Here is a 55,035-nt window from a genome sequence, read left to right as displayed (position 1 = left end):
AAACGTGACTAAACGCAGCCGTGTGCCAGGCTTTAGGGAAATTCCGAATGTCCTGTGCTGTCGTGCTGATGTAAGGTTGCGGGGCTGTGAGAAGAGAGGAGCAAGCATGTATTTACGTCCGGATGAGGTAGCGCGCGTACTGGAAAAAGCAGGATTCGAAATGGACGTCCTGACACCCAAAACTTATGGTTATCGCCGTGGCGAAAACTATGTCTATGTGAATCGCGAAGCCCGCATGGGGCGCACAGCGTTGATCATTCATCCCACCCTGAAAGAAAAAAGTCAGCACTTCGCTGAACCCGCATCAGAGATGAAAACCTGCGACCACTACACGCAGTTCCCTCTCTACCTGATGGGGGATTCGCAGGAGCACTACGGTATTCCCCACGGTTTTAGCTCGCGCATGGCGCTGGAGCGTTATCTGCAGGGTGTCTTCGGCGCCTGACTGGTGTGCCCCGTCGCGGCGGGGCCGCACACGCTTTCCCAATCCTTACCTTTCCCACGTTGCAAATTGCCGCGCGGATGCGTATAACTCTGTGTCCATATAGAAGTTTAGACGTCCATATGGATATAAAGAATGCAAACTGAACCGACGCCTTCGCAGGCAAACTTCAAGCGTAGCATGAAGGTGCGGCATCTGGTGATGCTGTCGCTCGGCGGCGTGATTGGCACCGGGCTGTTTTTCAACACCGGCTACATCATCTCCACCACCGGCGCAGCGGGCACGCTGCTGGCCTATCTGATTGGTGCGCTGGTGGTATGGCTGGTGATGGTGTGTCTTGGCGAGCTGGCGGTAGCGATGCCGGAAACCGGCGCGTTTCACGTCTACGCCGCGCGCTACCTCAGTCCGGCGACCGGTTACACCGTGGCCTGGCTCTACTGGCTCACCTGGACGGTGGCGCTCGGCTCCAGCCTGACCGCCGCCGGTTTCTGCATGCAGTACTGGTTCCCGACGGTGCCGGTGTGGCTGTGGTGCCTGGTGTTCTGTGTCGCCATTTATCTGCTGAATATTGTCTCGACGCGCTTCTTTGCCGAAGGAGAGTTCTGGTTCTCCATCATTAAAGTGATCACCATCATTGCCTTTATCGTGCTGGGCGCGGCGGCGATGCTGGGGTTCATCCCGATGAAAGACGGCAGCGCGGCGCCGGGATTACATAACCTGACCGCTTCCGGCTGGCTGCCGCACGGTACGCTGCCGATTCTGATGACCATGGTGGCGGTGAATTTTGCCTTCTCCGGGACCGAGCTGATCGGCATTGCGGCGGGTGAAACCGAGCAGCCGCAGAAAGCGCTGCCGCTGGCGATTCGCACCACCGTGGCGCGCCTGATCATCTTCTTTATCGGCACGGTGTTTGTGCTGGCCGCGCTGATCCCGATGGATCAGGCGGGCATCGTTAAAAGTCCGTTTGTACTGGTGTTCGAAAAGATCGGCATCCCGTACGCGGCGGATATTTTCAACTTCGTGATCCTCACCGCGATCCTGTCAGCGGCGAACTCCGGACTGTACGCCTCGGGACGGATGCTGTGGTCGCTGGCCAATGAAAACACGCTGCCGCGCTGCTTTGCCCGGGTCAACCGGCGTGGCATTCCGCAGCTGGCCATCACCGTCAGTATGCTCGGTGGCCTGCTGGCGCTGTTTTCCAGCGTGATCGCGCCGGATACGGTGTTTGTGGCGCTGTCAGCGATTTCCGGCTTTGCCGTGGTGGCGGTGTGGCTCAGCATTTGCGCCTCACACTACATGTTCCGTCGTCGCTATCTGCAGGCGGGCAATGCGCCGCAGCAGCTGGCGTACCGCGCGCCGTTCTATCCGCTGGTGCCAATCCTCGGATTTACCCTGTGTCTGCTGGCGTGCATCGGGCTGGCCTTTGACCCGTCACAGCGCATCGCGCTATGGTGCGGCATTCCTTTTGTACTGTTCTGCTACGCTGCTTATTATCTGACGCAAAAACGCCAACACGCTTTCAACGCTAAGGAGACCGATGATGTCGCGTAACCCCATCGCTGCGGCCCTGACCCACACTGATACCCTGATTCTGGATGGCGCGCTGGCGACAGAGCTGGAAGCGCGCGGCTGTAATCTGGCCGATACGCTGTGGTCGGCCAAAGTGCTGATGGAAAATCCCGAACTGATTTATCAGGTGCACTATGACTATTTCGCCGCCGGCGCTAACGTGGCGATCACCGCCAGCTATCAGGCGACGCCGCTGGGCTTTGCAGCCCGCGGACTGGATAGCGGCCAGGCCAGCGCGCTGATTCGCCAGAGCGTGACGCTGGCCCAGCGGGCGCGCGACGATTACCGTGCTGCTTCTGGCAGCGAGGCACCGCTGCTGGTGGCCGGATCGGTCGGTCCTTATGGCGCTTATCTGGCCAACGGCGCGGAATATCGCGGCGACTACGCCTTACCGGCTGCTGAAATGAAAGATTTCCACCGTCCGCGCGTGGCGGCGCTGCTGGAGGCGGGCGTGGATTTGCTGGCGTGTGAAACGCTGCCGTCGTTTGGTGAAATTCAGGCGCTAATTAGCCTGCTGGCGGAGTTTCCGCACAGCAGCGCGTGGTTCTCTTTCACGCTGCGCGATGCGCAACACCTGAGTGACGGTACGCCGCTGAGCAAGGTGGCGGAAGTCATCAATGCCGCGCCACAGGTGGTCGCTGTCGGCCTCAACTGCGTGGCGCTGGAGAGCGTGACGCCGGCGCTGCAAACGCTACAGGCGCTGACGGACAAGCCGCTGCTGGTCTATCCTAACTCCGGCGAGCAGTATGATGCGGTCAGCAAAAGCTGGCACTCGGCGCCGTCTGGCTGCACGCTGCACGATAAGTTCCCCGAGTGGCAACAGGCGGGCGCCCTGCTGATTGGCGGCTGCTGTCGCACCACGCCGCAGGATATCGCGGCGATTGCCGCCTGTTGTCAACCGTAATAAAGCGCAGAAAAGCGCCACTGATAGCGCGATTGAGGCGAGTGAAAAGGCAGAGAGGGCAGTTTAGACTGTCCTTTCTGATTCTGAAGCGGACCTGCTATGAACCTGCGACATCTTCTTCCCGCCTGTGCGCTGCTGCTGAGCGGCTGTGCCACCATTGTCGGCACCGAAACGCAACCGGTAAAAATTGACTCTGTGCCGCAGGGCGCGCGTTTCACCGTGCAGGATGAAACCGGCCGCGCGGTGGCGCAGGGCTATACGCCGCAGACGGTGGATCTGGCGAAATCCAATGGCACTTATTTCGGTAAGAAACATTATCAGGTGATGCTGGAGAGTCCAGGCTACGTGCCGCTGACGCTGCCCATCGAGGCCAGCGCCAACCTGTGGTACGTACTGGGCAATATTCCGCTGCTCGGTTTCCCCGGCTGGCTGGTGGTCGATCCGTTTTATGGCGGCATGTATGACCTGAAGCCAGCACACCCGCAGCCGCATCTCAACGTGGTCGGCGCGCGCGGCGGATAACGCGCTGTCATGATACCTGGTCGCCATGAATGGCGACCCTACAGACCTGAACCACACTCACGTGGTGCGTTTCACCGTTTTTCGTAGGGTGCGCCTTCAGGCGCACCGTTTCATGACGGGCACTGACTTATTGCGCGGTAGGCTTCACCATCGCATTACCGGATTTATGCTGCGCCAGGTACTGCTGCTGGAAAATGCACATGCGGATGGTGTTGCGGTACTCGCCGTTGATGAAAAACTCGTGCTTCAGCACGCCTTCCACCTCGAAACCGAGCTTGGTGTAGATATGAATCGCCTTCTCGTTCTCCTGATCGACAATCAGATACAGCTTGTAGAGATTGAGCACCGAAAAGCCGTAATCCATCGCCAGCTTTGCCGCTCTGCTGGCTAAGCCCTTGCCCTGATGCGCCGGGTCGATGATGATCTGAAACTCCGCCCGGCGATGCACGTGGTTGATCTCCACCAGCTCCACCAGCCCGGCTTTTTGCCCGTCGTGTTCCACCACAAAGCGCCGCTCGGTCTGATCGTGGATGTGCTTATCATACAGGTCAGAAAGCTCCACAAACGCTTCGTACGGCTCTTCAAACCAGTAGCGCATCACGCTGGCATTGTTATCCAGCTGATGGACAAAGTGCAGATCTTCCCGCTCCAGCGGACGTAATTTTACCGTCATACGGTGTTCCTTTAGATGACTGAATGGCTGTTGGGCAGCGGCGCAATCTACCTTCGGGATAAAGCGCGCCGCGTTGCGCTCATGCCATGCTAACCAACAATCCGGCCCTGCGCCATGCGCGCGGCGCGATCGCACATATGATCGATCACGTCAGGATCGTGGCTGACCAGCACCATCGTCAGGCCATCATTCTGTTTGAGATCGTTAAGCAGATTCAGGATCTCGGCCTGCACAGACATATCCAGCGCTGACGTCGGCTCATCCAGCAGCAGGATCTTTGGCTCCAGCAGCAGGGCGCGCACGATGGCCACGCGCTGACGCTGTCCACCGGACAGCTGATGCGGATAGCGATCCGCCAGCGCCGGATCCAGCCCGACATGGCGGAAGCCCGCGTTGATGCGATCGTCGATGTTATCGCGTCGCAGCAGCTTAAGCGGTTCCGCCAGCGTGCGGCGCAGCCGGTGGCGCGGATGCAGCGATGCATAGGGATCCTGAAACACCATCTGCACATCGCGCCGCAGCTGGCCGGTAAAGGGTTTGCCCGGCTGCACGGCGGTATTCGCCAGCGTCATCTGGCCGCGCCAGTGCGGATTCAGTCCGGCCATTACCCACAGCAGCGACGATTTACCGCAGCCGGAAGGCCCCACCAGACCGAAACACTCGCCGGCCGCCACCTGCAGGTTCACATCGTGCACCACGGTGCGCAGTTCATAACCCTGTTTGTGCGAGACACTCAGGTTGGCTAATTCAATCATGCATCTTCTCCAGCGCCGCGCGATCCAGCACCGGCAGGCGTTCGCCATGCGTCGCTTTACCCGGACGGCAGGCCCACAGCGTGCGGGTATAAGGATGGCTGGCGTCAGACAGCCGCGCCGCCGGCAGCGTGTCCAGCAGGCGGCCTTTGTACATCACCATCACCCGCTGACAGTGCTCGGAAACCTGTTGCAGATCGTGACTGATCAGCAGCAGGCCCATATTGCGCTGCTCCACCAGACGACGAATCAGCGCCAGCACCTGATCGCGCATGGCGTGATCGAGCGCCGAGGTCGGCTCATCGGCAATCAGCAGAGCGGGATCGGTAATCAGCGCGATCGCCAGCATCACGCGCTGGCCCATGCCGCCGGAGAGCTGATGCGGATAGCGCTTCATCAGCTGGCGTGGATCGGGCAGGCCCACCGCGTCCAGCATCTCGCACACTTTCTCTTTGCGCTCGGCGCGGCTCAGCTTGCGATGCAGCACCAGCGGCTCTTCAACCTGCCAGCCAATGGTGCGCGTCGGGTTGAGCGCGTATTTCGGGTCCTGCATGACCATCGCCACTTTGCCGCCGCGCACGCCAATCCAGTCGCGCTCGCGCAGGTGCAGGGCGTCTGCGCCCGCCACCCGCAGCCGGTCAGCCTGCAGCTGCAGCGCGGGCGACAGCAGGCCCATCAGCGCACGCGCGGTCAGGGATTTGCCCGAGCCGGATTCACCGACCAGCGCCACGCGTTCGCGGCCAAGGGTAAAGCTGATGTTATCCACCAGCAGCGCGTCGTGGCTGCGAATCGTCAGCCCCTGCGCATCAATTAACAGATCATTTGGCATGGCGGGTATCCAGTCGGTCACGCAGGCCGTCGCCTGTCAGGTTAAACGCCAGGCTGGCGAACAGAATGGCTGCGCCGGGCGCTGCCGCCACCCACCATTGGTCGAAAATCACTTTACTGCCTTCTGCTACCATCGAGCCCCATTCGGCGGTTGGCGGCTGTACGCCCATGCCGAGGAAGCCCAGCCCGGCGGCAGAAAGAATAATCCCGCCGAGGCTCAGCGCGGCACGCACCACGGCGGTCGGCAGGCAGAGCGGCAGAATGTGGCCAAACATCAGGCGCAGGCCGGTAATACCCTGCATGCGCGCGGCGGCGAGGTAATCGCTGCGGCGCAATGCCAGGGTTTCCGCGCGTGCCTGCCGGGCAAACGGCGGCCAGCTGGTGAGCGCCAGCGCCAGTGCGCCGTTCATCAGGCCCGGGCCCAGCATTGCCACCAGCGCCAGCGCAATCACCAGGTTGGGCAGCGACAGGAAAATATCGGTGATGCGCATCAGCACGCGTTCGGTCCAGCCGCCGACGTAGCCGGCAGTGATACCTACTAACAGGCCAACCGGGATGGTCAGCACCAGAATCAGCGACACCAGCAGCAGCGTCGGACGTGCACCGTAGATCACGCGCGACAATAAATCGCGCCCGAAGCCGTCGGTGCCGAACCAGTGCAGCGCCGACGGTGCCAGCAGACGCTGTTCAATCACCTGCGCGTTAGGATCAAACGGCGCCAGCAGCGGCGCCAGCAGCGCCATGGCCACCAGCACGATCACCAGCGTCAGGCCGATGGTCAGCGAGGTGATACGCGCCCGGCGCCGGCGCGGGCGCACGGTTTCCAGTTCATGAAGTTGTTGAGTCATCGGGTTCTCGGATCGGTTAACCAGGTGAGGGCGTCGGCCACGGCATTGAGCAGGATAAAGCAGCTGCCAATCAGCAACGTAGCGCCGAGAATCGCCGGAACATCGGCGGAAAACAGCGCGTTGGTCATGTAGCGACCGACGCCCGGCCAGGCGAATACGGTTTCCGTCAGCACGGACCCTTCCAGCAGTGTGGCGTAGGAGAGGGCGATAACGGTGATCAGCGTGCCCAGCACGTTGGGGAAAATATGACGCAGCAGAATGCGCGCCCGGCCAGCGCCTTTGGCGCGTGCCAGCACCACATACTCTTTGCTGCTCTCTTCCAGCAGCGCCGCGCGCAGCAGGCGCGTAATGCCTGCCATCGCCAGCAGGCCGAGAATCACCACCGGCAGCCACAGATGGGCAATCGCGTTGCGAAACATTTCCGCATCGCCGGAGAGCCAGCTATCAATCAGTACAAAGCCGGTCTTCGGTTCGAGGGTATAGATCCAGATATCATCCAGCTGGCCCGGACCGGCGGACCAGTGCAGCACGGCGTAGAACAGCAGCAGGCCCAGCAGACCGAGCCAGAACACCGGCACCGAGTAGCCCAGCAGCGAGATAAAGCGCGCCACATTATCGATGACGCTGCCCGGTTTCCACGCCGCCAGCAGTGCGAGCGTCACGCCGAAGACCGCAGCGAAAATCATCGAACAGGTCGCCAGCTCAAGCGTGGCGGGGAAGGTGCGCATCAGGTCGGCGCTGACCGGCTGATTGGTCAGGTGCGACAGGCCGAGATTGCCCTGCGCCAGATGGCTGATATAGCGCCAGAACTGTACCAGTACCGGCTGATCCAGCCCAAGATCGTGACGCACCTGAGCATAGGTGGCTTCGCTGGCGTGATCGCCGGCGATTTGCTGCACCGGGTCGACTGGCGACAGGTGCGACAGCATGAAAGTAAACGCTAACAAACCCACCAGCGTCACCAGCAACGACAGCAGGCTGGTGACGAGACGGCTGAAGCGCTGCCAGAGTGGCCGGGCGAACCCGGCCGATGACGCTGACGCTGCCATTACTTCGAAACCTGCGCGTAATACACCATGTCCGGGTTGATTCCCTGCACATAGCCCTGCAGATTGTCGCGCAGCGCAATCAGGTTACGCGCCTGCAGGCCAATCACGTACGGCGAGTTCTTCAGCACTTCGCGCTGCATCGCCTGATAAAGCGCAACGCGCTTATTGCTGTCGGCTTCGGCCGTCGCCGCCAGCGTCTGTTTGCTCAGCTCCGGGATGTGCCAGTCTGAACGGTAAGCAATGGTTTTGCTGCCATCTTCCGGGTTGTATGCGAAGGACGCGGCGTTGGTGTTCGGGTCGAAATAATCCGCGCCCCAGGCGTTGAGCGTGGCTTCATACTGATGCGCCTTCACGCGGGTGGAGACTTCAGAGCTTAAGCCCGGCTGCACTTCCACCTTCACGCCGCCTTTGGCGAAGCTGCCCTGCAGCGCCTGCGCGATATCAAGGTACGGCGGCTGATTGCTGGTGGAGAGCTTAAAGCTGACGTTGGTCAGGCCGGCCTTCTGCAGAATCGCTTTGGCTTTCTCTGGATCGTAGCTGTAAGGCGTGTCGTTCAGCGCACCGAGGAAACCCTTCGGCAGGAAGGTCTGGTGCACTTCAAACTGGCCTTTCAGCAGGTCATTGGCGATACCTTTATAGTCGAACAGGTAACGTGCCGCTTCCCACAGCGCCGGGTTCTTCAGTACGGGATTGGCACCGACGTTGAACTGAATGTAGTAGAGCGACGCCATCGGAATCGCTTCGGTCTTCACGCCGGCTTTGCCCTTCAGCGCAGCGATCTGGTCAGCACCGAGGTTACGCGCGATATCGACATCGCCCTGTTCCAGCAGCAGACGGCGCGCTGCCGGCTCCGGCACGTTTTTGATCAGAATGTTTTTCAGCTTCGGTGCACCGGCCGGTGAGGTCGGGTTGGCGCTGAGCAGTATCGCTTCATGCAGCACCACTTTGCGAATCTGGAACGGGCCGCTGCCGGCTGAGTGGGTGCCGAGCCACGCGTGGCCGAAATCACCGTTTTTGGCGTTGGCCTGCGCGGTTTTTTCATCAACGATCGAGGAGACGGGCGCGGACAGCAGGCTCAGCACATAGGCCGGGCTGACGTTGGCGCTCCAGCTAATCTGTACGTGGTCTTCATCGATCTTTTTCAGGAAGCTGTCGACGTTGTCTTTGTTCCAGCCGAGCTGGGTCAGAATAAAGGACGGATCGAGGTTGAGTTTCACCACGCGGCCCAGCGAGAAGATGACATCTTCCGGGCGCAGCGGGTTACCGCTGGCGAATTTCGCGTCTTTGCGCAGCGCAAACGTCAGGCTGCGGTTATCACTGCCCGGCTGCCATGACGTGGCCAGCGTTGGCTTAAGATCGGTCGGATTGGCCGGATCGGACTGCACCAGGCGCTGATAAATGTTAGTGAACGCTTGCACCGTGGTCAGTTCAAAGCCCTGGGCCGGATCAAAGCTGTCCGCATCATCCGTAGACTGCGCAATCACCAGCGTATCTTTCGGCGTGGCGGCCTGCGCGGAGAAGGCGGCTACCAGCGACAGCGCCAGCAGTGAGGGAATAATTTTTTTCATGTTGTTTCCTTGCCTTAAAAAAGTAACGCGAGTTTACGAGAGCGCTACAGTGAAGAATAGTCAATTTATGGCTATGCATATGCCGTAAGGTTCTAAGCGGTGCGCTTCAGTTATAAGCAAGAGGGCGTAACGCGGTCGGATTAATCTGACGCACCTTATTCCCGCGCGCTTTATCAACCAAATCGCAACGAAAATTAAATCAACCTGAACCCCGGAATAATTAACTTTACTTCGCTTTTCGCCCTCCTATAATAGCCGCAACTTCACGCAGGAGAATTCAGTTGGACAGTCACCCTTATCGATGGCAATACAAGGCAAGCTGACGCGCGAATTCTTTTGTCGCTGCTTGCCAACATGGCGGGCAGCAATCCTCACCTGTTTCTGATGATTGTTCCCTGATAATGACACCACAGCGGGCTGATGCCCGTGGGAATAGCATCATGCACATGATTTTAAACGCACTTTTTCCTCCGCCTCGATACGCGCGCTGATCTTCAGCGTGCTGAGCTTCCCTGCGCGTTAAGCCGCTTCAGGCTGCTGCTGCGCGCAGCGTTATCCAGGATTATGTTATTTCACTCGTTATTCAGCGAGCGACTTTCTTCGCCCATTATTTCCGGGAGGTAATATGGAAATTCCCGACAGGTTATTTTTAATTTAATCCGGTCACGCCGTGACAATTAATGTTTTCGACTTGTGCGCCTGGCGCGCAGGGATCGTTATTGCCGTAAAAAAATAAACGAGGAGTGTCATCATGACTGACATGAAACTCAACCAGGAAAAAAAAGCCTGGGACACCGTGCGTCCGGCACGTCAGAAAACCACACGCTATCTGATTGAAGACGAAGCCGCTTTTACCGCCGACGAAACGCTGCTGCGCCTGCGCAGCGATGCGCTGGGGCTGGTCGAACGCGAAGCGGAAGCGCGGCTGCAGATTTATGGTCGCAATCAGGTGGAGCATGATAAAGCGCCACCGGCGCTGGTGCAGCTGATTCAGGCTTTCAATAATCCGTTCATCTATGTGCTGCTGGCGCTGGCGCTGGTGAGCTTTTTCACCGACTACTGGATGCCGCTGCGCCATGGCGAGGAGACCGATCTGACCGGTGTCATCATCATTGTGACGATGGTAACGCTCAGCGGTCTGCTGCGCTTCTGGCAGGAGTTTCGCACCAACAAAGCGGCACAGGCGCTGAAATCGATGGTGCGCACTACCGCCACCGTGCTGCGCCGGGAATCGGTACAGCAGGCGCCGCAGAAACAGGAAGTGGACATCACCAGCCTGGTGCCCGGCGATATCATCTATCTCTCGGCGGGCGATCTGGTACCAGCCGATGTGCGGCTGCTCGACTCGCGCGATCTGTTTATCAGCCAGGCGATTCTGACCGGCGAATCGCTGCCGGTGGAGAAATATGACGTCACCGGTCACGTGGCCAGCAAGCAGGCCAGCGCCAGCGACAAAGATGCATCGCTGCTGGAGCTGGGCAGCGTATGCCTGATGGGCACTAACGTCTCCAGCGGCAGCGCCAAAGCGGTGGTGGTGGCGACCGGCGGGGAAACTTACTTCGGCAGCCTGGCGAAATCGATTGTCGGTAACCGCACACAAACCGCTTTCGATCGCGGCGTGAACAGCGTCAGCTGGCTGCTGATTCGCTTCATGCTGGTAATGGTGCCGGTGGTGCTGCTGATTAACGGCCTGACCAAAGGCGACTGGCTGGATGCTTCGCTGTTCGCGCTGGCGGTGGCGGTGGGACTGACGCCGGAAATGCTGCCGATGATTGTCAGCTCGAATCTGGCCAAAGGGGCGATTGCCATGTCGCGCCGTAAAGTGATCGTCAAACGCCTGAACGCGATCCAGAACCTCGGCGCCATGGACATTCTGTGTACCGACAAAACCGGCACGCTGACGCAGGACAACATTATCCTCGAGCACCATCTCGACTGTGCCGGGGTAGAGAACTCGCGCGTCCTGATGCTGAGCTGGCTCAACAGCCATTACCAGAGCGGCACGCCTAACCTGATGGATCGCGCCATCCTGCGTTACGGCAAAGGACGCATCAGCGCGGACATGAGCGACTACTACAGCAAAGTGGATGAGCTGCCGTTTGATTTTGTGCGTCGGCGCGTTTCAGTGGTGGTGCGTGACCGCCGCCTCAACCAGCAGATGCTGATCTGTAAGGGCGCAGTCGAGGAGATGCTGAGCATTGCCAGCGCCGAACGCGAAGGCAAACTGATTCAGCCGCTCAATGAAACCCGTCGCGCGGAGCTGCTGGCGCTGGCGCATCAGTACAATCAGCAGGGCTTCCGCGTGCTGCTGGTGGCCAGCCGCGTGCTGGCGGAGCCGGGCCTGCAACAGGCGCTGAGCGTCGCGGATGAGCAGGGGCTGACCATCGAAGGGCTGCTGACCTTCCTCGATCCGCCGAAGGAGAGTGCGGCGAAGGCGATTACCGCGCTGAACGAGAACGGCGTAACGGTCAAAGTGCTGACCGGCGATAATCCGGTAGTGACGGCGCGCATCTGCCAGCAGGTGGGCATCGACTGTGGCGAGATCCTCACCGGCGAGGCGATTGCCGCGATGAGCGATGAGCAGCTGGCGCAGGCCGCGGCGCGCAGCTCGGTGTTTGCCAAACTGACGCCGCTGCAGAAGTCACGCATTCTGCGTGCGCTGCAGCAGCAGGGCCATACGGTGGGTTTTCTCGGTGACGGCATCAATGATGCGCCGGCGCTGCGTGACGCCGATGTGGGGATCTCGGTCGACAGCGCGGCGGACATCGCCAAAGAGTCTTCTGACATCATCCTGCTGGAAAAGGATTTAATGGTGCTGGAAGAGGGCGTGATGAAGGGGCGCGAGACGTTCGGCAACATCATCAAGTACCTGAACATGACCGCCAGTTCCAACTTCGGCAATGTGTTCTCGGTGCTGGTGGCGAGCGCGTTCATCCCGTTCCTGCCGATGCTGGCGATTCACCTGCTGATTCAGAACCTGATGTACGATCTGTCACAGCTGGCGCTGCCGTGGGACAAAATGGATCGCGAGTTCCTGCGCAAACCACGCAAATGGGACGCGCGCAACATCAAACGCTTTATGCTGTGGATTGGGCCAACGTCGTCAATTTTTGACATCACCACCTTTGCGCTGATGTGGTACGTGTTCGCGGCGAATACCCCAGCGATGCAGTCACTGTTCCAGTCCGGCTGGTTTGTGGAAGGGCTGCTGTCGCAGACGCTGGTGGTGCACATGCTGCGCACGCGCAAAATTCCGTTTATCCAGAGCCGCGCGGCGCTGCCGGTGCTGCTGACCACCGCCTGCGTAATGATTGCCGGCATTCTGCTGCCGTTCTCGCCGCTCGGCGCGATGGTCGGCCTGGTGCCGCTGCCATGGAGCTATTTCCCGTGGCTGCTGGCCACGCTGCTCGGCTACTGCCTGGTGGCGCAGGGCATGAAAACGCTGTACATCAAGCGCTTTGGCCAGTGGTTCTGAGTGCAGGAGGCGCTATGAAGCAACGCAACCTGGATAAAACGGTGTGCCACCTGCTGATAATTATGGTGGTCATCGTCGTGCTAACGTTAGTGTTCCGGTAAGGACAACAGGGCAGGGTATCCTGCCCTTTTTCGTGGCACACCAACCAGCGAGAGACAGATGAGCCAACAACAGCGAGCATTGATTATTGGGGCGTCAAAAGGCATTGGCCTGGCCGTGGTGCAGCAACTACTGCAGGCGGGCTGGCAGGTGACCGCCACCTACCGTTCCACGGCGGTTTCGTTTCAGCATCCGCAGCTGCAGTGGCTGGCGCTGGATATCACCGATGGCGCGCAGCGTGACGCGCTGGTCCGGCAGCTCGGCGACGCACCCTTTGATTGCATCCTGATTAACGCCGGGATTCTTGGTCCGCACGCGTCACAGCTGCGCGACGTGGACGATGTGCAGCTCAGCGAGCTGTTCTTCACCAATGCGGTGGCGCCGGTGCGCCTGGCGGAGAGCCTGCTGCCGCTGCTGCGCGATAAACAGAGCGTGCTGGGCCTGACCACGTCGCGTCTCGCCAGCCTCAACGAGAACCGTGACGCGGCGATGCCGTTCTACTCAGCCAGCAAAGCGGCGCTGAATATGCTGAGCCGCACGCTGGCGACGCAGATGCACCAGCAGGGCAGCACGCTGCTGTCACTGCATCCGGGCTGGGTAAAAACGGATATGGGCGGTGAGGGCGCGGATATCACCGTCACCGAGAGCGCGCAGGGCATGGTCACGCAACTGCAGCAGTTTAGCGGGCGTGGCGGCCATCATTACGTGGATTACCGCGGCCAGCTGCTGAACTGGTAATGCTTAGCCTGCTGGTTAGCGCCAGCAGGTTTTTTTCTTACTCATCCGGCGAATAGTACTGCACGCCGATTTCGATACGTTCGCGACCGCTTGCTACGCGGTGGCGGTTGGTATCGCGCAGCGAATAGATGCAGCCGCAATATTCCTGCTGATAGAAGCGCTCGCGCTTGCTGATCTCAATCATGCGCGACGAACCGCCACCTTTACGCCAGTTAAACTCCCAGTACAGCATATCCGGATAGCGCGCCGCCGCGCGTACACCGCAGTCGTTGATTTGCTGCATATTCTTCCAGCGCGAAATGCCGAGTGAACTGGTGATCACCGGGAAGCCGTGTTCATGCGCGTACAGCGCGGTGCGCTCGAAGCGCATGTCGAAACACATGGTGCAGCGCACGCCGCGCTCCGGCTCCCACTCCATGCCACGCGCGCGCTCAAACCAGTTGTCTTTGTCGTAATCGGCATCGACAAAAGGCACGCCAAACTGCTCGGCAAAGCGGATGTTCTCCTCTTTGCGCAGCTCGTACTCTTTCAGCGGATGGATGTTCGGGTTGTAGAAGAAGATGGTGTAATCGATGCCGGATGCCAGCATCGCTTCCATCACTTCTCCCGAGCAGGGAGCGCAGCAGGAGTGCAGCAGCACTTTATTATGGCCATTCGGCAAGGGCAGCGGCTGGCGTTGAAATGTATCGGACATAAAGTTAATTAATGGTTAAGGGCGATGCGGCAAGTGTAGGGGCAAAGGCCGGCCGATGCAAAGCGTCGGTGGCGTTTCAGGGAGGGGCCCGTGGTGCTGCGTGGTACCCGTTCGCCGGGGATGCTTAGCGGCGCGATTGATCGCGTAATACATTGCGCCGCTTGCAGGGTCAATGACCCACCTTCGCGCATCACTGCGCAGGCTGCGGGAGGTCAGGTCTCATCGTGAATGGTGGTTGACGCACCGTTCTGCTGCACCGAGCGGATGCCGTTTTCCGCCGCCTGTTTAGAGCTGTACATCTCGCTGGTGGCGATGGTTTCGCCGTTGCTGGCTTTAAGCACAAACCAGTATTTCTGCGACAATGCTGTATCGCTTTTTCTCAGTACGTAATATCCCATGTGCTTTCTCCTTGTGCCGGCACCCGATGGCCGGTTCGCTTACTATTTGCGCAGCCTGCTTATTAATCAATCACTGATTAGGAATTTGCCCGAATCCAGGAGCGGGATCGCAGCGTTTTGTATCAATCCGGTTGCTGGCAGGCACAAAAAAGGCCGCGTGGCGGCCTTTTGGGGATAATAGTTAGCGCTATTACTCAGAGACTTTCTTTTTCAGATCGCTGGCACCTTCTTTGGTTTTATTCCAGCCTTTCTGCGCGCCTTCTTTGGTGGCGTCCCAACCTTTTTCAGTACCTTCTTTGGTGCTGTTCCAGGCTTTCTGCGAGTTTTCGCTCGCTTTGCTGGTCAGGCTATCGCTTTTACCTTCGGCAGCATGTTTGGCTTTGAGCTGCTGCTCTTCACCCTGATGCTGCGCCTGATGCAGTTTCTCTTTCGCCGTATTGGCGCCCGCTTTGGCGTCAGCGACGGTTTCATCGGTTGCGTGTGTGGCGGCAAACGCCGTAGAAGTCAGAAGAATGGCGGATAACGCAATAATCGTCTTTTTCATAATATAGTCCCTCATTAAGCATCATAAGTGTTATGAGCGTAGTTAAGAGTGGCACAGAGCGCAACGCAGGGCATTAGGAATAAACTGTAAGTGAATCGTACCGTTTCTGTGGGCGTTTCTGGCATAAGTGCGCAGCAGGGAGGACGTTTTCGCAAGCTTTTGTTCGTTACGGCTGACTGAGGGTAAAGCAGTCAGCGTCGTTCGGGTGATCAGATGTCACCCGCCAGGATGTATGTCCCGGCAGCGACAGACTCGAATAATTTATTGCCTCATAGGCTCACCGGACAGGACTGAACGCTCGAGTGCGCGGGTTTCCCGAATATTTCGCGCTGGCGGTGAACCAAACAGCCGTGAATATTCACGGGTAAACTGCGTCACGCTCTCATATCCCACCGCATTAGCAGCAATACCGATGGCTGTCCCTTCCGTCAGCATCAGTCGTCGTGCTTCAAGCAGACGCAGCTGTTTCTGGAATTGCAGCGGGGTGAGCGTGGTGATATGGCGGAAATGCGTATGAAATACCGAGAGGCTCATACCGGCGGCGTCAGCGAGGGTTTTCATGCGCAGCGGTTGTGCATAATTGGCCCGAATGATTGCGACTGCCCGTGCAATCCGCCGCGCATGGCTGTCAGTGCTGCCGAGGGCGCGCAGCGCGCTGCCGTGCCGTCCTGACAATAGCCAGTAATGTAACTCCCGCACCAACTGGCTGCCCAGCACGGCGAGCGCGCGCGGTCTGCTGAGCATGTTCAGCAGGCGCAAAGCGGCTTCTGCCACATCTTCTTCGATCTGATCAATGCTTACGGGCAAATCCGTTGCCGCCTCCAGCCCGACCATATTTGCCATCAGTTCACTAATCACCGCCGCATCCAGTTCCACGACCAGAGAATAATAAGGGGTGTCGGCACTGGCGCTGATAACCTGACTCACGGTTGGCACGTCCATGGTGATCAGCAAGGATTCACCCGCACCAAAATCAAAACGATCGCTGCCCATGGTCACGCGTTTACTGCCTTGCAGCACCATTGCGATCAACGGTTTAGTGATAGCGAATTGCAACGCGGTAGGCGCGGTCTCGCGCAGAATGAACACTCCATCCACCGGCGTTGCAGCCACGCCCGCTCCGTTGTGGTGTTCATCAGCATAATGCCTTGCCGCCTGCAGCAAAGCCGCCATCCTCCCGGCAGAGTCAAATTCATTGTCTCCTGCAGGGCGTTCCTCATACGAGTGATCACGCTTTTTCATATTATCAGGCAATTAATAAAAAATTTCAGATGCGACCATTCTAGTAAATACGGCGTCAAATAAAAATATAAAAATAATCAGGCAATAATTAAAAATTATTGGGCAACCTTGTAAGTCTGCCGATTGTTAGAATCACTCTCCCACTATTGAGGAGATATTTCATGACAACCCTTTCTCTTGTAACTGGCGCCAGCCGGGGTCTTGGCCGTAATACCGCACTGAGCATTGCCCGCCATGGTGGTGATGTCATCGTGACTTATCGTACTGGTAAAGAAGCGGCGGATGCCGTGGTGAATGAAATTCAGGCGCTTGGCCGTAAAGCAGTTGCGCTGCAACTGGATACCAGCAACGTATCGTCCTTCCCGGGTTTCGTCGCCGCCGTGCGCAATATTCTGAAAGGTGACTGGGGACGCGAAACGTTCGACCATCTGATCAACAACGCCGGGCATGGGGAAATGGCCGACTTTAGCGCAACCACGGAAGAACAGTTCGACGCGTTATTTAACGTACACGTCAAAGGGGTGTTTTTTCTGACGCAGTCGCTGCTGCCGCTGCTGGTCGATGGCGGACGCATCGTCAACTTCTCTTCGGGGCTGACCCGCGTGTCGTTCCCGGGCTTCTCAGCCTATTCGGCTGCCAAGGGCGCCGTTGAAATACTCTCCGTGTATATGGCGAAAGAACTGGGCAGCCGCGGCATCACCGTGAATACCGTGGCTCCGGGAGCGATTGAGACCGATTTCCTGGGTGGCGCGGTGCGTGACATCCCGGATTACAACCAGGCATTTGCTGGCATGACCGCGCTGGGTCGCGTGGGCCTGCCTGATGACATCGGCCCGATGATTGCCAGCCTGCTGGGACCGGACAACCGCTGGGTCACCGGTCAGCGTATTGAAGTTTCCGGTGGGCAGTCCATTTAGTTGCCCGATGATGGATTCCGCCCGGTGCGGAATCCATCCTGTTCCCCTGATGCAATAAGAGGTATTTGATGCCTAAAATGATCATTCATGCGCCAGCAGGCACTTTCGATGCGGCTGAGCGTCAACAGGTTGCCAGAGCTTTGACGCAGTTAGGACTTGATTGCGAGGCGCTGCCAGACTCCCCTCTGGTTCGTAGTACGGTATGGACCTACTTTGCCGAATACTCTTCTGATGCCGTCTTTATGGGAGAAAAACCCGCATGGTTGCCGGTTGTGTCCCTTCAGATATATGTCATCAAAGGTGGCCTGGATGAGGATGCAAAGAAGAAGCTGATTAAGGGAGCAACCGCCATTCTGGATCGTCGTCCGTCAGGCACTTCTGTCGCGCCTGTCTATGTGGTGATACAGGAAATTGAAGAAGCCAACTGGGGCATATTTGGTCAGCAGGCCGATCTGGCAGCGCTTCGCGCCAGCGATGAAAACGCTGCGGCGATTTGAAGGAAATAGTTTTGATAGGGGGGCGGGAAAACTATCAGGGAATGGTGTGAAGATTACAGTGTTGCGGCTATTGAGTATGTCTGATGTTACTTACGCATCCTGAAGGAAAGATGTACATCAATATCAGATGTGATTACCTGAGCTAAGCTGGCTGAGTTGACAATCGGCAGAGCATAAGAAGGTAAGGAATAGAATGAAACAGGAATGGTAATTGCCCGGCCCTGGGTTTAAGATTTGACTCGTATAAAGCGAAAGGAGAAGGTAATGGATACCACCGAACAGCTAAATGGAACGTACTTTTATGGTGGACTAACAAATCTCAGTGCGGGGGAATTATTTTTCTGGATTATGGTAGACGTAACCGCAGAACATTTCACTGGCGCGAAGGATGTTCTGGCGGCAGCAGCAATTTATAGCGGTCAGAACACTATCACCGTCAGAGGCAAGCTAGGTAGTGCTACGCCCGGCACAAGTTATGCCTCAAAGTATTCAAGGAAACTGCTTAGGGATATTCGGCTCCCTTTCCGCTTACCTACCTGGATTCAAAATCCCGCAAATCCTTTTGAAGTTAAAAGAATAATGACATCAAAGCTTTCGACGTTTGTAGGGCGTGCTATTCCTGTGGTTGGCTGGGTGATCCTGGCGGGCGATGTGGCGCAAATAGGTTATCAGTCTATGGTACGTTACAATCGCATTGTCACAGAGGAAGATAAGATATGGTAAGGCAGGATATTGAACAGGCAGTTTATTCACTTCTGGCCGAGTACAATGGTAGAAGCCTTCTTACCTTTCGACGTTATCCTTTAAAGCATTCTACTGATTTGAATAAAGATTTTCGTATGGATCCTCTTGATGCCTATGAGCTACTTGAAAGGTATTCTGAAAGGTTTGGCATTGATCCCAAATCAATTAATTTTCAGCGATACTTTCCAGATGATTTCAGCGAACCGCATAAGCCACTTACTGTTCAGCTCCTGATCGATTCTGCTGAAGCCGGAAGCTGGCTGGATGATTGAGGCATCTTTAGGAGATTCGTTGATATGAGCCTTGGATTGAAAATGTAGAATTGCCAACTGACTTAGCGGTGGGTTGGGGATTCGATCGAAAAAAGCTGAGCAGAGCAGACCAGGCCAAACTGAACTGATTGCGGTGAGTCGATGCGCAGCTTGCAAATCGCTTTCAGGTGTGAAGGCCGCTTATGAGCTGGCGGAATCTGAAAAAGTATCGTAACTTCATGATATATATATTTTTATTATGATTCAAATTTTAGCGGTATACCTAAGCGTATACCAATTCATATCTTTAGGCGTTTTTATATGAAGGGGGAGGAAATCGACTGGCTCTGTAATTTTTAACTAAATAGCAGCAAAAATGTTTGAGCTGCTTCAGCCAGGCTTGCCTTATCATAGGTGAAAGCGGGCATAAGAGTCGTCAATCCCATATAGTATGTAATTAATGAGGATTATCCTCCCTTATCTCAATTACATTTATCTATTTTAAGAAAAGCATCTCCTATTTCATCAGAATAATCTCTCAACACATTGCATATCACAATATGGTCAATTGTTGGCTTTAGAAATAAAAGGCTTGCAGTGATCTGCATCAAGCTAATTGCAGTTGAATGGGCTGGGTCAGTCATTCCTGAATTGCTTTGCCCTACTAGTAATATATCATCTTTAGCTTCGCAGAGACCAAGCCTGTTTCTCATTGCTTTAGCGCCAGTATGTATATTCTGACTCGCCCATTTGTAATAAGGTCGCATGTGCTCCAATTGAACGTCTTTTTCAATAGCTCCAAAACCTACTTTATTATGGTTGGGGAAAAGATAGGATGCCCACCCATAATTATCTGCAAATTTTTTACCATATTTATTTATCAACAAATCAAACTGAATCTTGCAATCTGCCACCTCCTCAACAGTTGGACCTTTTGCTTGTAATCGATGCTCATATTTTTTGTGCTCCAGCATACCATGATATGAGTCAACCACATCATGGTAGAAAAAGCGTTCTGCACACTCTTTTCCATGCTTGCAAATAAACATAGCTGTAGCTGCTACTTCGTGAAGTGCTCGCCACCTTGCATGAGCTGCATCGGCATATCCATTTTTTAAGAGACACAATATTTCGTTAGCAATATGGCAAGACCGGGCATGATGTCTGACAACTAAATCAAAAACTAAATCATCTTCTGATGCAGCTTGTGCTCTGTAAGTTTCATTGAATTCAGCACCTGATTCGGTACATATTACAATGAGTGTTTCCAATAAATCAAAACCTACTGACCATCTTGAAGTATTTCCCTCAACAAAGCTATTTGAAAGTGAACGATATTCTTTAAGCATTTCGCTGGAGTTTTTAACGAAATTCTCTTTAACGGTTGTTGTCAATTCTAATATTAAGTTAGTGGTAATTCTTTCGATATCGATGTCATTGGGTAAATCATTGTTCTCATTGAAGATACTTTCTATACGCTCAAGTAAAGCTTTCTGAAAAACTTCCATATAACCCCCTTGATTAATTCATTGTTGATGTTTTTTTAAGTCTATATGAAATTGAATATAGCTATTCTGCTCATGTAGTTCTATCTGTTTGTGTTTGTATCGCTTAACTCAATCATAGGTATGACTAAAGAAATATTTTTCATTAACCTAACACACTGTCAACTCTTTGGTGCAATGCATTGCATTGCAATTCAAATTCACATAGAAACCGATACTTAAAAATTGAGTTATCTGAAATCTCGTGACTTATAAAGATTTTCTAAGAAATCCTTCACACTGTTCACCACTCGATTTTTACCATTAAAATCATATTATTAAGTGATGTATGATAGGTGTAGGGTGACGAGTATCATTCATCACCGGTGAAGCATAGGCGTAAAAAAACCGGCTTTCGCCGGTTCAGATAGTCATGCTGCTGCAGGGGCGTCGCACTTCGGCAGCCAGTCGGTGCTGCTTTCTTCCGTCAGGTCAAGGTTGGTCTGCATTCCCAGTTTTGTCCGGCGTTTCATGTAGTGTTGTCCGTATTCCCGCATGATACTCTCCAGCGACAGGCCAAACATCTTCATGCTGAGCGGATTCCTGTAGCCGTTGGCCTCCATATAGGCCAGATAGGCATGGTAAAGGTAGCGCCTGGGCTGAAGCGGCCTGATGCTGGCGTTTCCCATATAGAGTGCGTTTGGCTCCGGCGTCGTGAACAGGTACCCGCAGAAGTCCACCATCGGGTCCGCATCGCGCTTGATGCGCATCGCCTCGTCGGAGTTCTGCTGCGACTGAAGCAGCGACCGGGCCTGCTGCGGCTGGCTGAACTGCTGCATCAGCTGGCGCACGATAACGGCCAGCTCACCGCTGATTTTTTCCTTCAGCTGCGGGTCGCGCTCGTCTGCAGGGATAATTTCCGGGAAGTGCAGTATCACCCGGCGGCGCGACACGCCCCCGCTGCGGTCGGTAAAGCGCATCGGGTTGTTGTTGACGGCCAGAATCACCGCCGGAATGTGCGTTGAGTAGGCGTCGCGGTACTTCGGGTCAACGGACACCGAATCGCCGCCGGTAATCGCCTTTATGCCCGCGCCGTCGCCGCTCCATTTTTCCTGGTCGGGCAGGATAATCAGCGAGTAGCCAATCACCGCCGCACGTTCGCGCGACGACTCCAGCGTTTCGATAGTTGCTGAAGTGGTGTTGTCCGTTCCGGCCAGCATGGTGGCGATTTCCGCCATGATGCTCTTACCGCTGCCGCCGGGACCGGTGACCTCCAGAAACAGCTGCCAGTCGTAGCGGTTCGCCAGCACCATAAACAGCGCGGCCAGAATGATGTCACGCTTGGCCGGGTCCCGTCCGGCGGCGCGGTCGAGCCACTGCCAGAAGTGCGGCGCATGGTCTGCCAGCGTTTCACCCTGAACGGGTTTTGTGTAGTCCACCTCGCTGACCGTGCGCAGCCAGAAGTCTTTACTGTGCGGGCTGAAGCCGCCGGTGCGGGTGTCCAGCACGCCGTTACGGAAGCCAATCAGGCGGCGCGCCGGGTCGGCCTGCTGCGGCAGCATCAGCTTCAGCGTGTCCACCACGCCTGAAATCTTGCCCGCCGAAAACGGCGCGCGCAGGCGCTGGAACAGCTTTGCCACGTCACGCTCAAACTGCTTCCCGGAAATCACCTTCCACGCGCCGGAACGGTAGCGGGACAGAATTTCCCCGCTGGCGTCCACGGCCAGCGCGCTGCGGTAGTGCTCCGCCACGCGCTCTGCCTTTTCACTGGCGCTCATGGCTGAAAACTCCGCCTCGCTCATCACGTCGAACGGACTGGCGGCGGGCGGCGTGGCGGCTTCGGCCAGCGCCCGCCGGGTGCTTTCCTCACCGTGCTGCATGAAGGCGTCGTTCCAGTCGCCGAACACTGGCGGCAGGGCTACGGCTGCGCGGCTGGCTTCGGCTGCCTGCTTTGCTTTAGCCTGGCCGTCGCCGCTCAGGTCGCGGTCGGCGGCAATCAGCAGCGGCAGCGTGGCGTGCTTTTCACGGGCAAGGCCAGCCAGAGAAAGGAGGTTAACGGACGACAGGGCAACCCAAACCTCATCCCCGGTCAGGTTGTGCACCGTCAGGCCGGTGGCGTAGCCCTCCGTCAGCCAGATGCGCGCTGCCGGTTTGCCGGTGCTGAGAACGTGGCATGCGCCTTTTACCTGGCCGCCCTTCAGCGTGCGCTTCTCGCCCGCAGCGTTAATTAGCTGCACGTTCACCAGCTGGCCGCCCGTATCGTGCAGGGGAACAAGCAAATCACCGGCACGATAGGCCGTGAGCGCGACTTTCTGCGGCTTCGCCAGCGTCAGGCAGGACTGCTGCGGCCAGCCCTTGCGCGACAGGTAGGCGTTGCCGGTTGCCTGCTGCGCGGTGCTTACCAGCTGCTGTGCATGCTTCATGGCGGCGGCACGGGCGGCTTCGTTATCTTCGCCCGCGCTGGCGGCAGGCGAGCTGTCCACCGGTGACAGGCTGCCGGTCAGGCCGTTTACCCGTGCGGCGGCTTCGGACAGGCTCAGCGAGAGTGCTTTTTTCACCAGGTCCATGCCGTCACCGGCACCGCACTGATTACAAATCCACGTGCCGCGTCCCTCCTGGTCGTCAAAGCGGAAGCGGTCGGTTCCGCCGCATACCGGGCAGGAGGTATGGCGGTTCTTCACCACCTTCACGCCCAGCGCGGGCAGGATGCGGGGCCACTGGCCTCGCGCGGCTTTTGCCGCGTCGGATACGGTCATTTTCATTATTCTTTTCTCCCTCAGTGCAGCACCGGCGCGTCTTTGAGGCGCCCGCATAGTTCATCCATCACCACCTGTCCCAGAAAGCTCAGGCACGGAACCGACTTCAGCGGCCCGGCGGCCAGCAGGTCGTCGAGCAGCGCGCAGGCAATTTCCTGGCCGCGCTGGCGTCCGTGCTGGCGCAGGTAGAAGTCCTCCAGCTCGGTTTCAATAGCGTGCTCAAGACGCGCCAGCGTCAGGCCGGGATAGCGCTTCTGTTCGCGGCAGATGGTCAGCCAGGCGCAGGCCACCGCGCGGCGGGACAGCGCGGACCGCAGTTCGGGGGAAAGGGTACGTGTGCTCATGGCTTAACCTCCCCGTTCATCCAGCCGTCCTGACAGCGGTTTACCACTCCGTCCAGCTGCTCGGTGATGAGGAAAATAAGCGAGTTCAGCTGCGCCTGCTGTGTGGCCTTAGGCTGCTCGTGGCACTCCTGAAGCAGGGTCATGTCGCTGATAAAGCGCCCGGCGTTGCGAAGGTGCTCAAGGCGTAACAGGTCGGCGTGGGAAATGGTGGCGTGAGTCATGCGCGCACCTCCCGTACCGGCAGGCGGACGGCAAGTGACAGCACGTAATCGCGGGCCAGCGGCAGGCGGGCGGCGCGTTCGTCAGCGGCAACGGTGCGGAGCATTTGGATACGCTGCTGGCGCTCGGTACGACGCACGGCGGCAAAGACGAAAACAAACTGAGGGTATGGGGAATTAAGGACGGTAGCCATGATGGCAGTCTCCAATGTTAGTAGCTTACAGCCACCACCGGAAACGCCAATTTCACTGGTGGTAGCCCAGACGGGGTTGGCGTAACCGGCAACATTGGAAACCGGCGCTTCGTGAGAAGCCCCCGCCTGAGCCACCATTACGCGGTAGGTACGACAGATACAGAACCGTCGCCCGAAAAATGGGTGCATCAGGGCACAGACACAAAAAAAGACGCAAGGCGCGTCTGGTGTCGCCAACGTTGTATTCAGGACGCCAATCCCGGCTGCCGATTTTGCGACAGCATAAAGACTGTACCAGGGAATGGCCCCGGCGCGCAAGCCGGGGAGCAAAGGAAAATGCAGCATGACGGAAAATCTCAAGAGTTGGTGAAGATCATGCTGCACGTTCCTGACCGCGTGCGGCGATGCGTGCATTCATCCAGGCACTGACTTCGCTGGCAAGCCATGCGACGTTCTTGCCGCCAAGCGACACCTGCGCCGGAAAAGCATTGCGGCTGATTAGGTCGTAAATGGTTGAGCGGGACAGGCCGCAGACGTGGATCACTTCCGGCAGGCGCATAAACCGCTCCTGGACCGGGAATGAAACCGGCATGACAGGGGCCGTCGGGGCGGATGAATGAGCGTTTGAAGTCGTGTGCATGAGCTACCTCTTATGTGTCCGTGAAGCGCCGCACAGATGTGTACGGCATCGGGTAGCTCTTTATTTTGCGAATATTTTTGCCGGTGACAACAACAGAAATCTGTCTGACCGGACACACAAAAACCACACAAAAAATGCGTGTACGTGAATAGCACCAGACTGCACCAAATAGTACTGATAAGGTTTTATCCAATAATTTTAGGTCCAATATAAGGAAGCCTTTAAAACCAATCGTTCTAAAGAATTAATAAGGCCAAAAACCTGCTGATGAACGATGGTGAACAGAGGGTGAAGGATTACTTTTTCACTCTTCACCTCTTAATTTACTGTATTTACTATTTTTTTCTCTCTGGTGAAGAATAGTGAAGGATTTATATAAAACTGAAAGCTGATAACAGGCTTTAGTGAGACCTTTTCTTGGCTCGCCAGAAGTAATGCTTTTGTCTGGTCCGTCATACAACGCCCTCTGGTAGAAGCCGCTGTGCCAGACCCGGCACAATTGACTTACTGAAACCAGCCGACAGGAAACGAGATGGCCCTGAAATGTCCCGAATGTGGTCAGGTAGCCCACACCCGCACCAGCGCTTATGAAGCGCCCTCCGTAAAGCGTACCTGGTACCAGTGCCAGAACCTCGACTGCTCCTGCACGTTCACCGCGCTGGAGAGCGTCGAGAAAATCATCATGAAGCCGCACAGGCCCAAGTTCGCAGAGCCGGAACAGCAGAATGACGTGCCGGTTCGCCAGTCGCAGACGCTGGGCCGCTATGGTTCAGCCAGCGCCCGCAAAGACCGCCACGCACAGCCCTGAGAGAGAGGAAAAACAGCATGACACAGCAGCAGATGACCGACGAACAGATTCAGGCCGCCGGCAACCGTATCGGTACGGCGCAGGCCAGAGCACAGCAGCCTCTTAAGGAAGCCGGATGGCTCCTGCGGTTACCCGAAGCCGACGTAATCAGCCACACCACCGAGCTGGTAAAGGGGCTGTCCTCTGAATGGCGGTTACGTATCGAAGACCTCAATACAAAGATGCTGGCCTGGCTGGAGGCAAGACAGGCCGAAAACTCCGCCACTGAAAATCTCAGCGGGCTGCGCCAGCGTAAGGCCGAAATGGAGCAGGCAAGCCGGGACAACCGGGCACGCTTCCGTGAACTGCTGGGACAGAATGGCGGCAGCGTCACGCCGGAAATGAAGACGCTGCGCGCGGAGTATCTGGAACAGCAGGAAACGGCGTCAGACCTGGCCGGGCTGATTGCCGAAAAGGAAAATCAGTTGCCAGTGCTGGCCGACGTGACCGGGCGCAAGGCCAACGCTTACGTGTTCTGTCATGAGGGCATCACGGATGAGCGCATTGATACGCTGATTGATGACTTCTTTATCATTCACGGCGCAGAGCTGAGCAGCCTGCTCAGGATGAAGTACAGCCAGTTTGAACGGAATGGCTCAACGCATGCACCGGGCATTATCGAAGGCGCGAACGATGCCGACACGCTGTACCGCGTATATGTTCAGAACCTGATTAAGCGATGGACGAGCGTAAATCAGCCGCTGATGTTCCGTGATGACGTGCTGAGCGTGAGCGGTGCGCATCCTTTCCGGGGAGCCAGAACCGACCGTCGCAAGCGTAAACTTTTCTGAGCCGCAGACACAGAAACTCACCGAAGCCCGGCCCGTGCCGGGCTTTTTTACGTCCGCTACTTGAGTGCATGTCTATGCTGCATGAAAACGCATGAGTATTCGACACCCCTGAACGCCAGGAAAGGCCAGCGGCGGCGCGGCTCAGAGCAAATCATGCAGGTGCATGAAAACCGCTGCATAAAGCGGGCAGGCGTGGCGGGGCTACGAGTGCGCGCAAGAATGTTTACTTAATTGAATTTCAGTTTTGCAGGAAAAAATTTTTTGAAAAGGTAACAAGAAAAAGAGAGTCTTGTTACCTCATGATAAAAGTTACGACAGTTTTTAAGGTAAGATGCTGTGTTCTAAATCATGCAAATCAGCTAGGTCACATCTATTAGATACTCTGTGTTTGAAGTTTAGATTACTTATCCTTGTATTTACGATGCTTTTGAGTCTCATTAATATTAATGGAAGTAGATAATCTTTGCCAGAAACATAGCTTTTAATACCCTTTTCACTACTCAAAGAGTTTTTAATTTCCATGAATTCTTTTTCGACCAATTCCTCACCGATCTCTAAGTATAACTCTGCTTTTAAATCATCGATTCTTTTTGTAACTTTCATGGTATCGAGGTTGCCAGTATTATCACTGATCAGTTTGTTTACTTGATAATGGACACTCGCAATAGTTGGTTTGTATTTTCTTATCAATGCATAAGTTATGAAGAGATTCGTGAGTAACTCTGAGTTCTTATCTTCCCATCCTGCGAGGTCAAACTCATTTCGGAGTTGATCACCTTCTTTTTCTGGGTCTTCCTCGACCATTAATTCAATAATGGAATTCTCACAAATGAAAGCATTTTCAATGCAGTAATAAGGTAAGGTATACAGACCGTTGCCGCACTCTCTTTCACCATTAATAAGGTCTATATCCCCATCAACAATGTAAAGTCTGGGGCGGTTTCTTTTGTTCTCATCCGTCTGCCAACTGTAAATGACGGCACTCTTCCCACCAAGAGGGAAGACATCATTGATAAGGAACTTATCTCCAATTAAACGATTTAAAAGACATTTATAGATTTTCTTATATCCCACCGCAGTGTCTTCAATAAATATGTCAATCGTATTCCTTTCTTCAAAAAAAACTGAGCGGGCTTTTTTAGCTGACAATCCTCTCTCCAGCATGCTAACCTCCAACCTTCAAGCATTTCTCCGTTAAATCTCCTACAATGTCAGGTGAGTGAGTAGCTAAAATAAATTGCGTTTCTGGATTGATCGATATTATGGTTTCAGAAAAACGTTCTTGCCACTTCAGGTGAAGTGATATTTCAGGTTCATCTATGATTATCACTCGGCTGATATTTGTGTATTTGTTTAGCATTACATTTGCTATCAAAACAACTAATTGCCTCTCACCTGAGGAAAGTATATCAATGCCGCATTTTTTATTATCTGCTCTGACTACAATAAGCCTTCCTACAGTGTCTATTTCTATTTTCTTTTTTGAGTCTATCAGGAATGAATTGACTGCACGTAAGAAATTACTAATGGGCTTATACATTTTTTCAGTTTTATCATTGTATTCATCTATAACTTCAAGTATGTCAGATATCCTATCTATTTGAGCTTTGTTTAATAACCATTCAATACTCAATCCTTTGTCGTTTCTCAAGTTATTAAATAAATTTTCAATTTTATCAAAAAAACTTTCAATATCGACAATAAGGGAGCGATCAGAGCTGCCAATCTTTTTTACAGCCTCAGTTATTTCTTCTCTTCTTTTAAGAATGTCACGCTTATCCTGCCAATCTAGTTTATTATCACTCATTTTTATTTCATCAAATGAGGAGAATTTAAATGATGATTTTAAAATGCTATCTCTTAAGTATAACGCCTGCTTGTCTTCAAACTCTCTTATTTTTCTATATTGCTCTTGAAGAATCATTTGCACTGTTAGTAGGGCTTCAGCCAGGCTTCCTGTGATTTGTGTACTTTTCCGCAATCCTTTTCTATTAGCGTAAAGCTCCTTACGAGCTGCTAAAGTTAGTTCGCTCTCAAAAATCTCACTTTCAAGTCCATAAGATTTTCTATCTAAGCCAAGGAAAACTGGAGGTATTATTGCTTTGATTTTCTTATAAACTTTATTTGTTATTAACTCTCTTTCATGAAGTAGCCAATACTCATCATTATTACCTGAGCCAATAAAGTTCTCTTGGTTTATTATTGGTATTTCAATGCATTCCGCCTCACTATCTATAAAAACCCTAAGAATTAACTTGTCTTTTAAAACTGATATTTTATTTTTTTTGGTTCGATCTTCGAAAGTTAGTTCGATGTTTTCAAATGGTATGGATAAAAGTTCTTTCAAGTTAACTAGGAAAATAGCCTGCATCAACTTGATGACTGTACTTTTTCCCGAGCCATTCGAACCGGTTAGAAAAGAAACGTCTTTGTTGAAATTTATATGGAAATTCATATATCCGTAGACGCTTGAGGCTTTAAATTGATAAAGTTTCATGTTACATCCTTATTTACAGGTGGCTTTCTTTCCCCACCAATTCATTAGCTCAATTCTTTGTGAAAGATAAGTTGAGCGATTATATGCTTTTCTGACTTCATTTTTATCACAATGTGCTAATGCAGCTTCAATAACATCAGGATTGAAATCTGCTTCATTCATGGCGGTGCTTGCGATTGAGCGCAATCCATGAGCGACTAATTTACCACTATAACCAATCCTTTTTAAAGCAGCATTAGCAGTTTGGCTATTCATTGGTAATTTTGGATCATTTCGGCTGGGGAATACGTATTCACGATGAGCACTAATCGGTTTCATCACCTCCAAAATTTCTAATGCTTCAAGTGATAAAGGAACTTTGTGTTCACGTCTTGCTTTCATCCTTTCGGCAGGAATAGTCCAAAGCCTGTCATCAAGGTCGATTTCTTCCCAACGCGTACCTGAGGCTTCTGAAGGACGAACAAGTGTTAACAATTGCCATTCGATTAAACAACGAGTTGAAACGGAGAGGTTGGACATGCCTAGTGCTCGCATAAGATATGGTAGTTCTTCAGGCCGCAGTGTAGGCATATTTTGCTTCTTAGGTTTTTCAAAAGCCATACCGATCCCAGAAGCCGGATTAGAATCAATCAAACCCGTGTTTACAGCATAAATCATAATCTCATTAATACGCTGTACCAGGCGGCGTACTGTTTCAAGAGCACCACGGGCCTTAATCGGCTCAAGTGCTTCTACAAGCTTACGGGCTTTGATTTCCTGCACGGGAATCTCGCCAATGGCAGGGAAAACATCTTTATCAAGGGAGCGCCAGATATCCTTAGCATAATCCGGTGTAACGCTCGCCTGCTTCAAAGTAAACCAGTTAGCCGCAACGCTCGAGAAAATGCTGTCTAAAGCGATCTGCTGCTGTTCTGTGGCCTGTTCGGCCTGAGTTTGTGGGTCAATGCCGTTAGCTAACAACGAGAGGTATTCAGCGCGTAGGCGTCGGGCATCAGCCAGCGACAGAGCAGGGAAGGAACCGAGGCCAAGCATAGTACGCTGTTTCGTAGCTGGTCGCTGATAGCGAAAACGCCAGAGTTTCTTGCCGGTGGTTTTTACAACCATAAAAAGCCCGTCGCCATCATGCAGAGTTATATCTTTGTCAGTGGCTTTTGAGCGAAGCACTTCAGTGTTGGTTAAAGGGCGCGTTGTCCTTGCCATACGGGGCCTTCCTGCAAAAATTGGTATACGTTTTTAGGATACATCTTACCGTATACCAATACGTATACCAATTATCACTGGATTCAGGCGGATCTTCTCGGAAGGTTACAGACACAAAAAAGCCCGCAAGGCTTGTGCCGTGCGGGCTTCTAGGACTTCTGCGGATGGCACTGGAACCATCTTTGAAGAATTTTGGTGGAGCTGGCGGGAGTTGAACCCGCGTCCGAAATTCCTACATCCTCGGTACTACATGCTTAGTCTGGTCTTTACATTCGCTTGCCAGCTGCGGACAGACACGCCACTAACAAACTAGCCTGATTAGTTTTAACGCTTCAACCCCAGGCAGGGCATCCACGCGATCTCTTTTAGGTTTGACCTCTCTTGATCCCCGTCCTAAGAGCGGAGGCTAGGGAGAGAGGGCTCTAAGCAGGTTATTAAGCTGCTAAAGCGTAGTTTTCGTCGTTTGCGACTATTTTTTTGCGGTTTTTTAGCGAGGCCTACCGCACCTCGGCATGCACCTTGGGTTTCGCGAATCCCGTCGAATCCAGAATCAGCCCCAAGACTTCTTACTCTAGCAAAAAATTATAAAAGATTCCAGTGGTTAACGGCTGGCATTCTTCATAATTCGTGCTTTATCCATCTTCCACTCGCGATCTTTGATGTCCGCGCGCTTGTCGTGTTCTTTCTTACCGCGTGCCACGCCAATCTTCAGTTTGGCCCAGGCGTTTTTCCAGTACAGCGACAGCGCGACCACAGTGTAACCTTCGCGGTTAACGCGGCCGTACAGGGAATCCAGCTCACGCTGGTTCAGCAGCAGCTTGCGGTTGCGCGTGGGATCGCACACCACGTGGCTTGATGCCACTGCCAGCGGCTGAAAAGTGGAACCGAACAGATAGGCTTCGCCATCGCGCAGCAAAATATAGCTGTCGCTGATGTTGGCTTTACCGGCGCGCAGTGATTTGACTTCCCATCCTTGCAACGCCATGCCGGCCTCGAACTCTTCTTCAATGAAGTATTCATGGCGAGCGCGTTTGTTGAGGGCAATAGTGGCTGAACCGGGTTTGTGAGCTTTTTTCTTTGTCATAGTGCGGCGTAGTCTACATCACTCAGTCTGTGGGCGCATCCCCTGTCCTGCGGGGCGGTAAAAAACACACTATTTTAGCACAGCTGGCAAAGGCGTGAATTTTTGTTTGGTAGCTTAAAATGGTATAATTCAACGGTTTTGTGACCAACAGGAACCATTATGGCCCAGATTAGCCGTTCAGCGCTGGTACCGTATAGCGCTGAGCAGATGTACCGGCTCGTGAATGATGTGGATGCTTATCCTGAATTTCTTCCGGGCTGTACCGGCAGCCGCGTGCTGGATAACAGCGGTAACCAGATGACCGCCGCGGTGGATGTCTCCAAAGCCGGCATCAGTAAAACCTTTACCACGCGTAACACCCTGACCGATAACCAGAGCATTCATATGCAGCTGGTCGATGGGCCGTTCCGCAAGCTGACCGGTGGCTGGAAATTTATCTCGCTCGGCGACGATGCCTGCAAGGTTGAGCTCAGCCTCGACTTTGAGTTCACTAATATGCTGGTCGAGATGGCGTTTGGCCGCATCTTTAAAGAGCTGGCCAACAGCATGGTGCAGGCGTTTACCCAGCGCGCCAAAGAGGTTTACCGTGGCTGATATCAGCGTTGAAGTGGTGTACGCGCTACCGGATAAACAGTATCTGCGTGAGGTTAGCCTGGAAGAGGGCGCCACGGTTGAGCAGGCGATTCAGGCATCCGGGCTGCTGACGCTGCGCAAAGATATCGATCTAAGCAGCAATAAGGTCGGCATTTTCAGCCGTCCGGTCAAGCTGAGCGATACGCTGCAGGATGGCGATCGGGTCGAGATTTATCGCCCGCTGATTGCCGATCCAAAAGAGATGCGCCGGCAGCGGGCAGAGCGCGCGGCAACGAAAAAGTAAATTACAGGCATTAAAAAAGGCGCTCAGGCGCCTTTTTTGTTGCGGCTCACTCAGTCTTCAGTGCCGGTGAGGCGCGGTTTGTTATCGATGTTCGTCAGCGTACCGTTGCTGTCGAAGGTCAGCGTCAGCGTCTGCTGCTTCACGCTCTCATGACCTGGCTCCTGACGGAACACGTAATACCAGACGTTACTGCCAAACGGGTCGTGCATCATCGGCGTACCGAGCGTGTAGGCAACCTGCTGCTGCGTCATGCCGGTGTGAATCTTCGAAACGTCGTTGGCGACCAGGTAATTCCCCTGATTGATATCCGGACGATACACAACGCGCTCAAGGGTGGAACATCCGGCGGTCATCATCAACATTACCACTGCCGCGGCAGTCAGCGTTTTACAGCGCATCTATACATTCCTTTTCTGGGGCCAAACGCCTTTCATCAGGCAGTTTTGTTGCCATCGAATTCTGAACTCTGCATACGGCAGGCTTTATTATGGCGATATGACTGCCGATGATAATAAACCTTTGAGCTATTGGAAACCTCTACAGAGCAAGCATATGACCACCAGGCCGCAAAAAAGTGCGGTGTCAGGCTGCTAAAAGTTCTTTTGCGTTCGCCAGCGTGTTGCGTGTAACTTCGCTGCCGCCAAGCAGGCGTGCCAGTTCCTGCAGACGCGCGCGCTTATCCAGCGGCTGCATGTGGGTTTCAGTCATCGCACCGTCGGTTTCTTTGCTGACGAAGAAGTGCTGATGACCACAGCCCGCGACCTGCGGCAGGTGAGTTACGCACATTACCTGAGTCGATTCGCCCAACTGGCGCAGCATCTGGCCAACGACAGCGGCCGTCGGACCACTGATACCGACGTCAACCTCATCGAAAATCATCGCCGGAGTTTCCATTTTCTGTGCGGTGATCACCTGAATCGCCAGCGCAATACGCGACAGTTCACCCCCTGAGGCCACTTTACCCAGCGGCTGCAGCGGCTGGCCCGGATTGGTGGTGACCCGGAAATCAATACGGCTGGCACCTTCGGCCGTCAGCTGATCGGCATTAAATTCCAGCATGATGGCAAATTCACCGTGCGGCATGGCAAGGGTGCGCATGCTTTGCGTAATCAGCTGACTCAGCTCCTGCGCCGAGGCAACGCGTTGCTGATGCAGGGCTTCGGCACAGGCCAGCGCGGCCTGATGATGAGCCACGACGTCGCTCTGCAGGCTTTCCTGATCGCTCTCCTGCTGCGACAGCTGTTCCGCTTCATCCAGCAGCTGCTGATACAGCACCGGCAGCGCTTCCGGTGAAACATGGTGCTTACGCGCCAGCGCAATCTGCCGCGACAAACGCTGCTCCAGCTCGTACAGGCGATTAGGATCGAGGTCGAGCCGTTCACAGTAGTGGCGCAGCTCATCGCTGGCTTCACTCAGCTGAATCGCGGCTTCTTCCAGCAGGTTAAATACGCCGCTGACTTTATCGTCCAGCGAGACCAGCTCACTCAGCATATTACGCGCGCTGTAGAGCAGGCTTTGCAGGTTGGTGTCATCACTGTCGGCAAGAATTTGCAGCGCCTGCTGGCTGGTGGACAGCAGCTGACCGCTGTTCGCCAGGCGCTTGTACTCTTCATCAATCTGCTCAAACTCGCCTGGCTGCGGCGCAAACTCGTTGAGTTCTTTCAGCTGATACTGCAGCAGTTCGCGGCGGGCTTCACGCTCCTGCGACAGCTGCTGATGCTGTGCCAGCGCGCGGCAGCTGTGGTGCCAGCGCTGATAGTGCTGACGCATCTCCGCCAGCCGATCGTCGTGCGCGGCGTAGGCATCCAGCAGGTGTTTCTGGTGATCGGTTTTGAGGAGCAGCTGATGCGCATGCTGACCGTGGATTTGAATCAGTAACTGACCGAGTTCGCGCAGTTGCGACAGCGGTACGGACGTGCCGTTGATAAAGCCACGTGAGCGGCCATCGGCACTGATCACGCGGCGCAACAGACATTCGTTGCCGTCGTCGAGCTGGTTCTCCACCAGCCAGCGCTGGGCAGAGGGTGACGCTTTCAGCTGGAAGCGTGCGCAGATATCCGCGCGGCTGGCCCCCTGACGCACCATGTCTGCTTCAGCACGGCCGCCAAGGCACAGGCCCAGCGCATCAATCGCGATGGATTTCCCTGCGCCGGTTTCGCCGGTGATCGCTGTCATGCCACGATGAAAGTCGATCTCCAGTTCACGAACGATTGCAAAATTACTGATGGTCAGTTGTGCCAGCATACAATCACCTGTATGTAAAAACAGATATGGTTTTTCATACAGTATAAACTGGTTTTTTATCCAGTAAAGTAGCCGGCAGGCCTTTTCAGAATAATTTTTTTGACCATCCGAGTTTTGAGCTTAAAGTATTAAAATAATTATAATTTTTGGGATGAATTAAATTGAGGTGATTGGCGCTGCGGCGAATCAGCACATCTTCCCCTTCCTGAATCGGCAGGGCGATCTGGCTGTCGCAGCTGATCTCCAGGTCGCTGCGCAGCGAGGAAAAACGCAGGCGAATGGTGCTGCTACTGTTGATCACCAGCGGACGCGCCGACAGCGTGTGCGGGAACATCGGCACCAGCGCAATCGCATCGAGCGACGGCGTTAAAATCGGCCCGCCCGCCGAAAGCGAATAAGCGGTTGAACCGGTTGGCGTGGAGATAATCAGCCCGTCCGAGCGCTGGGAAAAGGCGAACACTTCGTCGATATAGACTTCAAATTCAATCATGTGCGCCACTTTGCCCGGATGCAGCACCACTTCATTGATGGCGCTGCCGATGCGCGGCGAACACTCTTCTTTGCATACCTGCGCTTCCAGCAAAAAGCGGCTTTCCAAGAAATAATCGCCCTGCAGCACGTCATCCAGCTGCTGCTGCGCGTTATCCGGATCGAGATCTGTCAGGAAGCCGAGGTTGCCGCGGTTGATGCCAATCACTTTGATGTCGTAACGAGCCAGCACGCGCGCGGCGCCCAGCATGTTGCCATCGCCGCCGACCACCACCGCCAGATCGGCGTACTGGCCGATGTCCGCCAGGCTGCCGGTACGCACATCCTGCAAATTAAGCTCGCGGGCGATTTGCTGTTCCACGATCACGTCATAGCCTTTGTCAGTCAGCCAGCGCCAGAGCATTTCATGGGTGGTTAACGCAGTGGGGTGGCGCGGATGGCCGACGATCCCAATGCAGTTAAAGTGTTTGTTCATTTAGCGGGTGTTCCTCATAAGCCAAAACGGCCAGGCAATGTGATGGGTTCACTTGAAACCGTCAAACTGATCCCCATAATAAGCCAACCAGCGAGATGAATGTGCAAAACGCGGAGAAATTCATGAGTAGTAAAGAACAGAACACCCCAAACGAGCAAGTCTCAGACGAAATTCAACAGGAACAACAGCAGCCGGAAGCGGAGACAGCAACTGAGGTGGATCCGCGTGATGAGCGTATCGCCCAGCTGGAAGCGGAATTAGCGCAGGCGCAGGGTGGCGTGCGTGACGCCCAGCTGCGCGCGCAGGCTGAGATTGAAAACATCCGTCGCCGTGCCGAAATGGACGTGGAAAAAGCGCACAAGTTTGCGCTGGAAAAGTTTGCCAACGAGCTGCTGCCGGTGATTGATAGCCTGGAGCGCGCGCTGGAAGTGGCGGATAAAGAGAACACCGAGCTGGCTTCGATGATTGAAGGCATCGAGCTGACGCTGAAATCACTGCTGGGTGCGGTGCGCAAGTTCGGCGTGGAAGTGGTGGGCGAAACTAATGTGCCGTTCAACCCGGATGTGCATCAGGCGATGTCGATGATGGAGTCTGAAGAAGTGGCGCCAAACCACGTGCTGATGGTGATGCAGCGCGGTTATACCCTCAACGGTCGCCTGCTGCGTCCGGCGATGGTTGCGGTATCGAAAGCCAAAGGCTAAGCCGCTCCCCTGCAACAACGGCCGCTGATGCGGCCGTTTGTGTTTTCAGGGCAGCACCGGCGTCCAGTCAATGGGCGTCTGGCCAGCCTGGCTCAGCAGCGCATTGGCTTTGGAAAAATGCTGACAGCCAAAAAAGCCGCGATGCGCCGAGAGCGGCGAAGGATGCGGTGCTTTCAATACGTGATGACGCTGCGCATCAATGATGCTGCCTTTCTTCTGCGCGTGCGATCCCCACAGCAGGAAAATCACCCCTTCGCGATGGGTGTTGATGGCACTGATCACATTGTCGGTGAAGGTTTCCCAGCCGAAACGCGCGTGCGAATGCGCTTTGCCGGCTTCCACGGTTAACACCGTATTGAGCAGCAGCACACCCTGTTTCGCCCAGCTTTCAAGAAAGCCGTGCTGCGGGCGCTGAAAGCCAGGAATGTCCTGTTCCAGCTCTTTGTACATATTCAGCAGCGACGGCGGAATGGCCACACCCGGCAGGACCGAGAACGCCAGGCCATGCGCCTGATTCGGGCCGTGGTACGGATCCTGGCCGAGGATCACCACTTTAATATCGCCCAGTTCGGTGAGACGGAACGCGTTGAACACGTCCTTTTGCGGCGGATAGACCGTCACGCCCGCCGCACGCTCTTCGGCTACCGCTTTCAGCGTTTCCACGAAGTAAGGTTTTTCTTTATCTTCAGCCAGCACATCGTGCCAGGTCAGCTTCTCAGCCATCATTGACTCCCTGCAAATTGATGCCTTTAGCTTAGCGTGTCCGGCGGGGCAGCAGAAGGGTAAAAATAAGTTGAACAATTGCAGAAAAAGTTAATGGGAAAAGTTGTTATAAATCAATTTATTAGAGTAGAAGCAAAAATCCTTGCCGGACGAAATTGATACAGGTCAAAACGAGCCGGTCAGCGCGGTGATATACCAGAGCATCACATAACCCGAAGAACCGCGCTGTGCTCCTGCCGCAGCGCTAAGCCCTGGAGGCCTCTATGATTACCGGTATTCAAATTACTCAGGCACAAAATCCGCAGCTGCTGAACTCGTTCTGGCTGCTGGACAATGAGAAAGCCGAAGCCCGCTGCCTGTGCGCAAAAGGCGATTTCACGGAAGATCAGGTTGTTGCAGTCAGCGACCTTGGCGAGATTGCTTACCGTGAAATTCCACTGGAGCAGAAACCGCAGGTGCGCGTTGAAGGCGGTCAGCACCTCAACGTTAACGTGCTGCGCCGTGAAACGCTGGAAGATGCGGTGAAGCATCCGGAAAAATATCCGCAGCTGACCATTCGCGTGTCGGGCTATGCGGTGCGCTTTAACGCGCTGACGCCAGAACAGCAGCGTGACGTTATCACCCGTACCTTTACCGAAAGCCTGTAATTGATCGGCTGACGAAAACGCACACAGCAATACAGGCCGCGCCGGTGCTTACTGGCGCGGCTTTTTTTATTTCCTGAAGAGAGAAGAGGGCAGCTTGAGAGATTTTACGCCGCAAAAGTGCTTTTTCAGCAGGCCTGAAAGCAAAAAATCGCCTCAGGGAGGCGATTTAATTGCCGCGATGCTGTTTTATTCCGCACCGCTCTCCGGTGTGCTGCTGCCGCTTGGCTTGCGGCGTTTACCGATATTTTTAGTATCGCGGTGACGTTTCTTCACGCGCGGTTTCTCTTCTTCTTTCGCTTTCTTCTCTTTGCGCTTCTCAAGCGCCTTTTTCGACGGTTTACCGGTGACTTTAGCACTCGGTGCACGCGTTTCCGGACGCAGCTCATCGATTACGCGCGATTTCAGCGGCTCGTTGACGTAGCGGCTGATTTTACCCAGCAGCGGATGGTCATGTGCCTCTACCAGCGAGATCGCGGTACCTTTGCGTCCGGCGCGGCCGGTACGGCCAATGCGGTGCAGATAGACATCGGCGGTGCGCGGTAAGTCATAGTTGATGACGTGGGTGACGTTATCAATGTCGATACCGCGCGCGGCGACATCGGTCGCGACCAGCACGTTAACGCGACCGTCATTCAGGCGTTTGATCGCTTCGTTACGGTTAGCCTGCACCATTTCGCCTTCGAGGTAGCTGCTGCGCAGGCCGGCTTCGTGCATCCAGGTCACCAGCTCATGCAGGCGCTCACGTTTGCGCACGAACACGATGGCGCGCTTCACTTCCGGCTGCTTCAGCAGATGCACCAGCAGTTTGGTTTTGTGCTCGAGGTTGTCGGCGCGGTAATACCACTGCTGAATCTTTTTGCGCTCGCTTTTGCTTGGATCAGCTTCAATCGCTACCGGATCGTTCAGCAGGCGCTCGGCGAAATCTTTGATATTGTCGCCTTCCAGCGTGGCCGAGAACAGCAGCGTCTGTTTGCGCCAGCGCGTTTCACCGGCAATGGTCTCGATATCCTGCGCAAAGCCCATATCCAGCATGCGGTCGGCTTCGTCCAGAATCAGCGTTTCTACCGCGCGGCAGTCAAAGTTCTCTTCTTTGATGTACTGCAGCAGACGGCCGGTGGTCGCGACCACGATGTCCTGATTTTCACTGAACACTTCCGCGTGATTCATATAGGCCACGCCGCCGGTGATGGTGGCGATATCGAGATGGGTATGTTTGGCCAGCTCGCGCGCCTGGTCGGCAACCTGCATCGCCAGTTCACGCGTCGGCGTGAGGATCAGAATGCGCGGCGGCCCTGATTTTTTACGCGGGAAATCGAGCAGGTGCTGTAAAGCGGGCAGCAGGTAGGCTGCGGTTTTCCCCGTTCCGGTTGGTGCCGAACCCAGAACGTCACGGCCTTCCAGCGCGGCAGGAATGGCCTCAGCCTGAATGGCAGTCGGGCGCGTGAAGCCTTTATCCTGCAGGGCTTCCAGCAGGCTTTCGTCGAGTTCGAGTTCGGAGAATGTGGTTACGGTCATGGTCTACCTCAGTTTGGGGCGCTGATTATAGACAGTTCAGCCACAATCTTCATCTGTTTGTGTTGCACAGGTGAAGGTGAATTCACTTCGCGACCACGTTACACTTCCGGCAGGAGCAAATTCAATGGTCGTTAAGCATGTCTCAGCCGCAACCGCCAGCGCGGGCGATGTTAAGAAAAGATGGGTTCACGTTTAAGCAATTTTTTGTCGCGCACGATCGCTGTGCCATGAAGGTCGGCACTGATGGGGTGCTGCTCGGCGCCTGGGCGCCGGTGGCAGGCGTACGGCGCATACTGGATATCGGCTGCGGCAGCGGCCTGATTGCGCTGATGCTGGCGCAGCGCACGCCGGATGACGTCAGTATCGATGCCGTCGAACTGGAGTGCAGCGCCGCCGCGCAGGCGCAGGAGAACGTCGCCGCGTCGCCGTGGGCGCATCGCATCGCGGTGCATGCGCAGGACATCGTCAGCTGGAGTGAGCAGGCCGAAAAACGCTACTCGCTGATTGTCAGCAATCCGCCGTTTTTCACGCCGGGCATGGCCTCGGCCAGCGTCGAGCGCGATACCGCGCGGAGCACGGCAACGCTTGATCATCCCACCCTGCTGCGCTGTGCGGCACAGCTGATTGAAGAAGAGGGGCTGTTTTGCGTGGTGCTGCCCGCGGATGCTGGCGAAAACCTGATTGCACTGGCGCGCGCCGAAGGCTGGCATCTGCGTTATCGCTATGATGTGGCACCTTACGCGCAGCGACCGCCGAACCGGCTGGTGCTGGGCTTTTCGCCTGCCGCAGGCGAACTCGTGCAGGAGCGTCTCGCCATTCGTGATGAAGATAAAAGCTACTCGGCGGACTGGCTGAGCCTGGTAACCGATTTCTATCTGTTCCGCTAGGCTACCGGCTGCAGCACCGTAGGCTGTGCCTCGGGCAGCGTATGCGGATAGTCGCGGGTGAAGTGCAGCCCGCGGCTCTCTTTGCGCGCCAGCGCACAGCGCACCATCAGCTCTGCCACCTGTACCAGATTGCGCAGCTCCAGCAGATTGTTGGAGAGGCGAAAATGCGCATAGTATTCATCAATTTCCTGCTGTAGCAGCGTGATGCGGCGCAGGGCGCGCTCCAGCCGCTTGGTGGTACGCACGATGCCCATGTAATCCCACATTAACAGCCGCAGCTCATGCCAGTTGTGCTGAATCACCACCCGTTCATCGGCATCGTCGACGCGGCTTTCATCCCACGCCGGCAGGTGATCGACGGCGTGCATCTGCGGCAGACGGCGCACAATATCTTCGGCCGCCGACCAGCCATACACCAGACACTCCAGCAGCGAATTCGATGCCATGCGGTTAGCGCCGTGCAGGCCGGTGTAGCTGACCTCACCAATCGCATACAGCCCGTCGACATCGGTGCGACCATGCTGATCCACCATCACGCCGCCGCAGGTGTAATGCGCGGCGGGCACAATCGGAATCGGCTGCTGTGTCAGATCGAGGCCAAACGTCAGCAGCTTGTCATAGATCATCGGAAAGTGGGCGCGCACAAAGCTGGCCGGCTGATGGCTGATGTCGAGATACATGCAGTCGACGCCCAGGCGCTTCATTTCGTGATCGATAGCGCGCGCCACGATATCGCGCGGTGCCAGTTCGGCGCGCGCATCGAAATCCGGCATAAAGCGCGAACCGTCCGGGCGCAGTAGCCAGGCACCTTCGCCGCGCAGCGCTTCGGTCAGCAAAAAGTTTTGCGCCTGCGGATGAAACAGGCAGGTAGGGTGAAACTGATTGAATTCCAGATTGGCCACCCGGCAGCCGGCGCGCCACGCCATCGCGATGCCGTCGCCGGACGCGACATCCGGATTAGTGGTGTACTGATATACCTTCGCCGCACCGCCAGTGGCCAGCACCACGCTGCGGGCGCGGCAGGTTTCAACCTGTTCGCGATTGCGATTCCAGATCCACGCGCCCACCACGCGCCGCGTTCCGGGCAGGCCAATTTTATCAGAGAGGATTAAGTCCACCGCGTTGGCACGCTCAATAACGCGAATATTGGGATGGCTGAGCGCCTGGCTGACCAGCGTGGTTTCGACCGCGCGCCCGGTGGCGTCGGCGCTGTGTAAAATACGGCGATGGCTGTGACCGCCTTCGCGCGTCAGGTGATAGCGCGCCTTGCCGTTATCCTGTGGCTCGCGATCAAAGGCCACGCCGTTATCGATCAGCCACTGTACGCACGGGCGCGCATTGCTGGCGATAAAATTCACCGTCTCGCGATCGCACAGGCCTGCGCCGGCAATCAGCGTATCTTCGACGTGCGATTCAATGCTGTCGTTCTCATCAAACACCGCCGCAATCCCGCCCTGCGCATACAGCGTGGAGCCTTCGCTAATCTGCGCTTTACTCAGCACCGTTACCTGATAATGCGGTGCCAGCCGCAGCGCCAGAGATAAACCGGCCGCGCCGCTGCCGACAATCAGTACATCACAGCTATGATCGGGAATGGGGTTCATGATGTTTAATTTACTAAACAAAAGGTCCCCCGAGCATAAGCCCGGACGCTGCTGGTGTGAAGTATTTTGAACAAAAAACGCGGGATAATTCGACGCAATAATCAGATTGTAATGCGATTTCAGTAAGTTATGTCTGAAAATAAGCGATTAGTGTTTTTTATACCAAACACGCTGAAAATTCAGGGAATAAAGGTGAAAAATGCGGCGTCATAGGGTACTCTGCCAGCGATTATCGGTGCCGCCTACGACACCACCAGTGCGGTAAGTCGCTACACTGAAAGACCATCAACAACAACGATGTCAGGGCACCGGTACAGAAAATATCAGGTCGTGGTGAACTTCAGGCCAGAACGGGACTCTAAGCGCATGCTTGCTCACAATAAATGAGATGTGCTGGCAGTTCACTTACGCATAAAAGAGATTTGGGGAGACATTACCTCGGATGAGCGAGCAGTTAACGGATCAGGTTCTCGTTGAGCGGGTTCAGAAAGGAGATCAAAAGTCATTTAATTTACTGGTGATCCGATACCAGCATAAAGTGGCGAGCCTGGTTTCACGTTATGTCCCGTCAGGCGATGTGCCTGATGTGGTTCAGGAATCTTTCATTAAAGCGTATCGCGCACTGGAGTCGTTCCGGGGTGATAGCGCCTTTTACACGTGGCTGTACCGCATTGCGGTCAACACCGCGAAGAATTATCTGGTGGCTCAGGGGCGCCGGCCGCCGTCCAGCGATGTGGACGCGATTGACGCGGAAAATTTCGAAAGTGCGGGTGCGCTAAAAGAAATTTCGAACCCTGAGAACTTAATGTTGTCAGACGAACTGAAACAAATTGTTTTTCGGACGATTGAGGCGTTGCCTGAAGATCTGCGTATGGCCATCACCCTGCGGGAACTGGATGGTCTGAGTTACGAAGAGATCGCCGCCATCATGGATTGTCCGGTAGGTACCGTACGTTCACGTATCTTCCGGGCCCGGGAAGCCATTGATAATAAAGTTCAACCGCTTATCCAACGTCAGTGATAACGGCTACTGGAAGGGTACCAAAACATGCAGAAAGAAAAACTTTCCGCTTTAATGGATGGTGAAACTTTAGATAACGAGCTGCTGGCGTCGTTATCGAAGGATGCAGATCTACAAAAAAGCTGGGAGAGCTACCATCTGATCCGCGACACCCTGCGGGGCGATGTGGGCGAAGTGCTGCATTTTGATATCTCCGCACGCGTTGCTGCCGCGATCGAAAACGAGCCGGTGCGCAAAGTGACTTCGTTGATCCCGGAAGCACAGCCGGAGCCGTCGCGCTGGCAGAAAATGCCGTTCTGGCGTCGCGGTGGCGGCTGGGTTGCTCAGGTCACGCAGATCGGTGTGGCGGCCTGTGTGTCGCTGGCGGTGATCGTCGGTGTGCAGCACTACAACAGCTCACCGGCGGGCAGCGCGACGGAAACGTCGGATGCACCAGCCTTTAATACCTTACCGATGATGGGTAAAGCGTCACCGGTCAGCCTGGGCGTGCCGTCTGATGCTTTTGACACCAACAGCTCAAATCAGCAGGTGCAGGAGCAGCGTCGCCGCGTGAATGCCATGCTGCAGGATTACGAACTGCAACGCCGCCTGCATGCCGATCAGGTGCAGTTTGAAAGCAATGCGCCGCAACAGGCGCAGGCTAACGTTCCCGGAACTCAGTCGTTAGGAACTCAACAGCAGTAATGAAGCAGCTTTGGTGTGCCGTTAGCCTGCTGGCAGGCAGCCTGCTTTGGTCATCTACCGCCCCGGCGCAGACATCTGCGTCCGGGGCGTTGTTACAGCAGATGGAGCAGGCCAGCCAGAACCTCAACTACGAATTCGCCTATATCAATGTCTCGCGTCTGGGCATTGAATCCCTACGTTACCGCCATGCGGTCATCGACAATCGCGTGTTCGCTCAGCTATTACAGATGGACGGACCGCGCCGTGAGGTGATCCAGCGCGGCAACGACATCAGCTATTTCGAACCGGGTCTCGATCCGTTCTCACTGCCGGGCAACCACATTATTGATGCGCTGCCGGCGCTGATGTTCGCTGACTTCTCGCGCCTCGGCGATGCCTACGATTTTATTCCGGTAGGGCGCTCACGCATGGCCGATCAGATGTGCGAAGTGGTGCGCATCGTGTCGCGTGACGGCACGCGCTACAGCTACGTAGTGTGGCTGGACGTCGATACCAAACTGCCGCTGCGGATTGATTTGCTGGATCGTGATGGCGAGACGCTGGAGCAGTTCCGCGTCATCAGTTTTGCCGTCGATGAAGGCGTGCGCAATCTGATGCAGGGGCTGGAAAAAGCCAATCTGCCGCCGTCGCTGTCGTTACCGGCAGGCGACAAAGTGCAGCTCAGCTGGCAGCCAGGCTGGTTACCGGCCGGCATGAAGCTGATTTCGCAAAGCCGGCGTGATATTCCGGCGATGAACAAAACCGTAGAATCCCGTCTGTACAGCGATGGCTTGTTCAGCTTCGCTATCAACATTACGCCTGCCGATAAAAGCAGTTCGCCACAGTCATTGCGCACTGGACGTCGTACGGTACAGACCGAAGTGCGCGATAATCGTGAAATTACCGTGGTGGGCGAATTGCCGCCGACCACCGCCAAACGTATCGCGGACAGCATAGATTCAGGTGCGACAAAATGATGAGAGAATGGGCCACCGTGGTGGCATGGAAAGAGGGCGTCGCTACTCTGCATTCGGAAGCGAAAACCTCCTGCAACAGTTGTTCAGCGCGCAAAGGCTGCGGCAGCCATGCGCTCAACCAGCTGGGACCGAAAAACGCCCATGTAATGACCATCGCCAGTCCGGAGCCGCTGCAGCCGGGCCAGCGCATTGAGCTGGGCATTCGCGAAAGCAGCCTGCTCGGTTCTGCGTTGCTGGTGTATATGACGCCACTGTTTGGTCTGTTCCTGGTCGCGGGCCTGTTCCAGATGCTGTTCCACAGCGACCTTGCTGCGGCCTGCGGTGCGCTGCTGGGTGGCGTTGGCGGCTTTATTGTTGCCAAAGGGGTTTCCAGCCGGTTTGGCGATCGCGAGGCGTTCCAGCCGGTGATTCTCAGCGTTGCGCTCCCGCCTGATGCGCTACGGGTGGAAAACCATAGTTGATCCCCGTTCAGGCCGCGTATTGCGCGGCCTTTTCATTTCGTCTTAATCGCTGAATTCTGTTGCGATTCCCCGCAGTTCCATTCTTTAACGCGCGGCGTTAACAGTGTAATATGCGTCGTCATTAATGAGGCTGACAGGGTTCCGGGTAAAGCTCACTTGCCTGAATGTGTCTGTGCTCACGTTTTCAACTGATTTTCTACGTGAAGATATTCATATAAATGAAGCACATACGAAATTTCTCCATTATCGCTCACATTGACCATGGCAAATCAACGCTCTCTGACCGTTTGATTCAGATTTGCGGTGGCCTGAGCGATCGTGAGATGGCGGCGCAGGTTCTGGATTCGATGGATCTGGAGCGCGAGCGCGGCATCACCATTAAAGCGCAGAGCGTTACGCTCGATTACCACGCGCCAAACGGTGAAACTTACCAGCTCAATTTTATCGACACCCCAGGCCATGTTGACTTCTCTTATGAAGTTTCCCGCTCGCTGGCGGCCTGTGAAGGGGCATTGCTGGTGGTTGATGCAGGTCAGGGCGTTGAAGCGCAGACCCTGGCGAACTGCTACACCGCCATGGAAATGGATCTGGAAGTGGTACCGGTACTGAACAAGATCGACCTGCCTGCGGCCGACCCGGAGCGCGTGGCGGAAGAGATTGAAGATATCGTCGGCATCGACGCCGCGGATGCGGTGCGTTGCTCGGCGAAAACCGGCGTCGGCGTACCGGATGTGCTGGAACGTCTGGTGCGCGACATTCCGCCGCCGGAAGGCGATCCGGAAGGCCCGCTGCAGGCGCTGATCATCGACTCATGGTTTGATAACTACCTCGGTGTGGTCTCGCTGATCCGTATTAAAAACGGCACGCTGCGCAAAGGTGACAAAGTCAAAGTGATGAGTACCGGCCAGGTGTACAACGCTGACCGCCTCGGCATTTTCACGCCAAAACAAATTGACCGTACCGAGCTGAAGTGTGGCGAGGTAGGCTGGCTGGTGTGTGCCATCAAAGACATCCTCGGCGCACCGGTGGGCGATACCCTGACGCTGCAGCGCAATCCAGCGGACAAAGCGCTGCCGGGCTTCAAAAAAGTGAAGCCACAGGTGTATGCCGGTCTGTTCCCGGTAAGCTCCGACGACTACGAAGCTTTCCGTGATGCATTAGGCAAGCTGAGCCTGAACGACGCCTCACTGTTCTATGAGCCAGAGAGCTCCACCGCGCTGGGCTTTGGCTTCCGCTGTGGCTTCCTCGGCCTGCTGCACATGGAGATCATCCAGGAGCGTCTGGAGCGTGAATACGATCTCGACCTGATCACCACCGCGCCAACGGTTGTGTACGAAGTGGAAACCACTGACGGAGAAGTGGTGTACGTCGACAGCCCATCGAAGTTGCCGCCGCTGAATAATATTGCTGAACTGCGCGAACCGATCGCTGAGTGTCATATGCTGCTGCCGCAGGAGTTTCTGGGCAACGTCATTACGCTGTGTATCGAAAAACGCGGTGTGCAGACTAACATGGTTTACCACGGCAAACAGGTTGCGCTGACCTATGAGATTCCGATGGCGGAAGTGGTACTCGACTTCTTCGACCGTCTGAAATCAACGTCGCGCGGCTATGCGTCGCTGGACTATAACTTCAAACGTTTCCAGACCTCTGACATGGTGCGCGTCGACGTCCTGATTAACTCAGAACGCGTTGATGCGCTGGCGCTGATTACGCACCGTGATAACTCACAGTATCGTGGCCGCGAGCTGGTGGAGAAGATGAAAGATCTGATCCCGCGCCAGCAGTTCGATATTGCGATTCAGGCAGCAATCGGCAACCACATTATCGCTCGCTCAACAGTGAAGCAGCTGCGTAAAAACGTCCTGGCGAAATGCTATGGCGGTGACGTCAGCCGTAAGAAAAAGCTGTTGCAGAAGCAGAAAGAAGGTAAGAAGCGAATGAAGCAGGTCGGCAACGTTGAGCTGCCGCAGGAAGCATTCCTTGCCATTCTGCATGTCGGTAAAGACAGCAAATAAGGAACTTTAATGGCTAACATGTTCGCCCTGATTCTGGTGATTGCCACTCTGTTAACCGGCATCATTTGGTGTATCGATCGCTTTAAGTGGGCCCCGGCGCGCCGGGCAAAGCAGGCGGCGGCACAGGCTCAGGCAGGTAATTCGCTCGACAGCAAAACGCTGGCCAAAGTGGCCGCGCAGCCGGGCTGGGTTGAAACCGCAGCGTCGGTGTTCCCGGTGCTGGCGGTGGTACTGATCGTGCGCTCGTTTATCTTCGAACCGTTTCAGATTCCTTCTGGCTCGATGATGCCGACGCTGCTGATTGGCGACTTCATCCTGGTGGAGAAATTTGCTTACGGCATCAAAGATCCGATCACGCAAACCACGCTGATCCCGACCGGCCATCCGCAGCGCGGAGATGTCGCGGTGTTCAAATACCCGAAAGATCCGAGCGTGGATTACATCAAGCGCGTGATCGGTCTGCCGGGCGACAAAGTGGTGTTTGATCCTTACAGCAAAACCCTGACCATCAACCCAGGCTGCGGTACGGGCAAGTGTGACACGGCGCTGCCGGTGACCTATACCAACATTGAGCCGAGCGATTTCATCCAGACCTTCAGCGGCTTTGATGGTAACGAAACCGGCAACGGTTTCTACCAGGTGCCGCAGGGCGAAACGCTGCGGGGCGGCCTGCGTCTTGGCACGCGCAAAGAGACGCTGGGCAATGTCACGCACGATATCCTGCTGGTGAACGAGGCGCAGAGCCAGGCGAGCATGTATTATCAGCAGCCGGGTCAGCCGCAGGCCACGTGGATTGTGCCGCAGGGGCAATACTTCATGATGGGCGATAACCGTGATAACAGCGCCGACAGCCGCTACTGGGGCTTTGTGCCCGAGAAGAATCTGGTCGGCAAAGCGGTTGCTATCTGGATGAGCTTTGAGAAACAGGAAGGACAGTGGCCGACCGGCGTGCGACTGAGTCGCATTGGCGGTATTCACTGATTTAAAAACGGTTGGCTTCCTGCGAGTCAGGGAGCCACTGCACACCAAACAGAACGTGCTGGACCTTCAGCCCTGTTTGGTATGCAGAGTCACAGACGCACAGAACAACTGGAATCGCATGAACCCCATCCTCATTAACAAGCTGCAGCGCAAACTGGGCTACACTTTTACTCATCCGGAATTACTGCAGCAGGCACTGACTCACCGCAGCGCCAGCAGCAAACATAACGAGCGTCTTGAATTTCTTGGCGATTCTATCCTCAGCTACGTGATTGCCAACGCGCTGTATCACCGCTTCCCGCGCGTGGACGAAGGCGACATGAGCCGCATGCGTGCCACGCTGGTGCGCGGCAACACGCTGGCCGAAATGGCGCGCGAGTTTGAGCTGGGCGAATGTCTGCGTCTGGGACCGGGCGAGCTGAAAAGCGGCGGGTTCCGCCGGGAATCCATCCTCGCGGATACCGTGGAAGCGCTGATCGGCGGCATCTTCCTCGACAGCAATATTCAGACGGTAGAGAAGCTGATTCTCGACTGGTACCAGAATCGCCTTGAGCAGATCAGCCCGGGCGATAAGCAAAAAGATCCGAAAACGCGCCTGCAGGAGTATCTGCAGGGCCGTCATCTGCCGCTGCCGTCTTATCTGGTGGTACAGGTACGTGGCGAAGCGCACGATCAGGAATTCACCATTCACTGTCAGGTGAGTGGGATGGCTGAACCGGTGGTGGGCGTGGGCTCCAGCCGCCGTAAAGCAGAGCAGGCCGCCGCCGAACAGGCGTTAATCAAGCTCGGCCTCGAATAAATTGTCATTTCGCAGCCTCAGCAGTGAGGCTGCCCAATCAGGACCCGAATGAGCGAACTCGAAACATACAGCGGCTTTATCGCGATTGTCGGCCGGCCTAACGTCGGCAAATCCACCTTACTGAACCAGCTACTGGGGCAGAAGGTGTCGATCACCTCGCGCAAGCCGCAAACCACGCGCCACCGCATCATGGGTATTCATACCGAAGGCGCTTATCAGGCGATCTACGTGGATACACCCGGCCTGCATATGGACGAGAAGCGGGCGATCAACCGCCTGATGAACCGTGCTGCCAGCAGCTCCATCGGTGACGTTGAGCTGGTAATTTTTGTGGTGGAAGGCACGCGCTGGACGCCCGACGATGAGATGGTGCTGAACAAGCTGCGTGACGGCAAAGTGCCGGTGGTGCTGGCGGTAAACAAAGTCGACAACATCCAGGATAAAAGCATCCTGCTGCCGCACCTGCAGTTCCTCAGCCAGCAGATGAACTTCCTCGAGATCGTGCCGATCTCCGCCGAAACCGGTAAAAACGTGGATGCGATTGCGGAGATCGCCCGCAAGCGCCTGCCGCTGTCGGATCACCACTTCCCGGAGGACTACATCACCGATCGCTCGCAGCGTTTCATGGCTTCAGAAATCATCCGTGAAAAACTGATGCGCTTCCTCGGCGCCGAGTTACCGTATTCGGTTACCGTGGAGATTGAGCAGTTCGTCTCTAACGAGCGCGGCGGCTATGACATCAACGGTTTGATTCTGGTCGAGCGCGAAGGGCAGAAGAAGATGGTGATTGGCAACAAAGGTGCCAAAATCAAAACCATCGGTATCGAAGCGCGTAAAGACATGGAAGAGATGTTCGAGGCGAAAGTCCATCTCGAGCTGTGGGTTAAAGTGAAATCGGGCTGGGCGGACGACGAACGTGCGCTGCGCAGCCTGGGTTATACAGACGACTAATTGATGGAAGGCTGGCAACGCGCCTTTGTGCTGCATAGTCGCCCTTACAGCGAAACCAGCCTGCTGCTCGACCTGTTCAGCGAAAGTCAGGGACGCGTCCGCGTCCTTGCCAAAGGCGCACGCTCGCGCCGTTCCCAGCTTAAAGGCGCACTGCAACCCTTCACACCGCTACTGGTGCGCTGGGGCGGCCGTGGCGAAGTCAAAACCCTGCGTAACGCCGAAGCGGTGTCGCTGGCGCTGCCGCTTAGCGGCATCACGCTCTACTGTGGCCTGTATGTTAACGAGCTGCTGTCGCGGGTGCTGGAGCAGGAAATCCCGTTCTCCGAACTGTTCTTCGATTATCTTTCCTGTATCCAGACGCTGGCGGCGGCCAACGGTTCGCCCGAGCCAGCGCTGCGCCGTTTTGAGCTGGCACTGCTGGGCCACCTGGGCTACGGCGTTGACTTTCTGCACTGCGCCGGCAGCGGCGAGGCGGTCGACGACGGTATGACCTACAGCTATCGCGAAGAGAAAGGCTTTATCGCCAGTCTGGTGGTCAATCAGCGCAGTTTCACCGGCCGCCAGCTGCGCGCGCTGTGGGAGCGCGAATTTCCCGATGCCGACACGCTGCGTGCCGCCAAACGCTTCACGCGCATGGCGCTGAAACCTTATCTGGGCGGTAAGCCGCTGAAGAGCCAGGAGCTGTTCCGTCAGTTTGTGCCGAAAAAACGACCGAACGTGGCAAACGACGAGCGTGGGTGATGCACCTGACAGGCTCCGCGCGTTACACTGCAAACATACTGAACACATTTAAGGATTGTCATGGCTGAGTTGCTGTTAGGGGTCAACATCGATCACATCGCCACCGTACGTAACGCGCGTGGCACAAACTATCCCGATCCGGTACAGGCCGCGTTTGTCGCGGAGCAGGCGGGCGCAGACGGCATTACCGTGCACCTGCGTGAAGACCGCCGTCATATCACCGACCGCGACGTGCGGATTCTGCGCGACACCATTCATACCCGCATGAATCTTGAGATGGCAGTCACCGACGAAATGGTGGGCATCGCCTGCGACATCAAACCGCATTTTGTCTGCCTGGTGCCGGAAAAGCGCCAGGAAGTGACCACCGAAGGCGGCCTTGATGTGGCCGGTCAGCAGGACAAGGTCAACGCGGCAGTCAAACAGCTGAGCGAGGCGGGCATTCTGGTGTCGCTGTTTATTGATGCCGATCAGCGCCAGATTGAAGCGGCGGTCGCCAGCGGTGCGCCTTACATTGAAATCCATACTGGCGCCTATGCTGAAGCAGCGGAAGGACTGGCACGCGATGCCGAACTGGCGCGTATCGCCAGCGCTGCGACCTTTGCCGCCAGCCGCGGCCTGAAGGTCAATGCTGGCCACGGTCTGACGTATCACAACGTCCAGCCGATTGCTGCGCTGCCGGAAATGCATGAGCTGAACATTGGTCACGCGATTATCGGTCGTGCGCTGTTCAGCGGTCTTGCAGCGGCGGTTAGCGACATGAAAGCGCTGATGCGGGAAGCGCGCCGCTAATGGCCATCCTGGGGCTGGGCAGCGATATCGTCGAGATCGAGCGTATCGCCGGCGTAATTGAACGCTCCGGCGATCGTCTGGCGCGCCGCGTGCTGAGCGAAGCGGAGTGGCAGCAGTATCAGGCGCATCAGCAGCCGGTGCGCTTCCTCGCCAAGCGTTTTGCGGTGAAAGAGGCGGCGGCAAAAGCCTTCGGCACCGGCATTCGCGGTGGTTTAGCGTTCAATCAGTTTGAAGTGTACAACGATGCGCTGGGGAAGCCTGGCCTGCGCTTCTTTGAACAGGCCAAAGTGATTGCCAGCCAGCTGGGCGTGCAGCATGTGCACGTCACGCTGGCCGACGAGCGCCACTATGCCTGCGCTACGGTGATTATCGAAGATTAAGCGTGCAGCAGCACAAATTTCTCCCACAGCGCGTCACGACTTTCCACGTGCTGTGGGTCTGAAAGGATAGTGTTATCAATCGGGCAGACGCTCTGACAGGTCGGCTCATCATAATGACCCACGCATTCAGTGCAGCGGTCAGCGTCGATCTGATAGATCGATTCACCCATGCTAATCGCCTGGTTCGGGCACTCAGGCTCGCACATGTCGCAGTTAATGCAGCGCTCAGTAATTATCAGTGCCATTGCATAAGCTCATCAGTTGCTTGTTTTCATTGCATGTTTCTTGGTTAGTTTCGCTCTCCGGGGTAAAACGCCTGCTGAAATAGCGCTTTGCAGTGTGATTTTTCAATCGATGCAGGCGTAAACCAGCGGGGCGAGCCCCTGAGCGGCACGCATATTATCACGACGAGTGGCGTTCAAAAAATGACTTAGCGTAGTATTCAGCCGCCAGCAGAACGTGGCTGCTACCAGCCGATCTGATGTCGCGCCATAGCCAGAAAACCACGCAACGGTAAGCAGAGCCGTTGCGCGGTTAGCGAAATAGTGGCGGCGCTGGCCTTTATTTTACCGGTGCCAGCACGTGGGTGGCATCCAGCGTCAGACAGTCACCTGGACATTTATCGCTGCCGTAGATAACGGGCGCCTTTGGCAAGGAAAACTTCATCGCGTGCTCTTTTTTAATCGCGTCGGCCATACCGGCAAAGGTCCATGGCATACCCAGCGAAAGCGAACCGAACTCATCGTATTTTTTGGATTTTGCGACAGCAGGTAAGTTGTCGCTATCGATACGATAATAAAGCTGGCCAGAGTATTCTGCAGGCACATTCTCTATGATTGCGTTGCTTAACAACTGATACTCGCGCTGCTGAGGCGTAGAAAAGCCCTTATGAATATTCAGCATGCATGAGAGCACTGCAATAACGAGGCAAACGATACTGGCAGACGTGGTTATCTTCAGCTTATTAAAGATTACGAATAAGCCAGCAATGAAGGCTGAGGTAGTGATTAACGACAGCGCGATAACCGTGCGATAGGCTGCCCAGTCCTCACTCACCAAAAGATTAGGAATGCCCGCCGCCAGCAGGAAAAACAGGAACAGAAAAGCTTTACGCGGTTTGAAATTGGGTGCCTTCACAATGCCCACGATGATCAGTGAGCAGGAGATGATAATGCTGACAATCGAGCGCCCGGTATCAAAGTTGCACAGCGCATTTCTGAGCGGTTCAGCGATAAACCAGGTGATTTTTTTCAGCGGCGCTAAGGTGATATTGGTTCTGGCCAGTACTTCATTAAACAGCACGAGCGGCAGAACTTTCGCCAGCACCAGCGCCATCACCATGCCAAATCCCAGCATGAACATCAGCTTGATCACCGCGCTGCGCTGATAATTATTCCGGGTCATGCCCAGATCGAGCAGGGCAAAGAATAAAAAGCTCATGGCTGCGGGTTGGTAAATCGCAAAGGAAAGCGTCAGGCAAATAGCCGACAGTAGCACCCGGCCCAGGCCTTTGTTTTCCGCCAGCGTTGAATAACTGATGCCCGCCAGCAGCACGGACAGGACATAAGGAAAGCAGACTGTCCAGCCGACAAAAACCTGAAATGAGGGCAGCAAACAAATCAACGTGGCAAACGTCAGACGCTGGACCGCGCTGGCGAAAATGCTGCGACGCTCAAGGAAACGGATAATGTACCCGCCCAGTAAAATCAGGCTTAATAATGAGAGTACACGGAGCCAGGTCAAATCCTGCACGTCATCGATCAGGAAAGCGAAGAAGTAGCGGATAGCACCATAAAAAGGTCGGCCCGATAAGATATCCCATTTGAAAATACTGAATGCATCGGTAGTGGATGCGTATAAATAGAACCAGTCGTCGGAAAATCCGTATGTTGATAAATAAACCGGGCTATAACCGATGAGTAAAGCGACGGCCAGTATCAGATACATGGCGGAGGGATGACGCTCAAAAACTGTTTTTTTCATTTCCTGCTCTTAATTACGTAGCGTGGTCTTTGTTTGGACTCAATGTAGATTCGGCCAATATATTCGCCCAGAACACCGATGCCGATAAGTTGCACTCCACCCAAAAACAGAATGGAAACCAGCAACGAAGGGTAACCCGCCACCGGATTGCCCCAGAGCAGTTTATCGATGATCATCCAGAATCCATAAAGAAAGGAGAGTAACGCGACGCTACCGCCGATGTAACTCCAGATGCGCAAGGGGAAGGTTGAAAAACTGGTTAATCCTTCTAATGCCAGATTCCACAATTTCCAGCCATTAAATTTCGACACCCCTGTGACGCGTTCAGCCCGATCATATTCCACAATCGCTGTTTTACCGCCAACCCAGGATAAAATGCCCTTCATGAACAGATTCCTTTCCGGCAGGCTTTTTATATGTTCTACCGTCTCGCGCGACAGCAGACGAAAATCGCCAACGTTTTCCTCTATTTTCGGCGAGCTGATTTGGTTGTGGAAGTGATAAAACCACTCGGCTGTTTTACGTTTGACATGCCCATCGGCGCTGCGATCTTTCCGTTTAGCCAGAACCACATCGGCACCCGCTTGCCAGCGTTCAACCAGTTGATGGATAACGGCGATGGGGTCCTGCAGATCAACATCAATCGGGATAACCGCGTCACCGGTGGCATGCTCCAGTCCGGCAAACAACGCGGGTTCTTTGCCGAAATTGCGGGTGAATGACAGCGCAATGACCAGCGGATCCGAGATGGCAAGGGCATTGATGATGTTTTCGCTGCCATCGCTACTGCCGTCATTGATAAAAACAATTTCCACCTGATAGCCGGCTAATTCATGACGAACCGCCTGATAAAAGAGTGGAATGGTTTCCTCTTCATTGAAGACGGGCACGACGAGAGACAATTTCATTTTACTTCCCTGAAAACGATGTAATTAGAGTAGATGAAGCCGCAACCCAGGCTAATAAAGGAAAAGAGTATCAGGGTAATCACCGGGGAAAGCGTGCAGGCGTCGGCCATCCAGCCAACCAGCGCCGCCATGCCTCCCATAAAGCTGACATAAAGCAGGTAACGCAAGGGCGTGGCTGCAGAAGAGAAGGTCCAGCGGGCATTAGCAAAAAAGGAAAACGTCACCGCAACGCAGAATGCTCCAAAGTTAGCCATAGCCTGACCTGACTCGAACAGCTTGAGAATAAGCGCAAACACCGTCCAGTGAATCGCGGTGTTGATAACGCCAATTCCTGCATAACGGGAAATAAGTTTCAGCATGACGAGAGAGATGAGTAAATTTGCCCTGATCATATACATCGGAAATTATCCTGCAAGCCCGATGCTGAAAATGCGTTTAATCGGGCCAAAACAAGGATAGCGACAGGCAACAAAACCATTGCCCCGCCCGATGATCAATTTCGGGCTAAGGCAGGGTGGGGAATATCCTGAGCATGGGGCAATCAGACCAGCTTTTTCACCAGCTCCTCGCTGTGACGAATATGGCTGGAGGCGCGTTCCGGATCGTTCTGCACCAGCGCCATAAACAGCAGATCGGTCAGCGCCAGTTGGGCGCTGGTGGAGGAGATGGCCGCGCTGCGCGTGCTCTGCTCCTCGGCGACGGTGTACAGGCAGACCGTGGCGCACTGCTGCAGCGAATTCGGGGTAAAGCCGGTAAACGCCAGCACATCGGCGCCAATCGCCGCCGCTTCCTGCGCCGCGAGGTTGATCTCGCGACGTTCGCCGGTGTAGGAGATTGCCAGCAGCACATCGCCGGGTGCCATCGCCTGAACGCTGGCCAGCAGCGCGTGCATGTCCTGCTCGGCGACGGCGTTGATGCCAATCTTCATCAGCTTCCACGAAAAATCTTTCGCCACCAGCCCGGAAGCGCCAATGCCGACCAGCAGAATGCGGTTGGCGTTTTTCAGCAGCTGCAGCGTTTCCGTGAGTTTCTCTTCGCTGTTGATATCCAGCGTGGCGCGAATCGCCGAAATTTTTTCCGTCAACAGCTTTTCGCCGACGACTTTGAGCGGATCGTCACTCAGAATGTGGTTGTGCACGGTGATGGCATCGCGGTCGGCCAGCGACTCACTCAGCGCCAGCTTCAGCGCCGGAAAGCCTTTGTAACCCAGTTTCTGGGCGAACTTCACCACGCTCGACTGGCTGACGCCTGACTCTTCCGCCAGTTTTTGTGAACTCAGATGCCGTGCCCGATCAGGCTGCGACAGCAAAAAATCCGCCAGCCGACGCTCGTTCAGCGCCAGGCGTGGGTAGAGCTGGCGAATTCGCAGCAATGAACTCATGTCCGATC

At 55.1% G+C, this 55,035-nt stretch carries 59 protein-coding genes and 1 other RNA gene; 28 read left to right on the top strand and 32 right to left on the bottom strand.

The window, feature by feature from the left end; translation table 11 throughout:
• The first annotated feature begins 106 nt into the window (after positions 1–106).
• The 4 genes from OXR61_RS14935 to OXR61_RS14920 all read left to right on the top strand — a co-directional run bounded on the left by OXR61_RS14935 (position 107) and on the right by OXR61_RS14920 (position 3,437).
• Positions 107–445 (top strand): DUF2002 family protein, encoded by a 339-nt coding sequence (locus OXR61_RS14935; protein ID WP_021506475.1) that lies wholly within the window; start codon positions 107–109, stop codon positions 443–445.
• A 132-nt stretch (positions 446–577) separates the two neighbouring features.
• Entirely contained in the window at positions 578–1,993 is a 1,416-nt protein-coding gene (gene mmuP / locus OXR61_RS14930) for an S-methylmethionine permease (RefSeq protein WP_021506476.1), read from the top strand.
• A complete protein-coding gene (gene mmuM / locus OXR61_RS14925) occupies positions 1,983–2,915 on the top strand; it encodes a homocysteine S-methyltransferase (RefSeq protein WP_021506477.1) in 933 nt (310 codons plus the stop codon). Before mmuP ends, mmuM begins: the two co-directional genes overlap by 11 nt.
• Before the next feature lie 99 nt (positions 2,916–3,014).
• Positions 3,015–3,437: a hypothetical protein gene (locus OXR61_RS14920; protein WP_058758247.1), complete on the top strand. Its 423-nt coding sequence runs from the start codon at positions 3,015–3,017 to the stop codon at positions 3,435–3,437.
• Positions 3,438–3,564: 127 nt separating this feature from the next.
• On the opposite strand, the gene speG is transcribed toward OXR61_RS14920, so the two are convergent.
• From speG to OXR61_RS14890, 6 genes are all read right to left on the bottom strand, one after another.
• Entirely contained in the window at positions 3,565–4,110 is a 546-nt protein-coding gene (gene speG / locus OXR61_RS14915; RefSeq protein ID WP_021506478.1) for a spermidine N1-acetyltransferase, read from the bottom strand.
• A gap of 89 nt (positions 4,111–4,199) precedes the next feature.
• Positions 4,200–4,865 (bottom strand): ABC transporter ATP-binding protein, encoded by a 666-nt coding sequence (locus tag OXR61_RS14910; protein WP_021506479.1) that lies wholly within the window; start codon positions 4,863–4,865, stop codon positions 4,200–4,202.
• Complete coding sequence (locus OXR61_RS14905; protein WP_021506480.1) at positions 4,858–5,691, bottom strand: ABC transporter ATP-binding protein; 834 nt, start codon at positions 5,689–5,691, stop codon at positions 4,858–4,860. Before OXR61_RS14905 ends, OXR61_RS14910 begins: the two co-directional genes overlap by 8 nt.
• On the bottom strand, positions 5,681–6,538 hold the full coding sequence (locus tag OXR61_RS14900) for an ABC transporter permease (protein WP_031279350.1): 858 nt from the start codon (positions 6,536–6,538) through the stop codon (positions 5,681–5,683). Before OXR61_RS14900 ends, OXR61_RS14905 begins: the two co-directional genes overlap by 11 nt.
• Positions 6,535–7,587, bottom strand: coding sequence for an ABC transporter permease (locus OXR61_RS14895; protein ID WP_021506482.1), 1,053 nt, complete (start codon positions 7,585–7,587; stop codon positions 6,535–6,537). Before OXR61_RS14895 ends, OXR61_RS14900 begins: the two co-directional genes overlap by 4 nt.
• Positions 7,587–9,155 (bottom strand): ABC transporter substrate-binding protein, encoded by a 1,569-nt coding sequence (locus OXR61_RS14890; RefSeq protein WP_021506483.1) that lies wholly within the window; start codon positions 9,153–9,155, stop codon positions 7,587–7,589. Before OXR61_RS14890 ends, OXR61_RS14895 begins: the two co-directional genes overlap by 1 nt.
• Positions 9,156–9,906: 751 nt before the next feature.
• Between OXR61_RS14890 and mgtA the strand changes: the two genes are divergently transcribed.
• On the top strand, positions 9,907–12,630 hold the full coding sequence (gene mgtA / locus OXR61_RS14885; protein WP_021506484.1) for a magnesium-translocating P-type ATPase: 2,724 nt from the start codon (positions 9,907–9,909) through the stop codon (positions 12,628–12,630).
• A 159-nt stretch (positions 12,631–12,789) separates the two neighbouring features.
• A complete protein-coding gene (locus OXR61_RS14880; RefSeq protein ID WP_031279353.1) occupies positions 12,790–13,467 on the top strand; it encodes an SDR family oxidoreductase in 678 nt (225 codons plus the stop codon).
• Positions 13,468–13,504: 37 nt separating this feature from the next.
• Here OXR61_RS14880 and OXR61_RS14875 read toward each other — a convergent pair whose 3' ends face one another.
• The 4 genes from OXR61_RS14875 to OXR61_RS14860 all read right to left on the bottom strand — a co-directional run bounded on the left by OXR61_RS14875 (position 13,505) and on the right by OXR61_RS14860 (position 16,276).
• Positions 13,505–14,161, bottom strand: coding sequence for an epoxyqueuosine reductase QueH (locus OXR61_RS14875; protein ID WP_031279356.1), 657 nt, complete (start codon positions 14,159–14,161; stop codon positions 13,505–13,507).
• A gap of 212 nt (positions 14,162–14,373) precedes the next feature.
• A complete protein-coding gene (locus OXR61_RS14870; protein ID WP_021506487.1) occupies positions 14,374–14,559 on the bottom strand; it encodes a YegP family protein in 186 nt (61 codons plus the stop codon).
• A 190-nt stretch (positions 14,560–14,749) separates the two neighbouring features.
• A complete protein-coding gene (locus tag OXR61_RS14865; protein ID WP_021506488.1) occupies positions 14,750–15,103 on the bottom strand; it encodes a hypothetical protein in 354 nt (117 codons plus the stop codon).
• 261 nt (positions 15,104–15,364) lie between these two features.
• Positions 15,365–16,276 carry an AraC family transcriptional regulator gene (locus tag OXR61_RS14860; RefSeq protein WP_021506489.1) on the bottom strand — a complete coding sequence of 304 codons (912 nt, stop codon included), beginning with the start codon at positions 16,274–16,276 and terminating at the stop codon, positions 15,365–15,367.
• A 230-nt stretch (positions 16,277–16,506) separates the two neighbouring features.
• Here OXR61_RS14860 and OXR61_RS14855 point away from each other — a divergent pair, with 230 nt between their 5' ends.
• The 4 genes from OXR61_RS14855 to OXR61_RS14840 all read left to right on the top strand — a co-directional run bounded on the left by OXR61_RS14855 (position 16,507) and on the right by OXR61_RS14840 (position 18,775).
• Positions 16,507–17,262: an SDR family oxidoreductase gene (locus OXR61_RS14855; protein ID WP_021506490.1), complete on the top strand. Its 756-nt coding sequence runs from the start codon at positions 16,507–16,509 to the stop codon at positions 17,260–17,262.
• A gap of 68 nt (positions 17,263–17,330) precedes the next feature.
• Positions 17,331–17,759, top strand: coding sequence for a tautomerase family protein (locus OXR61_RS14850; protein WP_021506491.1), 429 nt, complete (start codon positions 17,331–17,333; stop codon positions 17,757–17,759).
• Between the two features lie 264 nt (positions 17,760–18,023).
• A complete protein-coding gene (locus OXR61_RS14845; protein ID WP_021506492.1) occupies positions 18,024–18,482 on the top strand; it encodes an STM2901 family protein in 459 nt (152 codons plus the stop codon).
• Positions 18,476–18,775 carry a DUF1493 family protein gene (locus OXR61_RS14840; protein WP_021506493.1) on the top strand — a complete coding sequence of 100 codons (300 nt, stop codon included), beginning with the start codon at positions 18,476–18,478 and terminating at the stop codon, positions 18,773–18,775. Before OXR61_RS14845 ends, OXR61_RS14840 begins: the two co-directional genes overlap by 7 nt.
• 461 nt (positions 18,776–19,236) lie before the next feature.
• Here OXR61_RS14840 and OXR61_RS14835 read toward each other — a convergent pair whose 3' ends face one another.
• The 6 genes from OXR61_RS14835 to OXR61_RS14810 form a co-directional block, all read right to left on the bottom strand.
• Positions 19,237–20,262 (bottom strand): DUF5677 domain-containing protein, encoded by a 1,026-nt coding sequence (locus OXR61_RS14835; RefSeq protein WP_267412354.1) that lies wholly within the window; start codon positions 20,260–20,262, stop codon positions 19,237–19,239.
• Between the two features lie 407 nt (positions 20,263–20,669).
• Positions 20,670–23,000: a phage/plasmid primase, P4 family gene (locus OXR61_RS14830; protein ID WP_267412353.1), complete on the bottom strand. Its 2,331-nt coding sequence runs from the start codon at positions 22,998–23,000 to the stop codon at positions 20,670–20,672.
• 14 nt (positions 23,001–23,014) lie between these two features.
• Positions 23,015–23,338 carry a DUF5375 domain-containing protein gene (locus tag OXR61_RS14825; RefSeq protein ID WP_267412352.1) on the bottom strand — a complete coding sequence of 108 codons (324 nt, stop codon included), beginning with the start codon at positions 23,336–23,338 and terminating at the stop codon, positions 23,015–23,017.
• Positions 23,335–23,559, bottom strand: coding sequence for a hypothetical protein (locus OXR61_RS14820; RefSeq protein ID WP_267412351.1), 225 nt, complete (start codon positions 23,557–23,559; stop codon positions 23,335–23,337). The genes OXR61_RS14825 and OXR61_RS14820 overlap by 4 nt, the downstream gene beginning before the upstream one ends.
• Positions 23,556–24,095: a host cell division inhibitor Icd-like protein gene (locus OXR61_RS14815; protein WP_267412350.1), complete on the bottom strand. Its 540-nt coding sequence runs from the start codon at positions 24,093–24,095 to the stop codon at positions 23,556–23,558. Before OXR61_RS14815 ends, OXR61_RS14820 begins: the two co-directional genes overlap by 4 nt.
• Before the next feature lie 28 nt (positions 24,096–24,123).
• Positions 24,124–24,390: an AlpA family transcriptional regulator gene (locus OXR61_RS14810; RefSeq protein ID WP_267412349.1), complete on the bottom strand. Its 267-nt coding sequence runs from the start codon at positions 24,388–24,390 to the stop codon at positions 24,124–24,126.
• Positions 24,391–24,922: 532 nt separating this feature from the next.
• Here OXR61_RS14810 and OXR61_RS14805 point away from each other — a divergent pair.
• Together OXR61_RS14805 and OXR61_RS14800 are read left to right on the top strand one after the other, a co-directional pair.
• The gene (locus OXR61_RS14805) at positions 24,923–25,198 is read left to right on the top strand and encodes an ogr/Delta-like zinc finger family protein (protein WP_267412348.1); all 276 of its coding nucleotides are present in this window, start codon (positions 24,923–24,925) and stop codon (positions 25,196–25,198) included.
• 17 nt (positions 25,199–25,215) lie between these two features.
• Positions 25,216–26,028 (top strand): hypothetical protein, encoded by an 813-nt coding sequence (locus tag OXR61_RS14800; RefSeq protein WP_267412347.1) that lies wholly within the window; start codon positions 25,216–25,218, stop codon positions 26,026–26,028.
• Between the two features lie 321 nt (positions 26,029–26,349).
• On the opposite strand, the gene OXR61_RS14795 is transcribed toward OXR61_RS14800, so the two are convergent.
• From OXR61_RS14795 to smpB, 5 genes are all read right to left on the bottom strand, one after another.
• Positions 26,350–27,192 carry a DUF4435 domain-containing protein gene (locus tag OXR61_RS14795; protein WP_267412346.1) on the bottom strand — a complete coding sequence of 281 codons (843 nt, stop codon included), beginning with the start codon at positions 27,190–27,192 and terminating at the stop codon, positions 26,350–26,352.
• Position 27,193: 1 nt separating this feature from the next.
• On the bottom strand, positions 27,194–28,525 hold the full coding sequence (locus OXR61_RS14790) for an AAA family ATPase (protein ID WP_267412345.1): 1,332 nt from the start codon (positions 28,523–28,525) through the stop codon (positions 27,194–27,196).
• A gap of 9 nt (positions 28,526–28,534) precedes the next feature.
• Positions 28,535–29,725, bottom strand: coding sequence for an integrase domain-containing protein (locus OXR61_RS14785; RefSeq protein ID WP_267412344.1), 1,191 nt, complete (start codon positions 29,723–29,725; stop codon positions 28,535–28,537).
• A gap of 193 nt (positions 29,726–29,918) precedes the next feature.
• Positions 29,919–30,283, bottom strand: a transfer-messenger RNA (tmRNA) gene (gene ssrA / locus OXR61_RS14780).
• A 43-nt stretch (positions 30,284–30,326) separates the two neighbouring features.
• Entirely contained in the window at positions 30,327–30,809 is a 483-nt protein-coding gene (gene smpB, locus OXR61_RS14775; RefSeq protein WP_021506506.1) for an SsrA-binding protein SmpB, read from the bottom strand.
• 159 nt (positions 30,810–30,968) lie between these two features.
• Here smpB and OXR61_RS14770 point away from each other — a divergent pair, with 159 nt between their 5' ends.
• Positions 30,969–31,403 (top strand): type II toxin-antitoxin system RatA family toxin, encoded by a 435-nt coding sequence (locus OXR61_RS14770; protein WP_021506507.1) that lies wholly within the window; start codon positions 30,969–30,971, stop codon positions 31,401–31,403.
• Positions 31,396–31,686, top strand: a complete 291-nt coding sequence (locus OXR61_RS14765) for an RnfH family protein (RefSeq protein ID WP_021506508.1) — start codon at positions 31,396–31,398, stop codon at positions 31,684–31,686. The genes OXR61_RS14770 and OXR61_RS14765 overlap by 8 nt, the downstream gene beginning before the upstream one ends.
• Before the next feature lie 50 nt (positions 31,687–31,736).
• On the opposite strand, the gene bamE is transcribed toward OXR61_RS14765, so the two are convergent.
• The 3 genes from bamE to nadK form a co-directional block, all read right to left on the bottom strand.
• A complete protein-coding gene (gene bamE / locus OXR61_RS14760) occupies positions 31,737–32,084 on the bottom strand; it encodes an outer membrane protein assembly factor BamE (protein WP_021506509.1) in 348 nt (115 codons plus the stop codon).
• A gap of 184 nt (positions 32,085–32,268) precedes the next feature.
• Complete coding sequence (gene recN, locus OXR61_RS14755) at positions 32,269–33,930, bottom strand: DNA repair protein RecN (protein WP_021506510.1); 1,662 nt, start codon at positions 33,928–33,930, stop codon at positions 32,269–32,271.
• Between the two features lie 85 nt (positions 33,931–34,015).
• The gene (gene nadK / locus OXR61_RS14750) at positions 34,016–34,894 is read right to left on the bottom strand and encodes an NAD(+) kinase (protein ID WP_021506511.1); all 879 of its coding nucleotides are present in this window, start codon (positions 34,892–34,894) and stop codon (positions 34,016–34,018) included.
• Between the two features lie 122 nt (positions 34,895–35,016).
• Between nadK and grpE the strand changes: the two genes are divergently transcribed.
• On the top strand, positions 35,017–35,595 hold the full coding sequence (grpE, locus tag OXR61_RS14745) for a nucleotide exchange factor GrpE (protein WP_031279366.1): 579 nt from the start codon (positions 35,017–35,019) through the stop codon (positions 35,593–35,595).
• A 45-nt stretch (positions 35,596–35,640) separates the two neighbouring features.
• On the opposite strand, the gene ung is transcribed toward grpE, so the two are convergent.
• The gene (gene ung / locus OXR61_RS14740; RefSeq protein ID WP_021506513.1) at positions 35,641–36,318 is read right to left on the bottom strand and encodes a uracil-DNA glycosylase; all 678 of its coding nucleotides are present in this window, start codon (positions 36,316–36,318) and stop codon (positions 35,641–35,643) included.
• Between the two features lie 263 nt (positions 36,319–36,581).
• Here ung and grcA point away from each other — a divergent pair, with 263 nt between their 5' ends.
• The gene (grcA, locus tag OXR61_RS14735; protein ID WP_021506514.1) at positions 36,582–36,965 is read left to right on the top strand and encodes an autonomous glycyl radical cofactor GrcA; all 384 of its coding nucleotides are present in this window, start codon (positions 36,582–36,584) and stop codon (positions 36,963–36,965) included.
• 186 nt (positions 36,966–37,151) lie between these two features.
• On the opposite strand, the gene srmB is transcribed toward grcA, so the two are convergent.
• Complete coding sequence (srmB, locus tag OXR61_RS14730; protein WP_021506515.1) at positions 37,152–38,480, bottom strand: ATP-dependent RNA helicase SrmB; 1,329 nt, start codon at positions 38,478–38,480, stop codon at positions 37,152–37,154.
• Positions 38,481–38,617: 137 nt separating this feature from the next.
• Here srmB and OXR61_RS14725 point away from each other — a divergent pair, with 137 nt between their 5' ends.
• Positions 38,618–39,367 carry a tRNA1(Val) (adenine(37)-N6)-methyltransferase gene (locus tag OXR61_RS14725; RefSeq protein ID WP_021506516.1) on the top strand — a complete coding sequence of 250 codons (750 nt, stop codon included), beginning with the start codon at positions 38,618–38,620 and terminating at the stop codon, positions 39,365–39,367.
• Here OXR61_RS14725 and nadB read toward each other — a convergent pair.
• Entirely contained in the window at positions 39,364–40,971 is a 1,608-nt protein-coding gene (gene nadB, locus OXR61_RS14720; RefSeq protein WP_031279369.1) for an L-aspartate oxidase, read from the bottom strand. The genes OXR61_RS14725 and nadB overlap by 4 nt on opposite strands.
• Before the next feature lie 442 nt (positions 40,972–41,413).
• On the opposite strand from nadB, the gene rpoE reads away from it, so the two are divergent.
• From rpoE to acpS, 11 genes are all read left to right on the top strand, one after another.
• Positions 41,414–41,992: an RNA polymerase sigma factor RpoE gene (gene rpoE, locus OXR61_RS14715; RefSeq protein WP_010617748.1), complete on the top strand. Its 579-nt coding sequence runs from the start codon at positions 41,414–41,416 to the stop codon at positions 41,990–41,992.
• A gap of 27 nt (positions 41,993–42,019) precedes the next feature.
• Positions 42,020–42,676, top strand: a complete 657-nt coding sequence (gene rseA / locus OXR61_RS14710) for an anti-sigma-E factor RseA (RefSeq protein ID WP_021506518.1) — start codon at positions 42,020–42,022, stop codon at positions 42,674–42,676.
• Positions 42,676–43,632 (top strand): sigma-E factor regulatory protein RseB, encoded by a 957-nt coding sequence (gene rseB / locus OXR61_RS14705; RefSeq protein ID WP_031279374.1) that lies wholly within the window; start codon positions 42,676–42,678, stop codon positions 43,630–43,632. Before rseA ends, rseB begins: the two co-directional genes overlap by 1 nt.
• Positions 43,629–44,093 (top strand): SoxR-reducing system protein RseC, encoded by a 465-nt coding sequence (gene rseC / locus OXR61_RS14700; protein WP_021506520.1) that lies wholly within the window; start codon positions 43,629–43,631, stop codon positions 44,091–44,093. The genes rseB and rseC overlap by 4 nt, the downstream gene beginning before the upstream one ends.
• A 218-nt stretch (positions 44,094–44,311) precedes the next feature.
• Positions 44,312–46,111: a translation elongation factor 4 gene (gene lepA, locus OXR61_RS14695; protein ID WP_031279376.1), complete on the top strand. Its 1,800-nt coding sequence runs from the start codon at positions 44,312–44,314 to the stop codon at positions 46,109–46,111.
• A gap of 9 nt (positions 46,112–46,120) precedes the next feature.
• Positions 46,121–47,092 (top strand): signal peptidase I, encoded by a 972-nt coding sequence (gene lepB / locus OXR61_RS14690; protein ID WP_021506522.1) that lies wholly within the window; start codon positions 46,121–46,123, stop codon positions 47,090–47,092.
• Positions 47,093–47,210: 118 nt separating this feature from the next.
• The gene (rnc, locus tag OXR61_RS14685) at positions 47,211–47,891 is read left to right on the top strand and encodes a ribonuclease III (protein WP_021506523.1); all 681 of its coding nucleotides are present in this window, start codon (positions 47,211–47,213) and stop codon (positions 47,889–47,891) included.
• Between the two features lie 48 nt (positions 47,892–47,939).
• Positions 47,940–48,842 (top strand): GTPase Era, encoded by a 903-nt coding sequence (gene era / locus OXR61_RS14680; protein ID WP_021506524.1) that lies wholly within the window; start codon positions 47,940–47,942, stop codon positions 48,840–48,842.
• Positions 48,843–48,845: 3 nt separating this feature from the next.
• Positions 48,846–49,583 (top strand): DNA repair protein RecO, encoded by a 738-nt coding sequence (recO, locus tag OXR61_RS14675; RefSeq protein WP_021506525.1) that lies wholly within the window; start codon positions 48,846–48,848, stop codon positions 49,581–49,583.
• A gap of 60 nt (positions 49,584–49,643) precedes the next feature.
• Positions 49,644–50,375: a pyridoxine 5'-phosphate synthase gene (gene pdxJ, locus OXR61_RS14670; protein ID WP_021506526.1), complete on the top strand. Its 732-nt coding sequence runs from the start codon at positions 49,644–49,646 to the stop codon at positions 50,373–50,375.
• Positions 50,375–50,755 carry a holo-ACP synthase gene (gene acpS / locus OXR61_RS14665; protein ID WP_010617758.1) on the top strand — a complete coding sequence of 127 codons (381 nt, stop codon included), beginning with the start codon at positions 50,375–50,377 and terminating at the stop codon, positions 50,753–50,755. The genes pdxJ and acpS overlap by 1 nt, the downstream gene beginning before the upstream one ends.
• Here the strand turns inward: acpS and OXR61_RS14660 are convergent.
• The 5 genes from OXR61_RS14660 to OXR61_RS14640 all read right to left on the bottom strand — a co-directional run bounded on the left by OXR61_RS14660 (position 50,752) and on the right by OXR61_RS14640 (position 55,027).
• On the bottom strand, positions 50,752–51,000 hold the full coding sequence (locus tag OXR61_RS14660; protein ID WP_010617759.1) for a YfhL family 4Fe-4S dicluster ferredoxin: 249 nt from the start codon (positions 50,998–51,000) through the stop codon (positions 50,752–50,754). The two genes, acpS and OXR61_RS14660, sit on opposite strands and share 4 nt — an antisense overlap.
• A 316-nt stretch (positions 51,001–51,316) precedes the next feature.
• The gene (locus OXR61_RS14655; protein ID WP_021506528.1) at positions 51,317–52,738 is read right to left on the bottom strand and encodes a glucosyltransferase domain-containing protein; all 1,422 of its coding nucleotides are present in this window, start codon (positions 52,736–52,738) and stop codon (positions 51,317–51,319) included.
• Positions 52,735–53,646, bottom strand: coding sequence for a glycosyltransferase family 2 protein (locus OXR61_RS14650; protein WP_021506529.1), 912 nt, complete (start codon positions 53,644–53,646; stop codon positions 52,735–52,737). Before OXR61_RS14650 ends, OXR61_RS14655 begins: the two co-directional genes overlap by 4 nt.
• Positions 53,643–54,005: a GtrA family protein gene (locus OXR61_RS14645; RefSeq protein WP_031279382.1), complete on the bottom strand. Its 363-nt coding sequence runs from the start codon at positions 54,003–54,005 to the stop codon at positions 53,643–53,645. The genes OXR61_RS14650 and OXR61_RS14645 overlap by 4 nt, the downstream gene beginning before the upstream one ends.
• 182 nt (positions 54,006–54,187) lie before the next feature.
• Positions 54,188–55,027 carry a MurR/RpiR family transcriptional regulator gene (locus tag OXR61_RS14640; RefSeq protein WP_021506531.1) on the bottom strand — a complete coding sequence of 280 codons (840 nt, stop codon included), beginning with the start codon at positions 55,025–55,027 and terminating at the stop codon, positions 54,188–54,190.
• Between the last annotated feature and the right edge of the window lie 8 nt (positions 55,028–55,035).

It is taken from the genome of Pantoea sp. GM_Pan_4, assembly GCF_026541005.1.
Lineage (GTDB): Bacteria > Pseudomonadota > Gammaproteobacteria > Enterobacterales > Enterobacteriaceae > Pantoea > Pantoea dispersa.
Note: the sequence above shows the minus strand (reverse complement) of the source record. Positions and strands in the feature narration are given on the sequence as shown.

What these genes read in the sequence shown, in the direction of transcription:
- recO (WP_021506525.1), top strand. Translation starts at nt 48,846, where the DNA reads ATGGAAGGCTGGCAACGCGCCTTTGTGCTGCATAGTCGCCCTTACAGC.
- OXR61_RS14785 (WP_267412344.1), bottom strand. Translation starts at nt 29,725, where the DNA reads ATGGCAAGGACAACGCGCCCTTTAACCAACACTGAAGTGCTTCGCTCA.
- OXR61_RS14830 (WP_267412353.1), bottom strand. Translation starts at nt 23,000, where the DNA reads ATGAAAATGACCGTATCCGACGCGGCAAAAGCCGCGCGAGGCCAGTGG.
- mgtA (WP_021506484.1), top strand. Translation starts at nt 9,907, where the DNA reads ATGACTGACATGAAACTCAACCAGGAAAAAAAAGCCTGGGACACCGTG.
- pdxJ (WP_021506526.1), top strand. Translation starts at nt 49,644, where the DNA reads ATGGCTGAGTTGCTGTTAGGGGTCAACATCGATCACATCGCCACCGTA.
- OXR61_RS14865 (WP_021506488.1), bottom strand. Translation starts at nt 15,103, where the DNA reads ATGAAAAAGACGATTATTGCGTTATCCGCCATTCTTCTGACTTCTACG.
- OXR61_RS14900 (WP_031279350.1), bottom strand. Translation starts at nt 6,538, where the DNA reads ATGACTCAACAACTTCATGAACTGGAAACCGTGCGCCCGCGCCGGCGC.
- OXR61_RS14820 (WP_267412351.1), bottom strand. Translation starts at nt 23,559, where the DNA reads ATGACTCACGCCACCATTTCCCACGCCGACCTGTTACGCCTTGAGCAC.
- OXR61_RS14645 (WP_031279382.1), bottom strand. Translation starts at nt 54,005, where the DNA reads ATGCTGAAACTTATTTCCCGTTATGCAGGAATTGGCGTTATCAACACC.
- OXR61_RS14815 (WP_267412350.1), bottom strand. Translation starts at nt 24,095, where the DNA reads ATGCTGCATTTTCCTTTGCTCCCCGGCTTGCGCGCCGGGGCCATTCCC.
- lepA (WP_031279376.1), top strand. Translation starts at nt 44,312, where the DNA reads ATGAAGCACATACGAAATTTCTCCATTATCGCTCACATTGACCATGGC.
- OXR61_RS14655 (WP_021506528.1), bottom strand. Translation starts at nt 52,738, where the DNA reads ATGAAAAAAACAGTTTTTGAGCGTCATCCCTCCGCCATGTATCTGATA.
- grpE (WP_031279366.1), top strand. Translation starts at nt 35,017, where the DNA reads ATGAGTAGTAAAGAACAGAACACCCCAAACGAGCAAGTCTCAGACGAA.
- recN (WP_021506510.1), bottom strand. Translation starts at nt 33,930, where the DNA reads ATGCTGGCACAACTGACCATCAGTAATTTTGCAATCGTTCGTGAACTG.
- OXR61_RS14650 (WP_021506529.1), bottom strand. Translation starts at nt 53,646, where the DNA reads ATGAAATTGTCTCTCGTCGTGCCCGTCTTCAATGAAGAGGAAACCATT.
- ung (WP_021506513.1), bottom strand. Translation starts at nt 36,318, where the DNA reads ATGGCTGAGAAGCTGACCTGGCACGATGTGCTGGCTGAAGATAAAGAA.
- OXR61_RS14880 (WP_031279353.1), top strand. Translation starts at nt 12,790, where the DNA reads ATGAGCCAACAACAGCGAGCATTGATTATTGGGGCGTCAAAAGGCATT.
- mmuM (WP_021506477.1), top strand. Translation starts at nt 1,983, where the DNA reads ATGTCGCGTAACCCCATCGCTGCGGCCCTGACCCACACTGATACCCTG.
- OXR61_RS14795 (WP_267412346.1), bottom strand. Translation starts at nt 27,192, where the DNA reads ATGCTGGAGAGAGGATTGTCAGCTAAAAAAGCCCGCTCAGTTTTTTTT.
- nadK (WP_021506511.1), bottom strand. Translation starts at nt 34,894, where the DNA reads ATGAACAAACACTTTAACTGCATTGGGATCGTCGGCCATCCGCGCCAC.
- acpS (WP_010617758.1), top strand. Translation starts at nt 50,375, where the DNA reads ATGGCCATCCTGGGGCTGGGCAGCGATATCGTCGAGATCGAGCGTATC.
- speG (WP_021506478.1), bottom strand. Translation starts at nt 4,110, where the DNA reads ATGACGGTAAAATTACGTCCGCTGGAGCGGGAAGATCTGCACTTTGTC.
- grcA (WP_021506514.1), top strand. Translation starts at nt 36,582, where the DNA reads ATGATTACCGGTATTCAAATTACTCAGGCACAAAATCCGCAGCTGCTG.
- rseB (WP_031279374.1), top strand. Translation starts at nt 42,676, where the DNA reads ATGAAGCAGCTTTGGTGTGCCGTTAGCCTGCTGGCAGGCAGCCTGCTT.
- srmB (WP_021506515.1), bottom strand. Translation starts at nt 38,480, where the DNA reads ATGACCGTAACCACATTCTCCGAACTCGAACTCGACGAAAGCCTGCTG.
- lepB (WP_021506522.1), top strand. Translation starts at nt 46,121, where the DNA reads ATGGCTAACATGTTCGCCCTGATTCTGGTGATTGCCACTCTGTTAACC.
- OXR61_RS14895 (WP_021506482.1), bottom strand. Translation starts at nt 7,587, where the DNA reads ATGGCAGCGTCAGCGTCATCGGCCGGGTTCGCCCGGCCACTCTGGCAG.
- OXR61_RS14825 (WP_267412352.1), bottom strand. Translation starts at nt 23,338, where the DNA reads ATGAGCACACGTACCCTTTCCCCCGAACTGCGGTCCGCGCTGTCCCGC.
- smpB (WP_021506506.1), bottom strand. Translation starts at nt 30,809, where the DNA reads ATGACAAAGAAAAAAGCTCACAAACCCGGTTCAGCCACTATTGCCCTC.
- OXR61_RS14860 (WP_021506489.1), bottom strand. Translation starts at nt 16,276, where the DNA reads ATGGCGGCTTTGCTGCAGGCGGCAAGGCATTATGCTGATGAACACCAC.
- mmuP (WP_021506476.1), top strand. Translation starts at nt 578, where the DNA reads ATGCAAACTGAACCGACGCCTTCGCAGGCAAACTTCAAGCGTAGCATG.
- rseA (WP_021506518.1), top strand. Translation starts at nt 42,020, where the DNA reads ATGCAGAAAGAAAAACTTTCCGCTTTAATGGATGGTGAAACTTTAGAT.
- OXR61_RS14640 (WP_021506531.1), bottom strand. Translation starts at nt 55,027, where the DNA reads ATGAGTTCATTGCTGCGAATTCGCCAGCTCTACCCACGCCTGGCGCTG.
- OXR61_RS14850 (WP_021506491.1), top strand. Translation starts at nt 17,331, where the DNA reads ATGCCTAAAATGATCATTCATGCGCCAGCAGGCACTTTCGATGCGGCT.
- OXR61_RS14660 (WP_010617759.1), bottom strand. Translation starts at nt 51,000, where the DNA reads ATGGCACTGATAATTACTGAGCGCTGCATTAACTGCGACATGTGCGAG.
- bamE (WP_021506509.1), bottom strand. Translation starts at nt 32,084, where the DNA reads ATGCGCTGTAAAACGCTGACTGCCGCGGCAGTGGTAATGTTGATGATG.
- OXR61_RS14840 (WP_021506493.1), top strand. Translation starts at nt 18,476, where the DNA reads ATGGTAAGGCAGGATATTGAACAGGCAGTTTATTCACTTCTGGCCGAG.
- rseC (WP_021506520.1), top strand. Translation starts at nt 43,629, where the DNA reads ATGATGAGAGAATGGGCCACCGTGGTGGCATGGAAAGAGGGCGTCGCT.
- era (WP_021506524.1), top strand. Translation starts at nt 47,940, where the DNA reads ATGAGCGAACTCGAAACATACAGCGGCTTTATCGCGATTGTCGGCCGG.
- OXR61_RS14835 (WP_267412354.1), bottom strand. Translation starts at nt 20,262, where the DNA reads ATGGAAGTTTTTCAGAAAGCTTTACTTGAGCGTATAGAAAGTATCTTC.
- OXR61_RS14845 (WP_021506492.1), top strand. Translation starts at nt 18,024, where the DNA reads ATGGATACCACCGAACAGCTAAATGGAACGTACTTTTATGGTGGACTA.
- rnc (WP_021506523.1), top strand. Translation starts at nt 47,211, where the DNA reads ATGAACCCCATCCTCATTAACAAGCTGCAGCGCAAACTGGGCTACACT.
- OXR61_RS14935 (WP_021506475.1), top strand. Translation starts at nt 107, where the DNA reads ATGTATTTACGTCCGGATGAGGTAGCGCGCGTACTGGAAAAAGCAGGA.
- OXR61_RS14725 (WP_021506516.1), top strand. Translation starts at nt 38,618, where the DNA reads ATGTCTCAGCCGCAACCGCCAGCGCGGGCGATGTTAAGAAAAGATGGG.
- OXR61_RS14790 (WP_267412345.1), bottom strand. Translation starts at nt 28,525, where the DNA reads ATGAAACTTTATCAATTTAAAGCCTCAAGCGTCTACGGATATATGAAT.
- nadB (WP_031279369.1), bottom strand. Translation starts at nt 40,971, where the DNA reads ATGAACCCCATTCCCGATCATAGCTGTGATGTACTGATTGTCGGCAGC.
- rpoE (WP_010617748.1), top strand. Translation starts at nt 41,414, where the DNA reads ATGAGCGAGCAGTTAACGGATCAGGTTCTCGTTGAGCGGGTTCAGAAA.
- OXR61_RS14855 (WP_021506490.1), top strand. Translation starts at nt 16,507, where the DNA reads ATGACAACCCTTTCTCTTGTAACTGGCGCCAGCCGGGGTCTTGGCCGT.
- OXR61_RS14875 (WP_031279356.1), bottom strand. Translation starts at nt 14,161, where the DNA reads ATGTCCGATACATTTCAACGCCAGCCGCTGCCCTTGCCGAATGGCCAT.
- OXR61_RS14870 (WP_021506487.1), bottom strand. Translation starts at nt 14,559, where the DNA reads ATGGGATATTACGTACTGAGAAAAAGCGATACAGCATTGTCGCAGAAA.
- OXR61_RS14810 (WP_267412349.1), bottom strand. Translation starts at nt 24,390, where the DNA reads ATGCACACGACTTCAAACGCTCATTCATCCGCCCCGACGGCCCCTGTC.
- OXR61_RS14905 (WP_021506480.1), bottom strand. Translation starts at nt 5,691, where the DNA reads ATGCCAAATGATCTGTTAATTGATGCGCAGGGGCTGACGATTCGCAGC.
- OXR61_RS14910 (WP_021506479.1), bottom strand. Translation starts at nt 4,865, where the DNA reads ATGATTGAATTAGCCAACCTGAGTGTCTCGCACAAACAGGGTTATGAA.
- OXR61_RS14770 (WP_021506507.1), top strand. Translation starts at nt 30,969, where the DNA reads ATGGCCCAGATTAGCCGTTCAGCGCTGGTACCGTATAGCGCTGAGCAG.
- OXR61_RS14805 (WP_267412348.1), top strand. Translation starts at nt 24,923, where the DNA reads ATGGCCCTGAAATGTCCCGAATGTGGTCAGGTAGCCCACACCCGCACC.
- OXR61_RS14920 (WP_058758247.1), top strand. Translation starts at nt 3,015, where the DNA reads ATGAACCTGCGACATCTTCTTCCCGCCTGTGCGCTGCTGCTGAGCGGC.
- OXR61_RS14890 (WP_021506483.1), bottom strand. Translation starts at nt 9,155, where the DNA reads ATGAAAAAAATTATTCCCTCACTGCTGGCGCTGTCGCTGGTAGCCGCC.
- OXR61_RS14800 (WP_267412347.1), top strand. Translation starts at nt 25,216, where the DNA reads ATGACACAGCAGCAGATGACCGACGAACAGATTCAGGCCGCCGGCAAC.